Raw genomic sequence first — 57,671 nt, 5'->3', positions numbered from 1 at the left:
TAAGACCCGGTTCTGTGATAGCTTCCCCAACAGGGTCACCAAACTGAGTGATAATAACCTGTTCGGTTTCATGGACTATATAAAACCCATCTAATGCAGTTAATACAATAACTAAACCAATAACACCGGCAATTATTCCTTTTGCTTGTTGCATCTTAGTTACCTCCGTTATTGTTTTGCTGCGATGAATTCTGTACGCCATTTAGTTGCATTTGAAGCAACGGCAGTACATTATTTCCGTTTTCATCCATGATAATTTTTTTACCCATTTTCGGGATGATATCTTCCATCGTTTCTAAAAATATTCGTTGTTTCGTCACCTGTGGCGCTTTCACATACTCGGTATATAAGTCATTAAACCTAGACACTTCACCTTCGGAAGTATTCACACGCTCTGAGGCATAACCTTCCGCTCGCTGAATAGTTTCCTGAGCTTCACCACGTGCTCTTGGAATTACCCGGTTATAATCGGCACGAGCCTGATTTATCAAGGTCTCACGCTGCTGTTGCGCTTCGTTAACCGCATTGAAGGATGGTTTTACAGGATTTGGAGGGTTGATATCCTGAAGTACAACCTGCTCAATCGTAATACCCATCTCATATTCCATTACCAATGCCTGAATGAGTTCCTGAACTCGAATAGAAACTTCGGCACGACCTACTGTCAACACCTCATTTACAGTTCGGTCACCAACAATTTGTCGCATTGCCGCTTCAGAAATATCAGAAAGTGTGGATTCAGCATTTCTGACTTTAAAGAGGTAGCTGTAAGGGTCGTTAATACGATATTGTACAACCCATTCCACATCAGCGAGGTTAAGATCTCCAGTGAGCATCAATGATTCATCTTCGTAACCTGCTTTTTGATATTGAGTTTGAACGCCTGCCTGAACTGTACGATATCCGAATTCTTGTTTCAACTGTCGTTCTACCAGAACCAGTTCCACCTGATCGATAAGTGGCATTTTAAAATTCAATCCCGGTTCTACTGTTTCTACAAATTTACCAAGCCGCACTACTACTCCAACTTCTTCCGGATCTACCGTGAAGAAAGTTGAAAACCCGAGCAAAGCTACAATCAATCCGCCAACAATAAGCCGGATGTTTTTTGAAATCTGCTCGAACTGAGGCGGCACATTAAAATCAAAGTTTTGATCTTGAGCCATGTTCTATTTTTTTATGTTTTATTATTAGATAAAGACGCCTTATTTGTAGCAAATAGTCCTTATAAAAGGCGTTTAATACTTATTAAACCTTCAGGCATATGATAGTGGTATCGTCCGCCAATTGATAGTTACTGAACTTCTGAACAGTACGCTTAATCTCTTGAGCGATTTCATGTGCAGAAAGTGAATCTGTATCAATTGATTCAATTAGTCTAGGAACACTGTCGAACCCAAAACGTTCACCTTTTTCATTAACAGCTTCCGGAAGCCCATCAGAATATAAGAGAAAGAAATCTCCCTTTTTCATACTAATACTTTGTGATTTATAGGTTACTTCCTCCCTTATCCCCAGTGGATAAGCGGGTGCCGGCGTCTGAATAAACTCTGCAAGTCCATTTCGTTTCAATACCGGGCGGCAGTGACCAGCATTAGCAACACTCATTTTCTTTGATTCTAGGTCGTACCGGGCAAGAGCACATGTAATGAATGTTCTTTTATCTGTTCGCGAAAAAATAGGTTCTGAAATCTGTGAAAGTACTTCATCCGGCATATCATCTTTCATGCGAGAAAGTAAAAGCCCACTAGTGAAAATAGCTGGCATAGCTGCTCTCATGGCTTTTCCTGACACATCTACAACAGCCATTGTCAATGCTATAGCATCACCACTCTCATTCTTTGTTAGTACATAATCGAAGTAGTCTCCACCTACTTCAAAAGAGGGAAGAAAAAACCCATAAACATCAAAACCTTCCGCTTTTGGGGGTTGAAGTGGCATGAGTTTGTATTGACTTTCCCGGGCGATTTCAATTTCCTTTTCGACCCGTAAATGTTGAGCTATACGTTCTTCATACTCGGGAATATAATCTCCTACTTCCGAAACAGACGCCCCATAACGATAGGCAATGAACCCGTAAATTAACGGACCCGCCATAATGAATAACTGAACCCAGCCTACGTATGCCACTTCCATAGACTCTGAGCCTAAATAAGGCTGGATCATAAAAAACGAAGTAAAAAACCACCACGCTGTAGATACTGTGAGAAGTCCAAATTCACGAAGGGCATAAATAAGTATAACAGCAATACTCAGGTAAACCAATAGATCTTCAAACCCTGAGCCACTGGTACCAATTAGTCTTCCCAGAACGGTTATACAAAATCCGGAAAATAGAATTGCTAATATTCCGACAAGCCATTCCTTTTTGATCCAGTGATTTAAAATTGAATACACGAAACCGATCTGCGCCACACATACCAGCCATGTAGTGGTCCACATACTCATGTTCATAGTTAGCAGGCGTGGTCCAATTCCAGCTTCAGCAAAGCCAAACTGACTATCAGCCTGCAGCAAGAATTCACCCAATAAGAAAACAATGCCTGATATAACACCTATTACTATACCACCTATGGCGAAACCGTTTACGAGTGCTGCGCCGGTCTCACTGATAAAGAACTTCCTCTGCCATAAAGCATCAATGATAGCAACTTGACCTTGTTTTTGAGAGCGAGCCAAGGCCTCCCAGCTTATATATGCCATGGCCGCGTACAAGCCCAAAACTAACCCAATAAGCAGACTATTAAACGTGCCGCCTATCATCCCTGCGTTGCTTAGGAATGGATTATAGGAATCCATAAAAAAGATAGCCCGCCAGCCATAAGAGCCCGCTGCGATGGCCAAGAACATTAACAGTGCTCTGCGCCATTCTACTTTCCCTTTAAAAATATTTCTTATACCTACACTAAATATCAAAATGGCTAGAACAAATACCGCCAGAAAAAAACCAAAAGTGAAAGTGTAATCCTCTTCTGTCTGACTTATCGGTTGAGAGTCTAAATCTGCAGGCTCAAAAATATCCATCGCCTTAAATGAGGCAATGCTATATCCAAACTCCGTCCTAAAGCCATCTTCGTTATCAATTTCACGAATAATTGGCTTTAAACTTAGAGATAGTTCAGCCGGTGTATCTGTAACTCCTTCCTTTCTTTTCCAGGTGATATCCAATGATTCTTCCATATCACTGTTATCCAGCATTACCCGCTGATTTCTTTCTTCAAAGATCACAAAAGTACTGTCATCTTGAGGCACACTTTCTGAAAGCATGTACTGATTCAAATTATACCCAAAAGTATAGCCTACTAAATTTTGCGCGATTGTGAGTAATGAATCACCCGTCAAAAAGGTAAGGTTTGAATTTTCTGGATGAGCTTCCATCCGGATTACCCGCCCTGCATTAGAGGTATTTACCTTCAAAGCTCCCACTTCCTCAAAAAGCTGACCGGGTGTTGCAAAAACACCGTTGCTTTTATTTTGCTGCCCGATTACCGTTTGCCAGCTTTGAATATGTACTCCTCCCTCATTAAGCATTGAAAGAGAAATATCTCCCGGCAGCGTATCCTGCAATGTTTTCACATAATTCTGATGCTGTTTACGCATGGTAATCATTGCCAGAGAATCGGTTGAGAAACCAAGTGCAGGGGCTAACTCTCTTATGTAATCTTCCGTTGCTGATTTACTGTCAGCTACAGGGCCGGAAGAATAGTATTCTATGGATGGGCGGAGATAGAAATAGCATAGCAAGCCAATAACTCCACAGAATAGTAATATATAAGTGCGTCTATTTATCAACGGATAGTGCCCTAATTAATCTTCATTTTAAAATCAGCAAACTCTTTTTTTTAGCCTCGAAATGAAGCTACGTTTTTCTAGCTGATTTGTTACCTAACTTTTGGGATTATTCCGAGAAAACGAAGATGGATGCACTTGGTCGGAGTGACTCTCTCTGATAAACTTAATCTTAAACACACTGCCTTTATTTTTAGAATTTTCAAGAATCTCGAATTTACTGCCAAGTTGATCCGATAGTGTTTTTATCAATGTAGCTCCCAGAGAATCTGAATCATTAAATTTTTCGATATCAAAACCACTTCCCGTGTCTGAGATTACCATAGTGATCTCATCTTCATGCTGTCTAAGTTTTACCTTAATCTCGCCTTCTTCCTGATCATTGAATGCGTGTTTGAAGGCATTAACAATCAGTTCATTTATAAGCAGGGAGCATGGAATCGCCTGATTTATACTTAACGAAATAGGCTCAACTTCAGAAGTAAGCTTTATTTCTTTGCTATTCATATGCATGCTGCTGATGGCCTGCAGTAAGTCATTTATATACTTGTCATATTTAATGTATGCCAGCGACTCACTTTCGTACAACATTTCGTGAACCAAGGCAATGGACTGCACTCTCATCTGGCTGTCACTCAGTGCTTTTTCAACTTCTTCATTATTCGCACTGTACGTTTGTAGCTGCAATAGTCCCGAGATTACTGCAAGATTATTCTTTACCCGGTGATGGATTTCTGCCAACATCACTTCTTTTTCTTTTAGTGATGCCCGAATTTCTTCTTCTTGTTTTTTCCTTTCTGAGATATCACTTGCGACAGAAACCCTTCCTACTTCAGCTCCCTGGTTATCCACCAGTTGTGCTTCAGAAAACAGCACTGGAAATGCCTCTTTATTCTTATTGATTAATGAAAATTCAAAAGAGCCCTTATCCAAATGAAATTCATCGTACTGTTTACCCATTTCTTTGAGGTTGTAGTAGTTTTTTACCGGAGTATTAAGCATTTCATCCTCCTTATAACCTACTAATTCAGTTGCTGCTGAATTTGCCCGAATCAAAATTCCGTTGCTGTCTGAAACAAATACCGCTTCCTGTATAGATTCGATGATATTATCGACATAAGCTTTTGATACTGTTTTATTCTGAAGTCCTTCGGCCATTGAATTGAAGGCTTCGGCTAGCTCTCCAATTTCGTCTTTTGAGGTGACTTCAATTCGCTCGTCCAGTTCACCTTCTCCAATCTTTTTTGCCGATGCGCTGACTTTTGCTAACGGATTTGCAATAGATCTATAGATATAAACGGCCAGTGCAAGGGCAAGTAAAACAGATAATACGGTAGCTAAATAATTTATATAAGCTGCTGTTTCAAGCGATTCATCAAGCTCTTTATTTCGAGCATCCTGAACAGTGAGTACATAATTTCGAACCAGAGATATTTCCGGTATAATATTATTTCTGAAATAAGGCTCAATGGAGTTGATGAACATTAGATTTGCCTGATCGACCTCTTCTTCCCCCAGTTCCAGCCATTGGCGGGTTATAGATTTATAAACCTCATAACTGCTGTAAAGCTCGGTCAAGTCTTCAGGCAACCGCTCATCCTGTCCCAAAAGTCGTTCAAGCTGACTAAATGAAGTTTCAAACTGTTCCAGCTCATCTTCGAACTTTGTAGTTAACTCAACAACAGCCGGTAATTCCTGAATGGTGCTATAATTTTTTTCAACTATAATAGCTTCTCTGATTCCATTTAAAAAAATCAGGCTTTGGAATAAACTGCGTTCCATCTCTCCGGTATAAATCACAACTTCTGACGCGTCGGTAACGGAACTTAGTTGTTCCTGCCTGATCTCTGAAGTAAAGCTATCAGAAATAAAGCCAACGAAAGCCAAAAGCAGACTTACGCAAAAAAAGCCAATTATTATTTTTGTACCGAGTCTCAAAGTAACAGAAAATTAAAGGGTTTAACTGTTCTAAGTATAGAAATAACGTGTTGTAATCTCTATAACTTTAAAATTAAAAAAGACTCATGTAACATAGTCACTTCACCCTAAAAAGCAAGCAACTCTTCGAGCTTAGTGGCAATATCATGGGTGGTAGGAAGTACCGACTCCATCAACCCAACATTATAAGGAACAGGTATATCGGGCATAGTGAGCCGCTCTACCGGGGCGTCCAGATAAGTAAAGGCCTCGCGCACAAGAACGGCTGCCAGTTCAGCTCCAAAACCCGCTGTTTTATTATCCTCATGAACAATCAGGCATCGGTTTGTGCTTCGAATCGAATCAAGTACTGCTTCTTTATCCCAAGGCATTAACGTTCGCAGATCTAAAACATCCGCGGAAATCCCTAATTCATCAACGGCAGCTTCACATCGTTCACACATCGCTCCCCATGTTAGAATGGTCACCTCGTCTCCCTCTCTTAGCTTTTTTGCTTTCCCAAATGGAACTACAAAATCATCTCCGGGATACGGTTTGCGGGCATATTTAGCATCCAGTAAATTTCGGTGCTCAAAGAAAATAGTGGGGTTATTGCTTCTCATTGCCGAACGTAAAAGTCCTACGGCATCTTCAGCATTACTTGGCATAGCTACTTGCCAGCCAATAGCATGGGTGAAAAATACCTCGTTACTCATACTGTGCCATGGATCTCCGCATTTGGCAAACCCGCCAGGCATACGCACTACAATAGGAGCCGCAAAACGATTCGCTGTTCTCCAGCGGGTAGTTCCACAATTATTAAGCTGCTCGGTTGCAGGATCTGCATACTTTCGGAACTGAATTTCAGCTACGGGCATTAATCCGGAATAAGCCAAACCGACAGCCCTTCCTATAATCCCCTCTTCAGAAAGACTGGTATCAAAAACACGATCTTTACCAAATTGTGACTGAAGATCCATAGTGGCCGCATGTACTCCACCTTTCATTCCAACATCTTCGCCAAAAACCATGACTTTTTCATTGGTTTCCAGCTCATGCTTTAGTGTTCGGCGAATAGCCTCTACAATATTTATACGCTGTTTTTCAGGAGTGGCTTCTTCTGTTGACTCCGGGAATTCATGCCCCTCTACTAATAATCCGCCAATAGTTTGAACTTCATCCTCTGCAAAAACATATTTTTCAGTTTCAGAGGCATCTGGTTCGGGTCGGTTTAAAGCCGCTTCTGCAGCTTCCTCAATAGTTTCACCGGCTTTCTTTTCCCAGTTTTTCCAGGTTTTTTCAGTGATGTGATCCGGAACCATAAATGCTTTTAGCTTGTCAAGCGGATCATTTGCTTTCTCTTCCTTTACCAGTTCATCATCTTTATACGCCTGATTATCCTGATAGGAATGACCATTCAATCTTGGAACAGTCAATCGAATTAAAGCCGGGCCTTTGCGGTCTCGCACATAATCTACAGACTCCTCAAGCAGTTCAGCAGCTTCTTCAGGATCAGTACCGTCCCCATCATAAATTTTGAGGTTATTAAACGACTGAAGGTTATTACTGATAACTCCGCCCGGTGTCTGGTACTCGCTGGTAACAGAAATCCCATAACCATTGTCTTCAATGTAAAACAGGACCGGCAGATTTTGGGTGGTTGCAATTGTTAAGGCCGACCAAAATCCATTAGTTGCAACCGAACCATCTCCACCTAGAATTACAGAAATGGCGTTATCATATTCTTTTTCTTCAAGTACATTCTTGCGGTATTCAATGCCTTGCGCCCAGCCAATTGCAGGCGTGTATTGGGAACCAACATCGCCGGCCATTGGCAATACTTTCGTAGAATCAGCATCCGGTTTATTACAAACCACTCCGATATCACGTCCATTACTGTAGCCACCGGATTTAGCCATCGGTGCCGCCATAGCATCTTCTTCAGAAAGGCCAAGCGTTAATAAAAGAGGTCTCGACCGATAGTAAGCACTGGCCGCGTCATGCTTGTTGGTTAATAATTTTCCCAACAAAATCTGCCCCAGTTCATGCCCACGTGCCGAAAATTGGTATAAAACATCTTTATTGGGAACCAGTTCCGTTTCTTCTTTCTCATCCATTGCACGGGAGGTCAGCATAAGCCGGGCAACGTCTTTCCAATCCACGTCAGATGTTTTCGTTTTTTTCTTCTTAGATGCCGTTTTTGATTTGGCCATAAATAAAATAGTTACTGCTTACTTCTTAGTTACTTCTAAAAATGATTGCTCAAAATGATCCATTTCTTCTGAAAGTCCAACCGTAATACGAATACAGCTTGGCAACCCAAATGCATTTATTCTTCTGAGGATAACTCCCTTTTCCAGCATATTTTGAGTGAAATCAATCGCTTCTTGTTCTGATGGTAAAATCATCATCACCGAATTAGAGATGGATTTCCTGTAGTTCACCTCGTGCTCATCAAAAAATGAATACAGCCTTTTCTTGCTCTCTTCTACAACTTCTACGCTTTTCTTCAGAAATTCATCATCATGAAAAGCTGCCAAAGCTCCAGCCTGACCCAAAGTTGTAGGCTCAAACGTGAGCTTAGTTTTCATCATTGTTGAAATGAGATGTTCATCAGCAATGGCATATCCGACTCTGAATCCTGCAAGTCCGTATGCTTTCGAGAAAGTCCTCAATACAATGATATTGTCATAATCGTAATCCAATGAATGTGGGTAATCTTCAACATCTTTGGCATATTCAAAATATGCTTCATCCATTACAACCAGCACATCATCCGGAACCTGCTGCATGAACCACTCAAATTCATCCTTATTGATATAGGTGCCAGTCGGATTATTAGGATTCGCGATATACACCATCTTAGTCCGTTCATCAATCGCATTGGCTATGGCTTTCACATCGTACTTATAATCTGAAGTGACCGGAATTTTTTTGAGATGAACACCACGGACGCCAATCTGGACAAAAAAGCCTACAAAAGTCGCTGCCGCCGTAATCGCATTCTCTTTATTCAAGAAAAAAGTTTTACACAAAATGGAAATAATGCTTTCAGAACCGGAAGCCAACAGCACATTTTCACTCTTCACTCCATTTCGTTCGGCGATGGCTGCTCTGAGCTTCCGAGCTATGGGATCGGGATAATCCTGAATTTGTTGAAAAGCTTCATCTATAGCCGCCTTTACCTTTGGACTACAACCTAACCGGTTTTCATTGGAAGCAAGTTTGGCAATTTTGTCGGGTTTGTAAAGATCAGCAACTTCCGCTATTGTTTTGCCCGCCACGTAGGGTTTAAGAGTTTCTATATTACTGGGTACTAACGATTTACCAGTTTTTGTAGTCATCAAGCCTTAACTTACTTTTCTTTAAAGTTATCAAACAACAAATTACCACTAAAAAAGCGCTTTTTCCAAGCATCTGCGAACTTTAGTGAACTATTTAGTTTTGCTTTTGTTTTCACCTTTGAATCAATCACAATATACCCATCTATTTCATGAGTAAGACGATATTAATCACAGGCGCCAGCCGCGGTATAGGATATCAAACCGCATTAAAGCTGGCTTCCGAAAATCATACCGTAATAGCTACAGCCCGTTCACAAGATAAGCTTAAACAATTATCTAAGGAAGCAGATAACGGAACTATTATTTCGGTACCTGCAGATTTAACCGAACCCGGGGATATCGAAAAGCTTGTCACTGCTGTTGAAGAAGCCGGTGACCTGGATGGATTGATCAACAATGCCGGAGCCCTTTATCTCAAAGACTTTATGGATACTGAAATAGAAGACTTCCAAAAACTCATGGATGTGAATGTTTTCGGTATTGTCCGTATAACAAAAGCCATGAAAGCTCACCTCAAGAAAGGGAGTCATATCGTAAACATTTCAAGCATGTCCGGATATCAGGGAAGTTCAAAATTTGCCGGTCTTTCTGCTTATAGCGCAGCTAAAGCAGCTGTTGTAGGTTTATCTGAAGTGATGAGCGCTGAATTTACTCAAGATGAAATTGCGGTAAACTGCCTCTGCCTGGGAGCTGTACAAACCGAGATGCTCGCTCAAGCTTTTCCGGGATTTGACGCCCCTGTTTCCCCTAAACAAATGGGAGCCTATATAGCTGATTTTGTATTAAATGCTCATCAGTTTTATAATGGGAAAGTTCTGCCTGTTGCCTTGAATGATCCCGGGTAGTAATAGATAGATGGTATTGCCTTCTATTATTTACTAACTTCGGTTAAATCAAAAAATCTATGAGACTATAATGCGTACAATTACCGGACTTTTACTTTGCTTCACCTTCATTTTTGCAGGAGTAAATTCTTCTAAAGCCCAAACGATAGAATTGTTAGCAGGGAATACTCTGAATGGTGCTGTCAACGGAACCATTCTTGGTGGGGCGACCATGGCCTTAAACAGCAACAGTGATTTCGCTCCACTTCGGGTAGGTGTTGGCCTTGGAACTTTATATGGAATTGGAACCGGTGCCTATGATGTGGCAACTTCCGGCGGTCAACAGCTCGTTGTCTCCGGATTATTTAATGATGGCAACAATACCAGCATTATTGTTTTGCTTGATACTTTTTACGGAGCAGCGGCAGGAGCCATAATCACTACTTCTATAATGCTTATTGCTGAAAAGCCTCTGGTGGAAGGCCTGCAATATGGATCAGCTATTGGCGCCTGGGTTGGTTTTGGCGTTGGAGTTATAGATGCTTTTGCTCTTTCCGAACGGAAGACCCCTTCATCAGCTGCTGCATCTTTAGCAACTCCATCCAATTCTGCGGATGGCTTAGTGGGAATTCAGTTTTCTGAAAAGACAAGCATTGGCTTGGTTTCCCCTTCGGTAATACAAACACTGCGAACTAATCCAACAGGACTGAATACTCAAATCAATGCTAGCGTGGATCTCCTGAACCTGAAAGTTAACTTTTAAACAAGGCTAGCACTTTTAGTTCTGCCCTAATTTTAGTTCTTTAGGGCATGAAGGCATATAAATTCATTCCCTTAGCGCTAATCTTTTTCTCCCTAATCTCTGGGAATAGCTTTTCACAAGACTTTCAGCTTAGTATGACTGAGGTATTTGTCTATTGGAAAAGAGGACAGTGATTCTACAGATTATCTATTTAGTGGTATAAGGTCTATAAGCACTACAGAAAACGGAAATATTATACTCAGTAGCACGAGCGATAAAACAATTCGTATTTACAGTCCAGAGGGTAATTTTATTAAAAAATTTGGTGGAAGAGGTCGCGGGCCAGGTGATTTTTTAGAGGTGACATCTATAGATGTAGATACTGAGGGTAATCTAATTGTCCTTGATCGATTCCAAAATCGAATTTCTTTTTTTGATAGCAATGAAGGGTTTACTCATTCAATAGTACTGAAGCTTGAAGCCTTAGGATTAACAAAGGTCTTCGATGATCCTAAGTCAGACGAATTTATCGTGGTAAGTCGAGATTTTTTGAATCCAGATGATAAGGGGAATTTACTTCATCGATACAATTCAAATTTTGAAAATAAAGTCGGAGAATACTTAAATGTATTTAACTATTTTTTTGATAAATCAAGTCCACTTGAAGTACAAATGTCACAATTACCTAATTATAAAGCATCACAATTAACACCAAATACAATTGCAGCAACATCTGGATTCTATGATGGAACCATTTTCGTTTTTAATACAGAAACTAATAAAGGACAAGTATTTGGGGAAAAGATTCCAGAATTAGCAACGGAGTACGATTCAAATAACTGGGAAAAGTATTTAAATTCAGATGAAGTAGGTTTCCAAACAGCTTCTGGACCATCAGGAAGGTTTTTATTTAAACCTTCTGGTTCAAATATAAGTATTGTCGGAAATAGCCAATTTATAGTGCTCTTCTTTTACACATTTAGTGATAAAAAAATCATTCCTTCTGCAGATATATATTCAAAAGATGGGGAAAAATTAGCGAATATTATTTTGACAGATTCTCCTTTAAATTTCATACATGATAAACGAGTTTCAATTGTCCCCCATTTCCTTGACGAAGAAAATAATCTATATGTTTTTGATTATAACTATAAAAACTCTTTTCCTGCAGCAAGAGTTTTCAAAACCAACTTAGACGAACTCCTCGAATCTAAAGAGTAATTCTATTCAGCATCTTTAGGCTGAGCCAGCTTTTTAATAATCGCTTTAGTCGTTTCTATGTGGCCGGAAAGGGAGTGATGCAATCCATCCGGCAAGTAATTCCATGCTTGTGGCTGAGTTTTACCCATTCGTTTTCCGGAAGAATCAATAATAGCTCCCTGCTTCCCTGAAATTACATCTTGTACCGGGCTTAGGTCTTCAGGTTTGATGGTGAAGTCATACAGTAAGTTCTCTTCCAGCATCTCATTAAGTACAGGCGCCGGGGTAATCCAGATAATCGGATTCTCAATTCTTGTTTCTAAGATTGTTTGGATGGTCTCAACATTTTCCCATGTTTCGGATAGCGGAAGCAGTGTACGCTCAGGGGCTATATTGAGTCGCTGAGCATCAAATGTTCCTAAAGCCACAATTACCCAATCCGGCTCATGAACAACTACATCGCGGTCTATTCTTCGGAGTGCTTCCGCTGTTGTATTGTAGGAAACACCTGCATTAATGAAGTTGAAATCAGCATCTTCGGTAGAAATTTCAAGCACATGTTGCAGGATCGTAAACCAGCCCTGAGCGTCTTCTGTGATGGAGTCACCAAAAGCTATGATGGTTTCTTCTCCATCCATTGGCAGCTTGTCGAGGCAATCAACAATATCATCATCTTTTAGAATTTCGAGGGCTGCCTCACGGGCGTTTTCATTGTAATTCTCTCTGTATTTTTTTAGGTCTTCTTCAGAAATACCAAAAAGTCCGGCCTCTGAATCGGTATTATTTTTTCCCGGAAACAACGGAACCCTTTTTGAAACATGATAAAAGGGAATCATAAACTGTTCTAAAACTCCGCGTTCTTCTTCGGTTGCTTTCTTGTCTGCCATTACTGTAAGTATTCGTTTTTAAGTTTTTCTGCTAATTTATTCACTCCGGTTCCTGCATTTTCCTTGAAGTGAGTCCAGCCTTCCCGATCCCATAACTGCGGATCGGAAGGATCAATAATAAATTTCGGTATTCCTGCATCAGCATAATCAATTAAACTTGCTGCAGGATAAACCACTAAAGAAGTTCCAACCACTACTAAAACATCTGCTTTGGAAACTTCTATTGCTGCCGGCTCCATCATTGGAACCATCTCACCAAACCAAACTACATGTGGCCTGAGCTGAGCTCCGTCTTCTGCCAAATCGCCCATCGCTATCGACTCTGAACCGACATCAACTACTAAAGACTCGTCTTCTTCACTTCGTGCTTTCCTGAGTTCACCATGCAAATGCAAAACCTGTGTTGACCCGCCTCGTTCGTGAAGGTCATCAACATTCTGAGTTACAATCGATACCTCAAAATGCTCTTCCAAATCTGCTAAAGCTTTATGCGCGTCATTCGGATGGGCTTCAGCCGCTTGCTTTCGCCGAAGGTTATAGAAGTTCTGAACGTTTTCGGGATCTTTTTGCCAGCCTTGAATAGAAGCTACTTCGTTGATATCGTAACCTTCCCACAGACCACCGGAATCGCGAAATGTAGCAAGGCCGCTCTCTGCACTTATTCCGGCCCCGCTAATAACTACAATTTTCTGTTTAGGCATTCACCAATGAAAGTTTAAACCAAGAGCTGTCCATCTTGTAGTCCTCAACAACATCAGCGTCGCCACCATGCTTGTAAGTGTGCATGATTGCATGAACTTCATCCTGAAGAGTTTTAAGTGCATTTTCGATGAGTTCATTATTGAAACCCTGATCGCCAAGATTCAGCGTAAACTCCATTGAAATTATACGACCTAAAGCTTTACCGAGATCAACAAGCTTGCGTTGAGGCATTTTTGGATCCAGCTCAAAATTGAAGTGCTCATTGAAATATTCTGAAGAACGAGATGTAAGGTGAAACTCATTCAGGAAGTCCTGAAGGTTATTGTTTTTCAACTTACGCATCATCTTCAGCACAGACTCGCTCATCTGCTGATAAAGGATGTCATTGGAACCTTCAAAAATCTGGAAAGGTCGGCTATCCACTGTTGCACGGCCGGCAATGCTATCTATTCGGTAACCCATTGCGCCTTTTAGTTGTAACAAAGATTGGGAGGCGCGCTGCATATAATCAGTGACCAATGCTTTTATAGCGTTGGCCTCAAGATCCATACGCGAGGTGTTTTTCTCTAAAGGTATATTCGTGCTTGTGAAGTTACACATGGCCGAACAAACTGTGAAATAAGCCTGCATCTCTGAAAGTCGGTGTTTCACCTGATCATAATTAAACAGGCTTTGTCCACCAACAAAACGTTGTTTACAATGATCCATCGCTTCGTCCATCATTCTTCGGAGGAAGCCCATTCCCATTCCCGGGAACTGAAGTCGGCTTCGGTGCAACAGGTCTAACATCATCGTTACGCCCGTGCTTTCCGGCTTAAGTTTGTGAGACTCATCAACCTGAATGTCGATTTTATTTTTACCATAAGGCAGCATGTACAATCCAAGGTTGTTGTAATATTCTTCTACCTCAATCCCACCATTGCGCGTATCATGAATAAAGAAAGAAATATCTCTTCCAAGATCGCCACTCTTATTCATTCCACGAGCGGTAATCAGCCAGTAGTCAGCCATGCCGGTCAAACCGCCCCAGTGCTTAGTACCTTCAATTTTATATTTCTGATCACCAATTTTTTTGTATGAAGTCTGCATTTTTAAGGCATCTGAACCGTAGTCAGGTTCTGTGATCATCAAGCCGCCTAATTTGTTGGCGTTTATCACACGGTCAAAAATATCTTTCTTTACTTTCTCATCAGCGTAATTAGCTGTAGGCTGTAAAAATAAAGCACCGTTGATACCCATCATCAGGGAAAGTGGAAGAGATTCATATGAGCTTGCTTCCAACATAGAAAGAGCTTCAGCGGTATGTGCTCCGTGGCCACCATACTCAGTTGGGATAAAAGCGCTAAGAGGTGACAAATCCATGATCTGCTTTAGGGTAGATTTTTCAATACCTCTTACCAAAGTTTGCTCTTCAGCTTTCTTACTTTCAGTAAATATTTCTGAGAGCTTTTTTCTATAATTCTTTAGGAAATTCTGAAAATCCAATGCGATGTCCTCTACTTAAATTATGTGTCACTTTTATAACAATTTGTAACAATATAAGCATTCCATTTCCGGTTTTCTGTAATAGTTTTACAAAACAGGCTTCTTTAAGCTATCCTAATGAGCTTTTTTTATAGTTATAAACCCTAAAAACATTGCTAACAGCTACTTTCCTGCCTTTGCGCTTTCAGGAGGCCCTAAATAGGTTTGGCCTACATCACCTGTTTCAATAACTATTTTTTGGATAACAACACCCGGATCTACCATCCATATTTTTAAAGTGTGATTTCCTGCATTGCTCACGATATGAGTACTTGTTTTAATATTGATGTTATTCGCTACTTCCCGGTTCCAGTCAAAATCATCATGGATATTCACGATTTGAGGCTCTTCATCATTAAAGGATACTCCGTACTTAAAACCGTCATTGCCCATGTAGTAATCTAATGTTGGGGAAAGATATACCTTCACTTTCACTTCACCTGTGCTGTTTAGGTGAACATTATATTCAAGCTTAGGACTATTTTCTGATCCGGCTGTTCGACTTTCAGCAGTTACCGGGTTTATGGTCATTGAGGAAAGCGTTCTACCCAGGTTCGGCACATTTACCCATTCGGCATCTCCCCCTTTTGTTTTCGCTGAATAGTTCGGAGCTTCGATAGAAACATATCCATTGGATTCGAAAAAGCCTTTCACGTTGTCTTTTGGATTTCGAACCTGAACGTCAACATCAACTGATTCGCCGCTACTGCTTTCAATGGTTACCTTTGCGTTCTGATTTCCGGAAGGAACCTTGGCCCAATCTATAGTCACCCAAACTCTTTCATGCTCTTCAATAGCACCTTTTGTTTTCGAAAATTCAACCCATTCTTTGTTGGATGAAATTGTGAAATCAAAAGCCTGCAAGCTTCTGTTAAATATTTCGAGATATGCTTTCTGCTTATTGAATACATCAAAAACCGGTAATTTTGCCTCGTTATTTGATGCCGGCCACCAAGCAGCAGAGCCCGGTACTGAAACTCCCATTTCAGCCTTGTTTGGCACATTTATGGTTTTTATCTCGGGCATATTGTTTTGCTCCGGTTGCTGCCAGTAGGTATATCCAATATGGGTTTGTGACATCATATGATTCCACTTCCCATTAGCCAATTCCGTATGAAAGTAATCGGCCAGCTCGGCATCATAATCGAAGAGTTCCTTCACTTTTTCAGCCATTGTGTTGGTCTGTGCCCGGCCTTGCTCTGCATACCAGTGGTTTTTAGCCGCCGAGACATAAAGCTCATTCAGGTTTGCACTGGCTTCCACAGGAAATTTCACCAACTGGTAATAAGCGTCTTTATGCTCTTCTGGAAGTTGAGCATATATTTCATTCGTCTTTTCGAGCAGCGCATTGTACTCATCAACAATTCGTTCTGCTTCATTAAAATGAATAAGACTGTATGTTTCCGGACTCAGTAACTCATGCTTTCGTCGTGCGTTATATTTAGTGTAAGCGGTTAGAATCTCTCCAATTTTTTGTCCAAATTTCTCTCCAAATTGAAAAGTTGCCCACTCAGCAGGATATTCTTCCATTTTATCTACGGTCATTGCCTCAGGGTCCCAAGCATGATCTAAGAAGAATGAAATCGGGTACTCCATAGGTTTTAGGTCACCCACATTTACCAGCCACATCCGGTCTACTCCATGTTCCCACCCCAGATTCATTTGTTCCCAGGTTCTGGAAACTTGATTTGTGTTAAGCCACTTATAATTTCTTGGCCCACCTACATAATCAAAATGATAATAGATTCCCCAGCCGCCCGGATGTTCATCTGCTTTACCGGGTTCCGGCAAGAGTCTTAAGTTCCCCCAATTATCATCTGCAAGAAGCAGCATGACGTCATCGGGAACTTCCATTCCCTGCTCGTAGTAATCCTGCACTTCTTTATACAGAGCCCAAAGCTGGAGTTCTTTTTCGGGATCTTGTTGAGAATATTCTTCAATGATTTCCCGCTGATCTGACACAATACGCTCCATGAGATCCGTGTTCGTTTCTTCGCTCATGGCCATATCACCATCACCCCGCATACCTACAGTTATTGTGGCTTCGTAATCTTCAAGCCGCTGAATTCCTTCTTTCCAAAATTCTTTCAAAAACTCTTCATTGGTCTGGTAATTCCAATCTCCTTCTCCATACCGATCCCATTCTACATGAGCCCTTCCCATAGGTTCGTGATGCGTAGTCCCAATTACGACCCCATACTCATCTCCGGTTTTTGCATTAAGCGGATCATCATCATAAAACGCCTTACCCCACATTGCTGTCCATATGTAGTTTCCTTTAAGGCGCAAAATCAGTTCAAAGGTATCCCCATAAAATTCATGATTAAAACCGCCATAGGTTTCATTCACCCAGCCATAAAGCGCCGGATTTTCATCGTTCAAGAAGATTCCCCGATACTGAACCTTGGGCTTATCCTGCATCTTACATCCCGGTAAAACAGATACATTTTCTTTATGGAGAACGGGAACATCAGCCCAAAAATGCCATGGAGAGACACCCATTTGTTTCGAGATTTCATAGATCCCGTAGATGGTACCGCGCTTGTCGCTTCCCGCTATAACTAAAGCTTCCTCAACCCCTTCAAATGGATCTTCAACTACCTGAATCTGATAGGCTTCCCACTCACCTTCTAAATAGGAAGCATCGATTTTACCCGCTTCAACTAAAGCATCGACTTCAGGACTCATACCAATCGTTCCGGCAATTACAATACGGTCTCCATGCGGCAAACCAGTCGATTGAAAAGTCACCGTGTTTTGAGATACTTTCCTTAGATCGGATTGCAAATCCCCCATCGCTCGCTGTGCGCCGGCATAATCTTGCTGTGAAATAAATAGCGGCACGGCGTAACTATCCGAAATAATTTCAAAGCACCCTTCATTGGAATCCTGAGCCTGCAAACAACTGCTAAAGCTCAGGATTAAAAAAATGCCGATTCCCGAAAGGGTCATTTTATTCACTATACGTTTCATTATTTCACCTTTGTACATATTGCTGAGTGAGTGAAGTTGATTATAAACTTCCTTAGTTATAAAGATATTTTTTCTAAACCGGCTGTTCATTTGTTGATGATTACCCGGGCACATTCAATATAGCCTCTACTGCCGGCTTCGCCTTTCTTTCTCTGGTATAAGGCAGTGGGTAATTGGTACGATTTGGAACCGGATAATCATTTTTCCAGGTCATTCCATCATGGACACCCCAGAATGTCACCCGATCAATTTTGTCTCTTTTATCATAAAAAATCTCGAAAATTTCTTCATACCGATCTGTTAATTGCTTTTGCACATCTGCGGGGAGGCCGTCGGGATAAGGATCCAGAAACTCTTCAAATTCCTCCAGCTGAAATTGAGGGTGACTCATCACACTTCCTATAATCTGCCCTTCTTTTGTTAAAGGGAGTACATCAATTTCCAACTCCGTAATCATCACTTTAACACCCAGCGTAGCAAAAGAATCTATTGCCGCTTTTATGTATTCGTTTTTTGGATAATCAAGTCCCCAATGACCTTGCATTCCAATTCCGTCAATTCGGATTCCATTTTCTTGCAGCATTCTTACCATCCGCACAATGCCGTCTCTCTTCTCCGGTCGCCAAGCGTTGAAATCGTTGTAATATAATTCTGCCTCCGGTGCATATTCACTGGTAAATTGAAATGCTTTTCGAACCAACTCATCTCCATCTCCCACGCCTTCAACCCAGGTTGTTGGGCGATATGATCCATCATTATCTATCACTTCATTCACAACATCCCATGCGTCAACACGACCTGCATATCTTCCGGCTACGGTTTCAATATGGCTGCGCATGCGTTCAATCTGTTTCTCCGGAGTATTAGGGTTTCCGTTTTCATTCTGAAAAAACCAAGCCGGCGTTTGATTATGCCAAACCAAGGTATGACCAATAGTGAAAAGGTTGTGCTTATTTCCAAACTCTACGTAAGCATCGGCGGGACCAAAACTATATTCTCCGGGTTGTGGATTTATTGGACCTGCCTTCATCACGTTTTCGGCAGTGACAGTATTAAACTGCTCAAGAACTATTCTCTGAGCTGCAGCATCTTCTCCTGAAACAATAGCTTCATTCAGAGCACTTCCAATCATAAATGATCCTGAATAGACTTCTTTCAGAGTTTTCTTTGATTGACTGACATTCTCTTGAGAACAACTTCCCAGTAAAAGCACGGTGCTAATTGCTGATATAAGAAATTTCATGGGCTGCGTATTTCTTAGTTAGTATTAATAATGATTATTAACTCTTCTAAATCGTCAATAAGACACCTTTATCTGTACTCTTATCGTATTAATCGGGTTAAAAATTGACCAAATTTTGCTCAAATAAACCATTTCTATTTGCCTTATAATTTGCTTAATTACGACATGATAAAAGCGCTTTTCAATATATTTACACAATATATATTATCAAAATAGATATTATTTGTTCACCAAATGAGCAATATTTGCCTTGATTAGCATGCTTTTATTGTTTTAAGAACTATCCTAACCTGTTGGAGCCCACTATGAAAATCTGTTTAACAGCCCTGTCATTATTAATTAGTGTCATGATGACCAATAACTTAATGGGACAGGTTCTCCCTTTTGTCTATCAAGATGAGAATACTTGTGAAGATTGCCCGACTCCCTATTTACCTGCCTTTAGTGAGTTGCCAACTGTAGAATCTTTCCCGGATCCTTTTCTTTGGTCAGATGGCCGCGGACGAATTTCAAACTTTTCTGACTGGAAATATCGACGCGCTGAGATAGCTACTGAAATTCAGCATTATGAAATCGGTAACAAACCCGGAAAACCAGAAAATATTGAGGCGAGCTTTGTTGATGGAACTCTTACCGTGAATGTTACCGTCGATGGAAAAACAGTGACACTCAGCTCCGACATATCCTTACCTGATGGAAATGGTCCATACCCTGCTGTCATTGGAATGGGATTCAATCCAATACCCGGGTCAATCTTTTCCGATCGACAAGTAGCACAGTTGAATTTCTCGCACGACCAAGTTACGAGCTATGGAAGTCCAAATATTTCAGATGCTTTTTTTCAGCTTTACCCTAATCAAAACTTAGATAACACCGGCCAATATGCTGCGTGGACATGGGGAGTAAGCCGTCTAATTGATGGATTGGAATTAGTTGCTGAAGACGCAAATATTGACACCGAGCATTTGGCTGTATCAGGATGTTCTTATGCGGGTAAAATGGCTCTATTCTCGGGTGCCTTTGATGAACGAATCGCTCTTACTTTTGCAATTGAATCAGGTGGAGGAGGATATACGACGTGGCGTTATTCTGAAACTTTAGGAAATGTGGAGACACTGGGCAGAACGAATTATCAATGGTTCCGCAACTCTATGAACCAATTCAGTAATTCTGTAGAAAAACTACCTCATGACCACCACGAGCTAATGGCAATGGTCGCACCCCGAGCACTTTTTGTTACTGGAAATCCGGGTTTTGTTTGGCTTGCTGACGAATCAGGTTGGGCCGGAAGCCGAGCTACTGAGAAAGTTTATGAAGCATTGGGCATTCCTGATAGATTTGCTTACAGCCTTATAGGTGATCATAATCATTGTAGCATTCCACAAAGCCAGATTCCTCAAATCGAAGCCTATGTTGATAAATTTCTGTTAGGTGATGAGTCAGCGGATACCGATATCTCAACCGCTCCTTTTAATAAAAACCTCTCTTCCTGGATTGACTGGAGCATTCCGGAGTTAGCTGAAGGAACTTCTTACTTTGGTAAAACATCACTATCTGCTCCTGAAAATCAGGCTCAGCAAGTAGATACAGCTGTTACATTTTCATGGAATGAAGCTGACGAAGCTGACAAATATTACATTCAATTATCAACCAGTGCGTCTTTTAAAGAAATCGCTTTAATGGATTCTGTTGCTTCAGACACCTCAATTTCTATTAATGATTTAGAAAAGGGTAAAGTCTACTACTGGCGTGTTGCTATCAAAAACTCAGACGGTTTAATTGGGCCATGGAGTAATCAATATAATTTTGCTACAGAAATACCCCTTCCTTTAGCACCGGAATTAGAATCAGGAGGAGTCTACTCTGGCAGGGCAGCATATGTTCGATTAGACTGGAATTCTGTTGAGGGTGCTGACAATTATCTGGTTGAATTATCTGAATCCTCGGATTTCTCTTCCATCCTGGCATCCAAAACAACAAGCAATACATTAACCGATTTAACCGGGACCACAGAAGATAAAACCTACTACTGGAGAGTTCGTGCAAATAACATTGCAGGCGCCGGGCCCTGGAGTGAAGTATCAGATTTTTTCATCATGCTTGCCCCTGATAATGTTAAAGTTTCGGTGGAAGAATCTAACCAGATCAAGCTAAGCTGGGACGATAACTCAGATGTTGAAGAAGGCTACATAGTTGAACGAAAAGAAGATGGCCAAACAGACTTCTCAGTCATCGATACTGCGGAAGCTGGAGCTGAACAATACCTGGACTCAAATATTGAATCCGGTGTAAGCTATTCCTACCGTATAAAAGCGTTTAATGAAAATGGATCTTCCGCTTACAGCGAGGTGGCTTTATTGGCAACCAGTTATGAGGTTGAAGATCGGGATATGCCAACGTCTTATTCTTTGGGACAAAATTATCCTAACCCCTTCAATCCGGTTACAACTATCTCATTTGAAACACCGGAAACTGCCGATATACAGCTCAATGTTTTCAATATGCTGGGCCAAAAAATAGAAACTTTAGTGGCTGGCAGAATAAACTCAGGCATACATTCCGTTACTTTTGATGCCAGTTCTCTTTCGAGTGGCATTTATTTTTATACCCTTCAGGCGGGAGAGTTTATCCAAACGAAACAACTCAGTCTTATTAAATAATAAAGCTCCTTATAATTCTTCATGAACCTTTTATGTCTTTATTCTCCAAGAACACATCCCGGCGTTTTTTAATAAAATCAGCTTTTTTAATTGGCGTAATTACTATTGCTCTTAGTTCTTTGGGATTTGCACAATCAGAAAAATGGGTTGGCACCTGGACTACTTCTCCCCAGCTTACAGAGGAAAGAAATAACCCTCCAAGCCCGGGTTTGAGTAATAATACCATTCGTCAGGTTTTGCGGGTTTCAATTGGCGGTGATTCTCTCAGAATGCGTTTCTCTAATGAGTTTAGCCCTGACCCTGTTACCATGAAAGAAGTTCATATTGCTGTTTCAACCGGTGGCGGAGCGATAGACCCGGATACCGATCGAACCTTATATTTTGATGGGGAAACTGAAGTAACCATGGATGCTAACTCAGCGGTCACCTCGGATGCCTTTTACTTTCCAACCAATGCCCTGAAAACTCTTGCTGTCACCATTTACTTCGGTGAAACATCTCCTGATGTTACGGGCCATCCGGGCTCCAGAACTACCTCATATATTCTTGAAGGTAACGCTGTAGCACAGCAAAATTTTACAGGCTCAGCTCAAACCGATCACTGGTACGTCATTAACACCATAGATGTGCAAGCATCTGACTCAGCAGCCGCGGTTGCAATTATTGGAGATTCAATTACTGATGGGCGTGGTTCAGGAACCAATGAACAAAACCGCTGGCCCGATGAGTTGGCGAACCGTCTTCAAGCAAATCCGGAAACTCAAGATGTTGGAGTTTTGAATGCCGGAATAGGAGGTAATTGTGTACTTGCAGCTTGTCTTGGACCTTCAGCTTTAAGTCGTTTCGACAGGGATATATTAGGCCAAAGCGGGGTTCGTTGGTTAATAATTCTTGAAGGAGTGAATGATTTAGGTTCTGGCCGTGAGGGAGTTGGTGAAGAATTGATCGATGCCTACAAACAAATGATTAACAAGGCGCACCTCAATGGAATTTATGTGTACGGGGCAACTATCTTACCAATCAAAGGCTCGTTTTATTATTCCGAAACAAGTGAAGCTGAGAGACAAATAGTTAATGAATGGATTCGGACAACTGATTTACTTGATGGAGTAATCGATATGGATAAAGCACTGCGTAATCCGGCGGACACTCTTGCATTACTTCCTATAGCTGATGACGGTGATGGATTACATCCAAGCGAGCAAGGTCACCGCTTAATGGCTGAAGCTGTTGATCTCGATTTTTTTAGACACCACGCCCGTAGAGTACACCGATAATAGTGAAACAATCTACTTCGAAGCCGAGTGTTCCGAAGTTGGAGAGAATTGAAGCTTCTTGCCTTTCCTGTGGAATCTATTTTTTAATGCTTTTGCTTAAATAATCTCAACTACTGATTACTTGATGAGCAGCATCTTTTTGACAAAAGCATCATCTCCCGCCTCAAGTCTGTACATATACATCCCACTTGACTGACCTGAAGCATTCCAGCTTAAGGAATACACCCCTGCCGGGCGAATTCCTTGCTCTAAAACCGATACGGTTCTGCCGAGCATATCAAAAACAGTGAGCTTTATCGATGTTTTTTCAGAAAGCTCATACGTAATATTCGTGGTTGGATTAAAAGGGTTGGGATAGTTTTGTTTCAGTGAAATCCGCTCCGGAACTTCGGTTTCTTCGATCATTGAAACCAAAACACTGTTAGCTGCGCCGGGTGTACCGAGTTCAGCAGTAGAAGCGTTCCAGTTTTCAGCATCAAGATTATCTGTATTGGGATCGCTGAGTTCAAGGGTAAATCCGGTGCCATCAGCTTCCGGCGGCCATGGTGATTCATCATCATAAGAAACAATATCGATCAGTGTTCCCTCATCATCAAAAAGACGGACCTGATCTGAGCCACCTGCCAAACCATATCCAAGTTCACCAAATAGAGAGCCCACATTTGAATAATACTGATTGAAAGCATCCAAGTCATTAGCAACTACCAGATAACTATTAGCCCCAAGCTCAGTTTGGGCAGGGAAGGTGAAAATATGATCATCATCCTCATCTTTTACCACCCACTCACTTATATCAATAGCTGATGAAGTATTATTAAAGAGCTCAATCCAATCGCCCGTATCTTCTTCATCAGCTGCATTATACATAATTTCGTTGATGACAATATCTGAAGTAATTCCTGTGGCAGGCTCAAAATTAGCGGTAACTTCGCTTCGGGTGCTTACCATGATTGTATGCTCTGCAGATTCTACATCACCCGTCCATTCGGTAAATTGATACCCTGTTTTTGGGATGGCCGTAACCGGAACTTCATAATCAGCAAAATAGGTGCCGGTCCAAGGAAAAGTATCTACCATAGAACGATTGACTTGAACAGTACCATATTTGTTGTTCGAGATATCTACGGTAATACCGCCTAAATCTGATAGGCCGAGATGGGCTTGCATGTGTTGATACACATAAGTGTGCCTTCTTCGGGCAAAATCTCTCATATCTTCTACCTGTGAAATGAATGGTCCTTGACCTGTCCAACCGCTTACAAGACCCCAGCGCTCTTCGTGAGCAGGAATTTCGGACTCAATGATACTCGCTAGAGAATCAATAATCGCTATCATTCGGTCAGTTTCAAAAGCAGTATTCATAAGTCCGGATAATCGGGTTACGAATTGAGTTTTAAAGCCTTCGTTTTCAATGAGCGTTCGGAAGATGTAGGTTGACCAAAGAGGATTTCCATACTTGAGGAGGTTCGGATTTGTTTGAAGGGTGTGCTCAAACATATCAAGATTGTAATCCCCGTCTCCGCTGTAGAGGTTGAACCCATGATCGGTATCGTAAATAATCCACTTCCACTTTCCTTCAGGAGAACTTTCTTTCCAAAATTTATTATTAATGGCCGGCCAATCGGTATTTGCATAGAAAATTTCAGTAGCCATATAATCGATAAAATTATCTATATCGATATGTGATACCACGGCATCATATTCTTCCTGATTGGTTACGTCAGCATTCTCAAGCTCTTCCCAAAAATTCATCCAGTCATCTGCTGAGCCATTCACTACCTGAGGTACTTCTCCTGCTTCTAAAAGATCCACATCACCGGCATCCATATTATGATTGGAGGCAACAAAATGCTCACTGATCTTTTCCCGGATATTCTGAATGCCCCAATACTCGCCATTTATATACAGCACGGCGGGGCGGTAAGCCTGGTAGTCAAGATCAACAACATCTTCAATAATTGTAGTCATGGCTGCATCCCGCATGTGAGCTCCGCCAAAGTCATTACCGGCATTACGAAGTATGAAAGACTGAAATTTGTCAATATTCTTTTCTTCAAAGAGTTCATACTCAAGTTCAGAAGGACCGTATTCTCCCCTGAAATATATTGCCAGTGATTTTTGATCAAACCGCTGACTGTATGAGCCATAAATTTGCGTGCCAATATGTGCTTTAAAACCCATTGATCCATCTTCTTCATACAGCTCTACATGCGCCGGCACTTCAATTTCAGCTTCATAATTTATATAAATCCCATCGCTTTCATCAAAAAAGTAATCCGGATCGGTAACCAGAGAAACAACAGGCAGATCATGGTTTACATCTATAAAATAGGTTTGCACTTCTATTTCACTTGAAAGCATCCCATCCTGAATAGTCCGAAGTTTTAGTACGGTTGTGCTATTAAAAGTCTTTGGCTCTGCCCCAAATACAGGCGATGTAGAAGTCGGATCAGTTCCATCCGTTGTATAATACATATGGTCAACAAGAGTACCATTTGATATAGTCACTTCCACAGATCCCGAATAGAAACCGCCCTGAGTATCCATTTCCGGTTTTTCCAGCCGAGTCAGATATCCCTCCTCCGGGTTAGTTGCAGATGGGGTAGGATTTGTGAAGATGAAATACCCACCATCAACAGCCGAAGAAAGTCCAAAAGATTCATCTGATTCAAGTTTGGGAAAGGTCAGGGAATCCATCAAAGCAGCGTCAACAGAAGAAAGAAAAACGGTCTCTCCATCAGAACTTAATTTAAAATTCAAATGAATAGAACCGGTTGAGTCCACATATTTATCTTTGTCATCTGCATATAATACAAGGAATGAATCGGCTTCTATTGTTACATTAGGCAGTGTAAACTGAAACTTCTCTTCGGAATCATCTGAAATACCAAATCCTGCAAGATTTACTGTTTCATTTCCCGCATTAAACAATTCAATCCAGTCGGGAGAGTCCCCGTCCTCATCTTGTAATCCATTACTATTGCTTGCAACAACTTCATTAATGCGTACCTGAGCAAAAGACGGTGTCATTAAACAACAAAAAAACAGTGAAAGAAAGGCGATTTTTAATAGATTCATTATAAATAATGTGGTTAGGAGCTCATTTACGATAATGAGCTCACGACTTTAAAGACAAATTTTGCTCATTAATTGAGCAAAATTCTATTAAATATTTGCCTATTCTACCTTTTTTTTATTAATGTTACAAATACGCTTTATATATTAGTCACAGATATCAGAAGCTCTACTTGTTGGAATCAAAGCATCTTTACAGCTGAAGGTAAACTTCAAGACACAATACTTATCACAATGAATAACAGCCTCCCAGTTTTTAAGCATCTTCCTTTATTATTAGTCTTCTTTTCACTTTTTGCCTGTTCGGAACAAAGCCAAAGAGAACGTCTTTCCATCAATGATGATTGGAAGTTCATGAAGTATGAGTCAGCAGAAGATACCGATACGTTGATTTATGACGTACGTCCTGAGCTTACCGAATACAACGATGCCCAAGCCGCAGATACTGAACCCGAAAATGCGTTAGAAGTGGAAGCTGAAAAAATGGTTCTAAAACCGTGGATTATGCCTTCCGGCAATGACTTTATCAGTGACCCCGCTAAACGATTTGAACGACCCAAAGGGAATCCCGGCAGTGACTTCCCATTTGTTCAGAATAACTTTGATGATAGCTCCTGGGAAACAGTCACGCTCCCACATGACTGGGCTATCGAAGGACCCTTTTTTGAAGGCCCTGATGCAGAAGTGACAGGCGGAATGGGTCGGCTTCCCAGTCCCGGAGTAGCCTGGTATCGGAAAGATCTGGATATCCCTGCTTCTGATTCCCTGAAATCTATTTTTCTTGATGTGGATGGTGCAATGTCTTATGCCATGGTTTGGCTAAACGGCAATCTCGTTGGTGGCTGGCCCTTTGGGTATGCATCATGGCGTCTTGACCTGACTCCATATTTAAATTATGGCGGTGACAATCAGCTTTCCATTCGGTTAGATAATCCACCGGAGTCATCAAGATGGTATCCCGGAGGCGGTCTTTACAGGAATGTTTGGTTAGTTAAAACGAATCCAGTACACATAGCACATTGGGGTACTTATGTTACAACACCCGAAGTTTCAGAAGAATTAGCTACGATAGATTTAGAAATATCAATTGATAACCGCACTGAAGAAGAAGTCAATGTAGAAGCGCGAACAAAAATCTACGCTTTAGATGCTGAAGGAAATAGAACAGGAGGTGTTGTCCAAAGATTTGAACCTGTAAGAACCTCAATTTCAGCCGAAGGTAATGGTGGCTTAAAAAGCTCGGTCCAAATTGAAAATCCTAAACTTTGGGGCCCTCCTCCTACCCAAACTCCAAATATGTATGTAGCAGTAACGATGCTATATCAGGATGGGAAAAGGGTTGATAAATACGAGACTGAATTTGGTATCCGAACCATTGAAATGGACGGTGATCGCGGTGTTATCGTAAATGGTGAGCATGTGCATATTAAAGGCGCGAACCAGCATCACGATTTAGGAGCCCTGGGAGCTGCCTTCAATACCAGAGCCGCTGAACGACAATTGGAAATACTGCGTGAAATGGGGACCAACTCAATTCGAACAGCACACAATCCGCCCGCTCCGGAACTGCTGGAGCTAACAGATCGCATGGGATTTCTAGTTATTGATGAATCCTTTGATGTTTGGGAGCGCAGAAAAACTCCTTACGACTTCCATCTAATTTTTCCAGACTGGCACGAGCAAGATTTACGAGCCTTGGTCCGCCGCGATAAAAATCACCCTTCGATAATTGCTTGGAGTACCGGAAATGAAGTGGGCGAGCAATACACCGGACAGGCCGGCGCCGACCTTGCGATGAAGCTCCGCAAGATTATGAAAGATGAAGACCCTACTCGACTTACAACAGCATCCATGAATTTTGCCAAACCTCCCATGGAATTTCCGGATCCTGTTGAAGTAATTAGCTTGAACTACCAAGGAGAGGGAATCCGAGATGAAGGAGAATATGCACACCTTAGATGCTGTGGAATAACCACCTCTCCTCTCTATCCTTCTTTCAAAGAAACTTATCCTGGCCGTGTGATAATCAGTTCTGAAAATGCGGCTGCGGTGTCAAGTCGTGGCACCTATTTATTTCCGGTTGTTGATGCAATCAGTTCACCTATCAGCCCGGGTAAAGGCGGCGATCCTGAAACGGCCTACGTAAGTGCCTATGAATTATATACGGCTGATTTTGGATCTTCAGCTGATAAAGTCTTTCGCTCCATTGATCAGCACCCATATGTTGCTGGTGGATTTGTCTGGAGTGGATGGGATTATCTTGGAGAACCGACTCCTTATTATTCTGCACGCAGTTCCTATTTTGGAGCCATTGATCTGGCAGGCTTCCCGAAAGATCGCTTCTACATCTACCAAGCGAACTGGAGGCCCGACTACCCTATGGCGCATATATTTCCTCACTGGAACTGGCCGGACAGAATAGGGGAAGTTACTCCCGTTCATGTGGCTACTTCCGGCGATGAGGCAGAATTATTCCTAAACGGAGAATCACTGGGCCGCAAGGCTAAAGGTGAATTTGAATACCGAATTCGTTGGGATGATGTAGAATATCAACCCGGAGAACTTAAAGTGGTTGCCTACAAAGCCGATGAGGTTTGGGCCGAGGATATTGTTAGAACAACCGGCGAGGCGTCAGGACTGGAAGCGTCGGCTGACAGAAATATCATCAAAGCTGATGGAAAAGACCTATCCTTTATTACGGTCAATGTCACTGACAAAGACGGGATGATTGTGCCTTTAGCTGATAATGAAATTCAATTCTCACTAGAAGGTCCCGGAGAAATTGTAGCCACAGATAATGGTGATCCAACAAACTTTACTGAATTTCATTCTCATACCCGAAAAGCATTTAGCGGAAAGGCTTTGGTGATTGTAAAAGGGATTGACGGAGGAAAAGGTGAAATAATAGTTACCGCTCAATCTCCAGGATTAGAGAAAGCAACGGTAACTGTGAATACAGAAGAATAAATAGTAGGTCGAGCGATAGTTTTTTGCCTCTCGCTCTCCATTTATTCCTGCAACAAACTATTTAATTAGTGTCATTTTCTTAATCTCAGTATAGTCACCTGATCTAAGCTCATAAATGTAAATCCCACTTGAGAGGTTGCTTGCATCAAAACTTACTTGGTGTTGTCCGGCAGAGACTCTTCCGTTTACCAATGTCGCCACTTCCCGCCCGAGCAGATCATAAACCTTAAGGGTTACCTGACTGGCTTCAGGTATTTTATAGTTAATATTTGTTGTCGGGTTGAATGGATTCGGATAGTTTTGCTCTAAACCAAATGAAGCGGGAGCCTCCGTAAGATCTCCTTCATTGGATACTGGAATAAAATCTGAAACATAAGTGGTGATACTCTCAGCAGGTAAATTCAGACTAAAAACAGAACTTGAAACATCGATATCATCTAGTTGCTCAGCATTATGATCATCATCAGTTCGGTATTGGGCTAGTACTTCCGGCGTGCCATCCTCCACAACAACCCCTAATTCTTTATCAACACCCTCCCCATTAACTGCTACGATAACTATTTTACCACTTTCAGCATCTTTATATGCCGAAACCTGCACCCTCGCCCATCCTCTTCCAAATGGTCCGTCGGCAATCACTCTTTGGTATCCCGGGCGTACAAACCTGGAATACTGAGACATAACATATCCTCTTTTTGTAATAGACCCATTGGTCCCGTTATCATTGAAATCTTGACCCGCCTCTACAACATCCACACCATCGTGGATAGGGCTGTAATACCTTTTGATTTGCCACCACACGTAAGCGTGCCATCCGGCCTCCATCACTCGGTGAATTTCATCACCAACCAATAAAGCATCAGGCCAAATATTAGCTGAGCGGTCGCTTGTTGTGTAATGCTCTGTCATCCAAACCTCTTTGCCTTTCTCTTCAGCCATCGGGTATGGAGCTATGCCTCCTCCATAAATATGCCCACCAATAATATCAGTGTGCGCATTTGCGAGAGAATCATTTAATATTAGATCTGAATAATTTCTTCTAAACTGAAAAGATTCCGGCGCTATTATCCTAGTATCTATTGACGGAGCATGTTCTTGTAAAAAAGTAACTATTTCATCCGGTTCCCAAGCTGTCCAGTCATTAGCGAAGTCGGGTTCATTTTGGATTGAAATACCATATAAAGGCACTCCCCTTTCACTCATGTAGGTATTAAAGGAGTCCAGGTGAGCTGCGTAAAGATCGTATTTCGCCGGATCTACTTTTCTTTGCTCTGAATTTGGATCATACATAGATGCCGGCGGATTCCATGGAGCTGCCCAAATAAGTGCTCCCATCTCATAGGCTTTTCTTGCCGTTTCTACTTGGTTTCCATTACCCCAGGCGTTTGGATCAGGACTTATACGAAGTCGCAGGATATTAAATCCGAGTTCTCCATCATCGGTGCCAAATACATAATCGACTTCATCCATTGTTAAATCAGGGCCATACCAGTCTACAATATTCGCCGCTCCAAATCCCCTAATTGTTTGGGCAGTACTGTCCATGTAAATAGTAACTTCTCCTGCCTGGGCATGAACCGTTTGTGAAACTATTCCAAACAATGCTACACTTAGTAATGTTGACAAACAGCACTTAGAAAATTTGGTCAAAAATATCATTTATATATCCTACTTTGCCTTAGATCGGTGAAAAGATCATTTGGCCCTTAAAATTATCTGATTTGGCCTCTATATTTAATTTAACATGTAAATGTATTTTTTACACTCTAAATATGCCGGGCAACATTTTTTTGTATTAAACGACTATAAATTCACTTTAAGCACCTAAGTCAACGACAAATTAACATGCGAAATCATGGCTTATTAGTCATTAGCGGCTGATTTTTTTAAATAGATTTTAAAATGAACAGATAATGAGTTTTTGATCAAATGACGTAAATATTTTTTCAAAATTGAAGATTATCAAGTACTTTATTTGCGCATTATGTGCGCAAATATTGCATTCTCATTTATCTAAATACATATGGTTTATGAATACTAACTGGAAGCGGTTTTATAGTTTTGAAAATATGTGGTTTATATTCATTGGTCTTTTCGTGATTCTTTTTACTTCATGTTCAAATGTCGATAAACCTATGGCAAGCTCAGACCCAAGCTTTGACTGGTTTACTTATCAGGGGAATGACCCGATCTATGAAGGGCTTGAGGTTGCTGCTGACGAATATGTAAATCCAATAAATGCCGGGTTCTATCCTGATCCAAGTATTGTCCGGGTTGGTAAAGACTACTATATGGTTCACTCCTCTTTCAGCTACTATCCGGGTATACCTATTTTTCACAGTACCGATCTAGTGAATTGGAATCAGATCGGGCATGTATTAGACCGACCTTCACAACTTGCCGTTGACAGTCTTGGTATTTCAAGAGGAGTGTTTGCGCCTACTATTGAGTATAACGATGGCACCTTTTATGTGCTGACTACTTTAGTTGATGCAGGCGGTAACTTCATGGTTACAACAGAAGATCCTGCCGGAGACTGGTCCGACCCAATATGGCTGGATAGAGTCGGTGGAATAGACCCTTCTATTTTCTTTGATGATGATGGAAAAGTATATGTTATAAACAATGACGCTCCGGAAGGAACACCGCTTTACGAAGGGCACCGTGCAGTATGGATTCGAGAGTATGATTTAGAAACAAACAAATCCATTAGCGAACCAAAAGTTATTATTAACGGAGGGGTTGATATCAGCACAAAGCCAATCTGGATCGAAGGCCCTCACCTTATTCAAAAAGACGGAGAATATATATTACATGCTGCTGAGGGCGGTACAGGCCCGCAGCATTCTCAGGTAGTTTTAAAAGGGAGCTCTCCCCTTGGCCCATTCACTCCTTATGAGGGCAACCCTATACTCACCCAACGGCACATTTCTCCTGACCGGGATTTTTCAGTCGAATATGTAGGACATGCAGATATGGTAGAAACTGAAAATGGTGAATGGTGGACCATTTTCCTGGGTGTCCGCCCGTATGATGGTGTTCACTTCAATACCGGCCGCGAGACCTTTTTATTACCTGTTATCTGGAAAGATGGCTGGCCGGTTATTCTGGAAGGTGAAGAAGCGGTGCCACTCAAAATAAAACGCCCTGACTTACCTTATTCAAAAGAACCTACTCCTCCCACTCACGGTAACTTCACCTATACCGATAATTTCAGTCAACCTGAGCTTGCCGATTACTGGATTATGATGCGAACCCCACGGGAAGATTGGTGGGAGCTATCTGAAAATGGATATCTAAATATTGAAGCAAGACCGGAAAGGATAAGCGGTCTTGGTAATCCTTCATTTTTAGGAAGACGCCAACAGCATGCTTATGGCTCAGCATCAACAAAAATGATTTATACTCCCGAGCATTCAGGAGATATTGCCGGAATTACAGCATTTCAGGGAGAGAATTATTACTACCTCTTGGGAGTTACCCAAAATGAAGCTGGAGAAACCGAGCTTTTTGTTGAGAAGTCGGAAGGTAATAAAGTTGAAAAAATTGCAGCTGAAGTCATACCTCAAAACCAAGAGAGTGAATACTATTTAAAAATCACAGCTCGAGGTGATGAATATGATTTCTCATATGCATTAGAGGAAGGTAACTGGCAACCCCTATATGAAGGAGCCGATGGAACTATCCTTAGCACGAATAAAGCCGGTGGTTTTGTTGGAACCATTTTCGGCATGTATGCTTATTCAAATCAAGATAAAAAGTAAATTAAACCAGTAAATATTAAACCTATTCATCATGAGAACTTTGTTTACTAAAATATTAACCTCTCTGATACTCGCACTCTTTTTGTCGATAACAGTGAGTTTTGCACAAGATGTTGTTGTAAATACTAATGGCAGTTTTGAAGACTCAGACGTCACCGCTTCAGGAGACACTGCAAGTGTTGAAGGCTGGACTTTTGAGCTACAAGATGATGCAGTAGCTACATTCGCCATTGTTGATAGTGTTTCAAAGGATGGCAGCCGGTCACTCGCAGTGAGCGTGACTGCTACCGGTGCTAATGAATATAGCATTCAGGCTATTAATGAGCCTTTTTCAGTCCAAGAAGAAAAGAACTATACTTTATCATTATGGGCTAAATCAAACGCTACTGGAACTACAGCTAACTTTACTGTTGGCAATCCAAGTTTCGACGAATTTGGGCGAATTGGAAACGCCGATGTTTCTCTTACTGAAGAATGGCAATTATTTTCTCTTGGTTTCACTGTACCTGCCGGAAATACAGAAGGCCGCGCCCCACTTCACTTCAGCTTTAGCGGGAACGTTGACAATACAATTTTCATAGACAGCGTTCGCATTACTACCCCTGTTGAAAGACCTGATTATGATCCTATTGCAGAAGGCAAAGCCAAATGGTTAGGTAATGTACACAGTAGTACACAACTCGAACGTTTTTTGGACTACTGGAATCAAATCACTCCTGAAAACTCAGGGAAATGGGGAAGCGTAGAAGGGACTCGTGATGAAATGAATTGGGATCAACTTGATGCAGCTTATAATCTCGCAAAAAACAATGAACTGCCATTTAGATTTCATGTCCTTGTTTGGGGATCACAACAACCCGGCTGGATCAATGATTTAACACCGGAAGAACAACTTGAGGAAATCGAAGAATGGTTTCAGGCTGTTAATGACAGATACCCTGACATAGATTACTTGGAAGTTGTTAATGAACCTCTGCCGGGACATAACAGGCCGAATGGAGTTGAAAACGATGCGGACTACTGGGATGCTTTAGGCGGCGAGGGTGAAACCGGTTTTGACTGGATTATCACTGCTTTTCAGATGGCTCGTGATATTTTCCCTGAAGACACAAAACTCATGATTAACGACTATGGGATTGTTGGAAACTCATCCGCAGTTTCACAATACCTACAGATTATTAACGAATTAAAAGAGCGTGGTTTAATTGACCGGATTGGTGTTCAGGCTCATGCATTTAGTAATGGCAGTGCGCAGGCATCAGGAACTACTCCCGGAAGTATCAAAAGAAGTTTAGACCAGTTAGCAACGGCAGGTTTACCTATCCAGGCAACCGAACTTGATATTGATGGATTGGGTAGCGACCCGGGTTCTGATGAGTCAGATGATTATCAGCTCCGAAAAATACAAGATATTTTCCCGGTTTTCTGGGAGCACCCAATGGTTGAAGGTGTTACTTTTTGGGGATGGAGATTAGGAATGTGGCGCTCCTCAGAAGATGCAATGCTTTGGGGTATTAATGGCCGGCCAAGGCCTTCTTTAGAATGGCTTGAAGCTTATGTTGACACAGCATCGGTTATTCCTGTCAGCAACGAGCCTATTAATCAGGAACTACCTTCCGGGTTTAGTTTGGAGCAAAACTATCCTAACCCATTTAATCCCACCACTAACATATCATTCACCATTCCAAATGCTGACTATGTACAGCTTAAAGTGTTTGACATGGTGGGCAGAGAAGTTGCCACTCTGATTGATAGCAGAATTAGCGCCGGACAGAAAACGGTGCAGTTTAATGCTTCGAACCTATCAAGCGGAACCTATTTATATCGCATCCAAACCAGCGAATTTATAAGCACTCGAAAGCTGGTCTTGATAAAATAAGCTGTTAATTTTTTACTAACGATTAGTCCGTTTCATTGATTTGAGACGGACTTTTTTATGCCTTCAATTTGCATAAAAAAAGCTCCGGACATCCGGAGCTTTTTGAAGTAAAACTTACTGGCTTGGTTTTCCTACGAGAAGAAAATATATATACCTGCAATCACAACGATCAGCAATACAGAGAGGAAAACATCAAGCTTGGTATAACTATCTCTCGATGCCTGCTTGTCTTCTTCACTCAACGTTCCATAAGTAAGGCCCGCAATTTTTTCATAGGACGGCGCCGGAGTCATATAACTGACAATAAACATCGTTGCTATACAAACGATGGTAATAATCACGCTATAGTATTGGAAGAAAATATTGTTAACAATCCAAAGAAATGATCCTTCAGCGTATTGAAAGCCATCAATCAAGGTAACAGGAGTATCTACTGCGAGGCGGAATACTCCTAATCCAAACCCAATAAATAAGGACCAGAGTGCTCCATCTTTATTAAGGCGTTTATTAAATACACCGAGGAAAAACACTACAAATATTGGTGGCGCTAAATAAGACTGCACTCCTTGTAAGTAGTCATAAAGTCCACGACTTCCCTGAATCACCGGAATCCAAAGCAGCCCTATTATTACCATGATAACCGTGGCTATTCTTCCCATCATTACGAGGCGTTCTTCCGAAGCTTCAGGTCTGAACTTTTTATAGAAGTCCATAGTGAATAATGTAGATGATGCGTTAAAGACCCCAGCAAGTGAACTCATGAGAGCAGCAAGTAATCCGGCCACAACTATACCGCGGACACCAACCGGAAGAATATGTGCAACTAACAGCGGGAAAGCAGCTTGTGCATTTTGGGTATTAACCTCGCCTTGTTCAGTCATAAGTTCCTGGGTGAGAATCTCCATTTGTCCTGATTTCGCAAGCGCGAAAGCGATGATACCGGGGATGATGAAAATAAATACAGGTAGCAATTTCAAAAATGCTGCAGCAATGGTTCCGCGCCGGCCTTCTGTTTCATTAGGCGCACCCAAAGCACGCTGAACAATGTACTGATCTGTTGTCCAGTACCAGAGACCTACAATCGGTGCAGCAAATAACATTGCCACCCATGGATAGTTGGTGTTGAAGTACCAAGCCATTCTATCCTCTTCCATTACAGGAGCCCAAGTCCCTTCCATCCCATCTGGTACAATTGGTTTCCAGAGGTTGAACATTTCCTCTCCGGCAATTGAGTACAATGCGTCCCAGCCTCCTATTGCTTTCAGTCCATAAATAAGGACAAGGATAGAGCCAAAGACGAGTACTAATGTTTGCAGGGCTTCTGTATAAGCAACTGCACGCAAGCCTCCTAAAATGGTGTAGATTCCGGTAAACACAATAACCAAAATGGAACCAATCCAGAAGCTATTTAATCCAAGGAATGAAATATTTGGGAGCAGTACACTGAATACAATACCTCCGGCAAAAATACCCACAGCAATTTTAGTAAGAACATAAGCCACTAAAGAAATACCGGAAAGAATAGTCCGGGCAAGTGGGGAGAATCTCTTCTCCAAAAACTCAGGCATGGTAAACACTTTCGATCTTATAAAGAAAGGCAACATCACCCATCCAAGTACAAGCAGACACCAGGCGTGGAGTTCATAATGTGCCATGGCCATACCATCCGTGGTTCCTGATCCGGCTAAACCAACAAGGTGTTCTGATCCAATATTTGAGGCAAAAATAGAGGTACCGACGATCATCCAACCTAAATGCCTTCCAGCTAAGAAGTAATCGGTGGCTGTATCCGTCTTTTGCTTAATTACCCACCACGCTACACCTGCGATAATCAGAAAATATCCGGCTATTACAATCCAGTCTAATACGGCTAATGTTCCCATCACTTTTAAATTATGTTTAAAATTCTATTCCAGTTACCTAAACAATTTTCTTCTCTATTTACATAAAAAAGAAGGAGTGAGTTTAATAAAAAAATGTATTTAATCTAAAGTATCTATATCAATTGAATACAATAGCTTTCTTCAAATTCACTATATATGAAGAAAATAAAAAAACCTGCCTCCTATTAAAGAGACAGGTTTGTAAAGGTATCTGATTGCTACATAATCAGATTCAATCATGAATACTATTTAATAAGCATCATTTTCTTAGTATTGATAAAGCTGCCAGCCTCGATGCGGTACATGTACATACCACTTGCAAGGTTGCGTGCATCAAAGGTTACTTTGTGTGCACCGGCTTCCATTCTATTATCAACCAGAGTCATAACTCTTTGACCCAACATGTTAAATACGGTCAATTGAACATCTGCAGCTTGTGGCAGATCAAAATTGATGTTGGTTGTTGGGTTGAACGGATTCGGGTAATTCTGTCCTAATGAGAATGATTTAGGTAACTGAGAGTTATCTACTACTTCATTAGAAACGGTAATCGCAGCACCTGAAGAGATTTCCAGATCAGCAATAGACATTCCTGTTGTAGTTGAATTGCTAATTGCAAAGTTAATAGCTTCAAATGACTCAAAAGAGCCGTCTGCATCAACAGTTGCATATTCAAATACATATCCGTCTTCACTTGTTAGAGAGTATCGAATATCCATTCCTGCAGAAGTTGATTGCAATGAAATAGCTAAATCATATGTACCTGCTGCTGGAGTTCCTGTATCTTCGTGTTCTTCAACTGAGTAAGCACCAGATCCAGAAGCATCGTACCAGACACCATCAACAATAGCATCAACTCCGGAACCCGGAGTAAATAGATACCCGCTATGGCCGGCTTCGCTGCCATTCCAAGTATATCCGTTAGCTTCTGTAGAATCTACAGAACCAGGATCAGATGCACTAAATACACCAAACTTAAAGCTTCCGTCTTCACCAAATCCACCACCCTCAAAAGTAACTTCAGCTTCAATAACCAAAGCTTCATCAGATGTTGTAGTGAAAGGCACATCAAATCCTGAACGAAGAGCTGCTGTATCTGCTCCCGCTGTTCCTGAAATAGATGTATTTCCTGTAAAGTCACCAGGAGTAAGCGTCCAGTCACCACCAACTTTACCACCTATGAATCCGAATCTTTCGATGGCCATAAAGTGATCGAAGAAAGCAGGAGTTGGAATTTCTATAGGATCATCATTCACGGCTTCAACTTCAGAGAAATCTACCTGTGTGAAATCTTCAACAGTATCAAATCCCTGGAATCCAAAAGCTATTGAATTAAAGGTTGAGCTAGTTGTTTCTGCCATTGTTGTTCCGGCAAAATAGTAATCGTCATCTTCATGAATTAAGAGAAAACGAATTTCACTCATACCATCACCAACTGGTTGCACGGAAATAGCCCAATCATAAACACCGGCACCTATTTCAGCTAATGCAGGAATTTGGTAAAACGTCCCGGCTGGACCACCATTATTGCTATAAGTACTTAACCAGTTACCACTATTAATAGTCCAGACTGTTCCCGAACCGCCGCCACCATTGGCTAAAGTTCCTGCACCTGATAAAGGAATAAACGAATATCCAGAACCACTACTTGTACCATTCCAGACTGCATCAGCAGTATTTTCGTTAGCAATGATTCCCATCTCTTCATGGTTTGTTAAAGCGTATCGAAGAGGAGTATATCCGGAACCAAGGCTTGCATTAAGCTCCATTTTACCTGTAATAACAAATGCGTTACCCGCACCTTCAGTAGCTGTTATCGGTGCAAACGCTCCTCTTAAACCGGCCCAAGAACCACCGGCTATAGTTGTTTCTGCACCTAAACTTGCAGAACCTGCAGGAGTAGATCCGTCTTTAATTATAGGCCATGCGTTATATGAAGCATCACGAGCCCAAGCTGTAATAGGACCTGAGCTTAACTCAATAGGTATAGCATTTAAAGCTACATTATCAGCATACCAAACAGTGTTTTCACTATTTGCGGTACCTGCTGCACTAATCCCAAATCCAATGTAAACAGTGCCACTTAGTTCAGTTCTGTCATTATCGATAGGGATTTTAATTTCTTCCCAACCAGTAGAAGCACCCATTGATCTATCAACACTTCCTATTACATCGTTTTCTCCACTGTCGTCAAGAAATGGACCTGATAGAGAGTCTTCTGAAACAACTGCTGAAATTGTTTTATAGCCAACGTCACCAGTGGCAAAGTATCCACTAAAAGATAGTGTATCGTAATCTGCAAGTGTTAAGCCACCCGGTATTGTAAATGCTAAAAATGGAGCGGCGTTATAATTATTTACTTCCACCTTTAATACGTTACTATATGTAACAGTATCTATAACCAGTGAATCAACAGTTGCTGATATATCACCAGCTTGCCAACTCGTTGTTCCATAGGGCTGCCCAAGGGTATCCCCATCAAAATTGTTGCTTTGCGCATATAAAACACTCGTACTTAAAAAAAGCATGAGCATAAAAAGTGCACTAATCGTAGTAAACCTTTTCATATTAATCCTCACATTTTGTTGTTGTTAAAATAGGGTATGCCTTGCGAGAGCATATTTCTCGCAAGGCATATAAGTCCTACTATTATTTGATAAGTGTTAATTTTCGGGTCAAGACAACTGCACCATCCTGAGTTTGTAAGCGGTAGAAATAAATACCACTTGAAAGATTTGAAGCGTTGAACGTTACCGAATGATTACCGGCTTGCTGCCGTCCTTCAAACAATGTCATTACTTCCTGCCCAAGAGTATTGAATACTTTTAGCTGAATGTCTCCTGCTTTCGGCATAGAGTATGGAATAACCGTGGTTGGGTTAAATGGATTAGGGTAGTTTTGACTCAATGTAAATCCATCTGGAGTACTCGCCTCGATTTCTGAACTTACAGTCACCCCGTTGTTTAAATAATCCTCTATACGCTCCCAGTCAGCATCTCTTTGATTAGCTTCCCAGTCAGCAAGCTGATCAGGGTACCAGTTTAGGTCACCCATAGGGTATCCGCCCCATGCTGCTGTTTGGTATTGGGAATTGTTATAAGCCATATTTTCCGGGAGAGGCCATTCTTGCTCAAATCCAGCAAGTGGTTTGTATGACCAGTCGATATCAGAGTTATCACTCCACTTAAACATTACAAACTGCAGCATTGTATCCTGATTTGTAGCAGGCACAATGAAATCAGCCGGGTCGTCATAAAAACTGGTAGTATCTATGGTCATCAGTGGAAATACATCATTCCCTTCACTGTCAGTTGAATCTATGTATTCAAATGTTTCAGGCCCGATAGCCGGAGACTCAAAACGAAGGAGAATATCGTTACGAGTCTGAATCTGCTCCTGACTCCATGGACTCTCCATGTACCAATCTTTCAGGTATTCTTCTTGATAGATCACATTATTACCGATGTAGATTTGTCGGTCTTGATCTGTGTAGTCAACTTCAAAACCTATTGAATCTACAAGAGTTGGGTTTTGAACTAAGCCTCCACCAAAAGGATTACATTCACCTGCATAAAAATCATCAATATCAGCATCAGTGCCGTCAGGGCATACGTCAACAGGTCTTTGACCTATCATGTTTGTGTTAACAAAAATGGAGTTCGTGATTGAAAGATCTTCCCACCAACCGGTCTGTATAGCCCACTCCAATGAGTTAATCATGGTCACGTGGTTTAGGTGGATATTGGAGGCGTACTGATTACCCTCCATCATCACGATGCGGCTAAGATTTGAAAACGTTGTATTTTCAAATAAAAGGCTGTCATAGTGAAATTCCGTGGATTGGTAAGGGAAAGAAACAGCTCTTCCATAATACTGGAAGTGAGAATCCGTCAGATTTCTGAAATATGAATTTCTAAAAACACCAACAAAATTATCGGCCTTAACGGTAATTGACCCACCCGATTCTGCACCAATTGGGAAGTAATCAAATATCACACCTTCAAAAGTTCCGTACTCTTTATCAGGCTCACTACCGGTGGCAACTGTATCCTCAAAAACAATTCCTGTTTGAACTTGATTACCTTGGATATCAGCACCTCTTACCCAAATATTCTCCATGACTACATCACCATAAGTTTGAATGATATAGGTTCTGTCAATTTCTTCTTCAGTCCAGACAATTTGTGGTGGAGCTGAATTTTGAATTGCCTCAGCATCACCTTGACCTGCTTTTAATGGCTTGGGTGCCACGATTTCAAGGTTCTCGCCGATATCCATAAAGATACTGCTTGTCAGCACGTACACTTCATAGGGAGATAACTTAAACACAGTGTTGTTTATATCTCCGTTAGCTTTTACATCCGTAATGGCTTGGTTTAAAGTTCCGTATGTAAAGTCGGATTCATAATAACCCTGTACCTCTACGGTATCTTTCTGTGCCATCAATGATGCACTACTGAATAATACTGCGAAAGAAATAAGTAGTAACAATCGCTTCATATTAACTCCTGTTTATTGTTATTAGTAAATTTCGTTTTTGTTGTGATTTAGTATCTGACCCTGAAGCCCAAATTAGCCGTCCACCCATAATTCTGGATATTCGTATCCCCATTTATAGATCGCTGCACCTGTTGATTATTAGCATTGTTCAGGTTGGTGACGTCTAAGAATATTTCACTGCTTCCGCCCAACATTTCCAGCTTATACTTAGCTGAATAATCTATTTTTAGATAGTCAGTACTGAATCGATCATTTTCGGGATAACGACCTCCACTGCCTCCAAATGTATTGGTAGTTAGTAGTACTGAGACTCTTGTAGAAAAACCTTTGTAGTCAAATCCCAGGTAAGTGTTCATAACGTGATTAGGCTGTCCTGCTAATCTTGATGTGAATGAAGAATCAACTAAGAAATCAATTCGCTCTGCATCACGTCCCTCACCTTCAATTCTAAAATCTTCATCATAAAAAGGTGTTTCTATTTCAGAAAAGATCCGTGCATAGTTAACACCAAAAACCATATTGTTGAAAGGCTTTGGCATGTACCAGAAGTTATGCTGGAAGTCGACTTCAATACCTCGTACTAATCCATCATTTGGGTTATTAAGTGGTTTGTTAACAGTAGCTGTTGCACCTGTAGAAGGGTTGATAGTCGGTGAAATTAAAAGTGATCCATCCTGACAGCTGTTTATAGAAGGATATTGTTCACCATACTTATCGCGGTAATACTGACTACAAACGAGTTGATAATTTGAAGTTTGGTCGATACCTGCTTCTTCAGCGAGATTTAGTTTGTAGCTCGCGTTGTAAACAAAGTTCTCAATTGTTTTCTGGAAAACCCCCAATGAAAGTAAGCCCAATTTATTTGCATGAAATGTTGCATTAATATCATGATTGTAGGCTTTGGCAGGCTCTAATTCCGGGTTACCGGTATAAATAGAATTGCCCTGAGTAATAGTAAATTTTGGTGATAGTAAGTTGTAATCAGGACGTGATAACGTTTGAGTGTAGGCATACCTCACATCCATCCAATCGGTAACGGAATACCTGGCTTGAACCATCGGCAACATAAAGCGATTTGTTGCGGTTGAGGTAGTGTCGTACATGATCTGAGCCTGAGCATTACGCTGATCACGGGCGTTATAAGCAAAGAATTCAGAGTTTACTTCCTCATACCTTACTCCACCAATAACCATTAGCTTAGATATGCTGATTTTGGACATGGCGTAAGTGGCAAAATAATTCTCATCATAAGAGTAATCATTGGATAGCTGTTGATAAGGGCCATCATACCATCCACCCTGAGCTCCAGAGCTTATCTCTGAATTAGAAGCATCAAAATCCGGGTTGCCAATCACATAGTTTAGAATATTAACTAACCGGTCTGTCGCTGATGCAAAATAAATGCTCCCAAAATTGTTACCTATAAAAGGGTCATACAAATCTTCATTCTGTGCTTGTAAAGTCGTTCCGGTAAAGAAGCCTTGATCATTAGTTTGAAGTCCAAACTCATCCCGCAACGTTCTTGCTAAGCTATTCGCAATACCACCATCAGTAGAGTTGGCGTTACCATCAAATCCTAGATATGGTGTTTCTTGATCTGTGGAAGTAGTTTGGTCAACATACTGTGCTCCGGTTTTGAAAAACCCATTAGCTGTTGAACCGATATTGAATGGGATTTCGAAATTAGCTTTATATGTGAATTTATCTTCTGCATAGTAGTTACTAAACAGGTTTCCGCTTCTTAGAATAACATTTTCAACCCCTCGAAAATTTTCCTGTCGACTAACCAAGTCTTCTGGTTGTACATTTTCCCGAGGTGCAGGGTTTACAGCTTGAGTTTGATTAAAAGCTAATACCGGAGAATCTTCTAACGTATTTCTTGCTCCTGTATAACTACCTGAAAAATCAACAACTAACCAGTCTAAGTCATAGTCCAAACGTAATGAATGCACTTGCTGCTGAATTTCGGTTTCACCTAGACTCAACCTCCAGTCCATACGTCCGTTGTTGTAGTTTACGCTCTGGTTATGATCCGTAAAGTCAGACCTTATGGAGGCAAACATATTCACGAACTTTAAGGAACCCTTGCCCAGGTCATAATCCATAATAACATTGGCCCCTAATCTATTTCGATTTTCCAGATGTCGGTTAAAGCTGACATTATTTACTTCCACAGGACGATATCCGGTTTCAGGATCCGCCTCTTCAATTGACCCTGCTATTCCATAGCCGGTATTTAAATTATCAGAGTTTCTGTCATACGACTCAGCATTAACTAAAGCGTAAACACCAAATTTGTTATTAAAAAATCGATCACTAACTGAACCAACGGCACGATAATTACCCAGCGTATTGCTTTTAGCTGTGTAACCTTGTTGCCACATAGCATCCCAATGGAAGCCTTCAGGTGCTTTTCTAAGCTCCATATTTACAGTTCCACCAATCGAGTTTGCATTCATGTCGGGAGTCAATGATTTGTAAACCTCAATCATGCGAATCATGTAAGGTGACACCATGGTCAAGTCAACACTACGATCATTATTCACTCGCCCTCCACCTGCATCAGGATTTGATGAAAGCCCGATTGATGAACTACCTGTTGAAGCTAATTGCACACCTTCAATTTCAATGGAATTGTATTCAGGAGAAAGTCCACGAATTACCACTTTGTTATCCTCTCCGGAACTTTGTGTAGTTGATACACCCGGGAGTCTGCCTAATGCAGAAGCTGCATTAAAGTCTGGCAGTTCTTGAATTTTAGTTTCAGATACTACATTGACAATATTATCAGACTGTATTTGCTGATTTATAGCCTCTATTTGCCCTTCTCGCTGTGCGCTAATTGTCACCTCATTTCCTTCCAGTGTCTCCTGCATCAATTCAGCATTAAATTCCAAAGTCTCACCTCCGGTAACCTGAATAACTTCTTCAACACTGTTGTACCCAATATAACTTATCACCAAAGTGTGCCCTCCGGCTGGAACCCTACGGATTGTGTACTGTCCATCTATATCTGTTGCAGACCCAATACTTGTACCTTTAATAGTGACATTAACACCAATCAAAGTTTCTCCTGAATTGGCATCTGTGATTGTACCTGTAATACGACCATTCCCTGAGGTAGAATTGCCCTGAGCAAGTGAGAAATTAACCCCCATAAAAAGGATAATTATTGACAGGGAGATCTGCTTGAAATTAAACATGGCTGCTTCTATTTAAATTTATTTAAATAACTTAGGCTTCAGTCTTTTTAAAAAGCGCTTACAAGCTTTCGCAAAAAAATATCCGCACATTTTTTTGTTTGCCCTATTAATATAATTATTGGGAGTAATAATAAAAATTAAATGAGCAACTTTTTTTTAATTATTGAGCAACTTTTGCTCAAAATCTTAGATGAGGTTTAACTGGAAAAGGTCATGCTAAAAATGATAAGACTAAGCCCTTGCCGCTTAATAGAATGCATGAAATGCCTTTTTAATCGTTAGAATAGCTTACTGAAAAGGTGTCTTTAAGAAAACAGAAAATATCTATCCCATAAAAAAACCCATGCAATGTTAAATATTTTAACCTTTGCATGGATTCTTTTTGTGCGCATAATTTCAGCGCTAATTTAACCCAAAAGTGTAAAATGACTGAAATCGCTTTTTTAACTATATGTACTGGTTAATGATATTTTCAAACAGCTCTTGCTTACCGCTGGTTCTTTTAGGCTCACCATTCTCAATTGCATAAGCGCGAAGGTCTTCCAGAGTTAGCTCTCCGTTTTCAAATGCCTTTCCTTTTCCTGAATCGAATGATGAATAACGCTGAGTACGTAGCTTCTTGTAATCAGATTTAGTCAAAATTTTATCTGCTACTAACAAACTACGTGCAAAAACATCCATTCCTCCTACATGAGCAATAAAGAGGTCTTCTAAGTCCGTAGAATTTCTTCTTCTTTTGGCATCAAAATTAATACCTCCGGTAGTAAACCCTCCAGCCTCCAGAATAACCAAAAGTTGCTCAACTGTTTCATAAATACTTGTAGGAAATTGATCTGTATCCCAACCGTTTTGATAATCGCCACGATTTGCATCAATACTGCCTAATAACCCGGCATCGGCTGCAACTTGCAGTTCATGCTGAAAAGTATGACTCGCCAACGTAGCGTGATTCACTTCAATATTCAGTTTAAAGTCTTTATCCAGTCCATAGTGACGCAAGAATCCTATTACTGTAGCCGCATCAAAATCATATTGGTGTTTGGTTGGTTCCATGGGTTTCGGCTCAATCAGGAAAGTACCTTCGAATCCATTCTTCCGGCCATAGTCTCTGGCTGCTTCAAGAAATTTAGCAAGATGATCCTGCTCTCTCTTCATCATGGTATTTAAAAGGCTCATATATCCTTCGCGGCCGCCCCAGAAAACATAGTTTTCCCCACCAAGTTCAATTGTAGCATCCAGCGCATGTTTAACCTGAGAAGAGGCATATGCAAGAACATCAAAATCCGGGTTTGTAGCAGCACCATTCATATAACGAGGATGGGAAAACATGTTTGCTGTACCCCACAACAATTTCACACCTGAAGCTTTCTGCTTTTCTTTTGCATACTCAACCATATCCTGAATACGCTTCTCACTTTCCAGAATATCCTCTGAAAGTTCAACCACATCCACATCATGAAAACAATAGTAGGGAACACCAAGCTTTGTGAAGAATTCAAAAGCAGCATCCATTTTTGCTTTTGCTGCCTCAATGGGATCGGTACTTGTAGCCCAGGGATGATGATGTGTTGCAGCACCGAAAGGGTCGGTACCGTTATCACAAAAGGTATGCCAGTAAGCCACCGCAAAACGGAAATGCTCTTTCATGGTTTTACCGGCCACTTTTTTACTTTCATCATAATATTTAAAAGCTAAAGGGTTATCTGATTCAGGACCCTCATACTTTATCTGGCCAACATTCTTGAAATATTCCTTATCTCCAATCAACGGTTTCATAAACTTAGTGTATAAATTAATATTAATTCTTTATCTCAAACAGCAACTGCTTGGTCTTCTGTTTGAATAATTTCATCAAGTGTGGTCTTCCACTCTGCATAAAGGTCTTTGTAAACCTTAACTTTATTTTCATCCGGTTTAATGACTTCAATCCTTTTCAGTGACTTAAAGGCCTCTTCTGCATTTTCATAAAACCCATCCCCTAATGCAGCTCCCCTTGCAGCACCGGCAGCTCCATCAGTATCATACAACTCAAGGGTTGTATTTGTGACGTTTGCAAATATCTGACGGAAAGCGCTGCTTAAGAATAAATTTGAATGCCCAACACGAATGGTCTCAACCGGCACATCCATATCAGCTAACATTTCAAAGCCAATGTTAAGAGCATAAACAATTCCTTCTAATCCGGCTCTGATTATATGAGCCGAGTCATGCTGATTGAAATCCATGTTCAACAAGTGTGCTCCTACTACTTCATTCTCCAACACTCTCTCAGCTCCATTACCGAATGGGAAAAACCGCACACCCTCTGCTCCTTCTTCAACCTGACCGGCAAGCTCATTCATTTGGTTGTAAGGCAAATTACTTTTTGATGTGTTTAGGAGCTTTCTTAGCCAGCTATACAAAATACCTGTCCCGTTAATGCAAATAAGGATTCCATTCCTCCTTTGCTCAACCGTGTTATTAATATGCAGAAATGTATTTATGCGTGATTTTCTATCATGCACATTTTTATCAGTGACAGCATAAATAACCCCGGATGTACCTGCTGTAGCCGCAACTTCTCCTGGATTTAAAACATTTAATGAAAAAGCATTATTGGGTTGATCCCCAGAGCGATAATTGATCTTTACATCCTCATTCAATCCCAAATCTTGTGCAACTTCAGAATCAACGGATACATTACCGCCTATTGCAGGAACCGTATCAGGAATAACATGCTCCTCTAAACCGAGGTGACCTAAAAGCTCATCATTTAGTTCTTGGTTTTCAAAATCCCAAAAAACACCCTCAGAAAATCCTGCTTCTGTAGTCGTAACTTTCTTACTGAGCTTCATTGCTATGAAATCACCCGGCAACATGAACTTATCCATCTTGCTAAAGATTTCAGGCTCATTTTCTTTTACCCAAGCCAGCTTTGAAGCCGTAAAATTACCTGGCGAATTTAGCAAGTGATTGAGACAATAAGACTGCCCCAGTGTTTCATATATCTTATTCCCCATTTCTACTGCACGGCTATCACACCAAATAATCGAGGGGCGCAAGACTTTTTGATTTTCGTCAACCATTACCAAGCCATGCATTTGGTAAGATATTCCAATGCCTTTAATTGCTTCGGAATTTACATCCGGTTTTGAAAGCAACTTCTTGTAGGCGGTAAGAAAATTGTGCCACCAGACTTCAGGATCTTGTTCTGCCCATCCCGGTTTAGGAGCATCAATTTTCATTTCTACTTCCGGATAGGTTACAGATGCGACAACTGATCCCAGTTCAGTACTTAATAAAGATAATTTAATTGATGAGCTACCAAGGTCAATCCCCAAGTACATCCTACGTTCCTCTTTTATTTTAAAATTTATTCCAAGAGCTCCAAGAAACTATAACAAAAAGATGAGCACTAAAACAACTTTTTGTGCATTATCAAACAACAATTTGCTCAAATAAATGTGCGGAGAAGATTTCAATCCCCACGGCATTTACTGCTTTAAATAACTCTAATCGGCATAAATAATATTTACTCTGAATAAACAATCTATCCAAATAGAGGAAAAAAAGAAACTGAGTGAGCAAATTTTTTTAAAATTTGCGTTAATTTTGCTCAGTTGTCTTCGACTAATTCTTTAGATATGACTCGTGTACTAGACTGACGTACTTTTAACGAAACCGGCACCAAGCTTACAATACCTTGATGATTCACAGGCTTTTCCAAGCGGTTTAGCAAAGTATCAATGGTATTTTCTGCAAGCCTTGTGTAATTAGTTTCTACTGAACTCAATTTTGGATAATGATTTTCGCACATTGGAAGATTATCGTAACCTACAAGTGCAATATCATCCGGAAATTTATACCCTGCCTCGCGTGCAGTCTCCATAAACCCAAGTGCCATTGCATCATTTGCAGTAAATATAGCCTCAGGTTTTTCTTCTAATTTTTCAAATGCGTGAAAGGCTTCAATTCCTGCATTTAACCTATAATCTCCTTTATAATCCCAGACCAGACTCACGTCATCATGACTCTTAACAAAATCGGTGTAACCGTTTGTCCTGAAACGTGCTTCCGGCATTACATGTGGTCCTTCTATAATTCCAAGTTTTCGATAGCCTTGCTCATATAAATGCCTTGCAGCTAAAATTGCTCCTTGGTATGCATCAAAAGTCACCGTATCAAGAACGGAGTTGTCAATATTAGAACATGAGATAATTGGGAAGTCTTTGGGAGTGGCATGTAAAATATGCAAATACTGTTCTTCTTTTAGCTGAGGTACAAAAATCACAGCCGCTGCATATCCTAATAAGCGTAATTTTTCAATTAAAGAGCCGACTGAATCAATGTCGTGTGTTACACTAAAAAGACTAACTGTTATTCCCTTTTCCCGAGCAGCCTCTGTGAATCCATTAAAAAACGAAGCGTAAAATTCACCGGGGTGAAACTGAGTGATCAGCGCAATATTTGGTGGCTGATTCTTAGGAAGCTTTCTTCCGTTCGTAGGAAGCGGGTAACCCAACTTGTGAGCTGAAGCTAAAATCTTTCTTCTATTTTTTTCAGAGATACGCCCCTCACCCCGAATGGCTCGAGAAATTGTTGATACAGAAAAACCTGTAGCTTCAGAAATATCTTTTAAAGTAACTTTCATTTTGTGCTTTTTACATTGGGCAATATTTGCTCAAAAATAGTGTAAAATATAATGGATTAAAAAGTACATTTTTCACAATACTTAACACATTCCCTTCTGATACTATTCAAGAAAGAGTTTTTTGAATATTTCTAAGAAAAAAAAGAACACGTTTGTGAAAAAAATTACCAATTGAAAAGTGTACCGTCCTCTTTTCTGTTTACCGGCAGATAAGCTCGTTCGTATGGATATTTTGAGGCTTTTTCTTCATCAATGTCTACTCCTAATCCAGGTTTATTCTCTTCCAAATACATAAAACCGCCCTTAAATTGATAGCTGTTTGGGAATAATTCTTGAGTCAACTCATTGTGGGGCATGTATTCTTGAATGCCAAAATTATTTATCGATAAATCGAAATTTAGAGCAGCCGACATGGTAATAGGTGATAAGTCTGTAGCACCATGAAACCCGGTTCGTACATGATAGATCTCAGCAAATGAAGCAATTTTCTTCATATGCGAAATCCCCCCACCCCTTACTATTGATGTCCTCAAGTAATCTATAAGCATTTCTGAGATCAATAACTGAGCATCCCACACTGTATTAAATACTTCACCAACGGCTAATGGAGTAGTGGTGTGCTCCCGAATAATTCTAAAGCTTTCCTGAAGTTCAGCCGGAGTACAATCTTCCATCCAAAAAAGATGATATGGCTCAAAATCTTTACCGAGCCGGGCAGCTTCTATGGGTGTTAAACGGTGATGACAATCATGCAGAAAATGAGGTTCGTCTCCATAAGTATCTCTCAATTCCTTGAACAACTTTGGGATGAAATTCAGATACTTTTCTGTAGACCATAAGCTTTCTTTGGGCAGATCACCCCTTACCGCAGGCTCATAATTGTCTTTTGTTTTTGAAACGCCATAAGTGCTTTCAATACCCGGAATTCCACTTTGTGCTCTTACTGCCTTGTAGCCCTCATCTAAATGACGGCCGACTTCATCTACCGTTTCAGCAATATCTTTACCATTAGCGTGACCGTACACCATAATCGCTTCCCGGGATTTACCTCCCAGTAAATTATAGACAGGGGTATCAAGCATTTTTCCTTTGATATCCCAAAGTGCCATGTCAACTGCAGCTATTGCAGACATGGTTACCGGACCTCTTCTCCAGTAAGCCCCTTTATAAAGGTACTGCCAAATGTCTTCAATCCTTGATGGATCGCGACCGATTAAGCATGGTATTACATAGTCTTCCAGGTATGAAACCACAGCTTTTTCACGTCCATTTAATGTAGCATCTCCAAGACCATAAACTCCTTGGTCCGTATAGATTTTAAGTGTAACAAAATTACGGCCAGGACTGCATACAATTACTTTTGCGGACTCAATAGTTGACATTATTCCTATTCTTGAACTTTGAAATGATTATTTGCTACATCAATTAAAGCATGAAATGCCGGCTTTGGCTGATTATCCCGATCAAATAACAATGAATAATTAACTCTTTCAGTCGGCAGGTAGTTGAGCCATGTACCATTATCAGAAACACCCCAAAATGTAACTCTGGTTAAAACATCGCTATGTTTAAGGTATAGCTCAAAAAGGTCTTTGTGTACTTTCGTGAACTCTTCCTCTACTTCTTCCGGCAGTCCATCCTGGTAAATATCTGTCCCTTCCTTCGTGGGGCCGTCTTCACTCCAGGCTGACGGTAATACATTTAAATCCAGTTCTGTAATCATCACATCAACCCCAAGGGATGATAAGTCAATAATGGATTGTTCTATCTCTGAAAACTCCGGGAAGTTTCTTAAGCTATAATGACTTTGCGATCCCACACCGGTAACAGGCACGCCTTCATCCAACATTTTTTGAAGGTGTTTGATGATTCCCGCCCTTTTTTCAGGATTCTCCATATTGTAATCGTTATAGTATAACTGTGCATCCGGATCAGCTTCATGAGCATATTCAAATGCTTTCGAGATGAAATCCTCACCAATAATTTCAAACCAGCGAGATTCTCTGAAGCTGCCATCTTCATTAAATGCTTCATTTACCACATCCCAACCATAGACTTTTCCTTTATAGCGGCCAACTATTGTTTGAATGTGATCTTTCATTCGATTGAGTAACGCTTCCCGAGTCAACTCATCCCCGTCTTCATCTTCAAAGACCCAGTCCGGCACCTGACTATGCCAAACCAACGTATGAGCGACTATTGTTTTGCTTTCTTGCTGAGCAATATCAACTAGCCGGTCAGCTGCTTCAAAATTATATACTCCCGGACTTGGATGTATTTCTTCCCACTTCATCACATTTTCTGGAGTGATAACATTGAAGTGTTTTAGACCTAATTCAAGTCCTTCTGGATCAGGGATGATTTCTCTAGAATAAAAATATCCTCTTCGGTCAGCACGTACAGTATCTCTGGTGAGCTCCGGTGCATTAGCAAATATTTGAGCCCGATTTAAAGCAGTTCCAATCAAAAAAGCATCTTCATAAGCCTTATACAAAGATTGGGTTTGTTCTTCTTGTTGGGTACACGCCTGTAAGCTTAAACCGAAGATAACAATGACCAATATAAAGACGCTTCTGGTTTTTGACCTCAAACTCATTGAGTGTATGGATTTCATTTTAATCTCTTTTTGATCTAGATGACTTTATTAATTTACGTTGTTGGAGTTGCCGTATCCAACTCTCCTCGACGAGCTTCAAGCTCAATTTCAATCTCTTCCATTTTATCTCCATCAAGTGGATAAAACGTCATAAGCAAAGCCCCAAGCACGCCAATTACAGCGGCTACAACACCGATTAAAAATATTATGCCATAAATGGTTTCATCAGTTTGCACCTCATTTGCCTGAAAGTTATAGTAACCTAACACCCAACCGGTTAAAGCCCCACCAAGGGCAACACCCATCTTAAGTGCAAAAAGAGACGCTGCCATAATCAAACCTGTAGCACGGCGCCCAAACTTCCACTCACCAAAGTCTGCAGTGTCTGTATAAATTGCCCACTGTAATACTGAAACCGGACCAAAGAAAAACCCAGATAAAATATTACTGATGTAAATAAGATCTGTCTGGGACTCATCTAACAAGAAGAACGGAAGGCAAAAAATTGCACTCAACATCAGAGCTCCCACATATGTCTTCTTCTTGTCAAACATTTGAGATAAAAACTTGGTGCATAACGCTCCTAATAAAGTAGCAAGAGCCCCTGTTGTTAGGAAAGAAGATATTCCAGGACTAATTCCTACCATTTCCAGAAACCCTACCGAGTGCTCCCCCAAATAGTAGTCAATATAGTACGGAGTAGTCCCCCCTTTAATTACCACATACATCAACTGGAAAACAGTTGCACCGGCAATCAAAAGCCAAGGCAGATTATTCAACAAATCTTTTCCGTCTGTTTTGATATCTATTTTTGACGACTTGGGCGGCTCGACCCGTTCTTCTGTAGTAAAGAAAGTAAATAAGAATAAGCCGGCTGCAACTAAGCCATAAAGCCCCATTGTCCACATCCACCCTACCTGTTCATTTCCATCACCAAAGAAACCAACCAAAGGCTCTGTAAGACCTGTCACAACTAATAAACCACAATAAGCCGCAACGAATCGATACGATGAAATCCCGGTTCTTTCGATTGAATTAGGAGTGATAACACCCATAAGAGCTGCATAAGGAACATTAATAGCCGTGTACATCGCCATCATCAATGTGTAAGTGATATACGCGTAAACGATCTTTCCAGTGTCCCCGAAGTCTGGAGTGACAAACATAAAGAATCCAACAACGGCAAAAGGGACAGCCAGCCAGAGCAAATAAGGACGGAATTTACCGTACTTAGATATTGTACGATCTGAAATAATACCCATAATCGGGTCAGTCACCGCGTCAAATATTCTGGTAACCAAAAACATGGTTCCTGCTACACCCGCCGAAATCCCAAACACATCTGTGTAGAAAAAGAGCAGGTAGTTGACAAATGTTTGAAAGAATAGATTGGAGGCTGCATCACCCGCACTGTATCCAATTTTTTCTACTACGCCTATTTTTGCACGTTCTTTTTTCATTCGGGTGTTTTTAAGATGTTAATTAATCACTGACTATTATTCCTTACTCCATTACCTCTCGGTAAATCCTAACTAAGCATTTAGTTAGTTGCTATATCTTTCAACGCCTCAACTGCCGGCTTTGGATTTCCTTCACGATCGAACAACAGCGGATAATTAGTTCGACCCGGCATTGGCCAGCCATTTTTCCATGAATCCCCATCGGTAACACCCCAGGTTGTTACGCGGTTAATCACATCAGACTGCTTATGAAATACTTCAAAGAGCAATTTAAACTGGTCGGTCTGTTTTTGCACCATAGAGTCGGGTAAATTTTCTGTGTATGGATTAAGTTCATCCCTAAGTTCTGCCCTCCTGCTAATATCCGCTCCGGTGTATTGAAATGGTGAAGGAAGCACATCAATATCTAATTCAGTAATAGCTACAATGCCAAGCTCACCAAATAAATTAATGCTTCTTTCCAGCGCTTCTTTAGTTGGATAATCGAGTCCATAATGCCCTTGCATTCCTATTCCTGTAACCCTGACTCCACTGTCCTGAACTTCTTTGACCCATTCGGCAGCAGCATCTGCTTTATCCGGTAGGTGAAGGTTGTAATCATTATAATAAAGCTCAGCTTCAGGATCGGCTTCATGTGCAAACTGAAATGCTTTGGCTATATAATCTTTTCCAATGATATTATACCAAGGTGATTCCCGGATTGTACCATCATCATTCACAGCCTCATTTACTACATCCCATCCATCAATTTTACCTCTGTATCTGCCAACTACGGTATAGATATGATCTTTCATTCGAGCCAGTAGTTCTTCTCTGCTAATTGGATTTCCTTCTTCATCTTCAAAAACCCAATCCGGAGTTTGGCTGTGCCAGACCAAAGTGTGCCCAACGATAAACATCTCATTTTGTACTCCGAATTCAACAAACTTATCAGCTTCTTCAAAGTTATAGGTATCCCGTTCCGGATGGATATTCTCCCACTTCAAATCATTTTCAGGAGTAATTGAATTAAAGTGCTCTTTTAGGATAGGAAGGGCTCTGGCATCCCGCCCTGAATATTGACTAGTATTTACAGCGGCACCTATATAAAAGTCATCTTTATATGCATCTTTTAGTCCGTCAGTTTGTTGTTTCTGAGTACAACCAACGGCCAAAAATAAACCTATTAATAGGAGAACGAGATCACGCATAAATTTCCTTTGCTTTAATAATACCTGGGGTCAGGTACATATTCTGTTTGTTCAAGTTTTTTATAGTATTCCAAATCATGCTCGGGTTTTTCCAAGCCTTCCGGTATTGGTTGATGTGAAAAAGTCTGGAAGTATAGCACACATGAATTTCTCCACCGGACGGCATCTTTTTCCTGAATTTTGAGAAGTGCTTTTACATGTTTGAATCTCTCATCATCAATCAAGCCCTCTATGCTATTCCACTGCTCCTGCATCCATCGCACCGTATCTACACCGGCATAATATTTATGCACCAATTCTTCCCAAAGGTTTCTTCCGGAATCCATTTCGTAATCCCAACTAACATGGTGGAACCATAATAACAGATCTTCCGGAGTGGTCTCTATTTCACTAAACTGACTTTGGAGTGGTTGATTATATTGCTCAATGGCGTTGGATCCTGTTTCGGTTCTGTCAAAGCCTAAGCCTTCTTCATCTGCCTTATGATAATATACCGCTGTCCAGTCTGGTCGCGGGAGATCAGAAGTCCAAGGGGCAGGTCCGTAGTGATGGCCCTGAGCATATAAATGGGTTAGACCTAATGGCGATCTGTAGTTGACACCAGCCTCTCTCGACTTCAGCATAACATCTTTGATTGGCTCAACAAACTCATTGTTATTTGTGAAAGTCATTTTGAGCCATTCATCTGCAATTTGATCAGCACTTAGAGTATAGTCCCAAGCTAATCTACCAAAGGCATACCAACTCGACTGCACAAACGGATGCCCCGTCCAGTTTCGGTCTGTTCCTAAATTCACTACTCCGGCAATTCCTGTATGCTCATAATCAAAAACTTCGCCGGAGATTACCTTGCCTACGGTCGAGCCTTCGCCCTTGGCATAAGTATCGGCATCTACAGCTTCTTCAAATAAGGTACCCATGTAGGCCAGGTGGTTTGCGAAACCAAAATATTCCTGTGTTATCTGAAGCTCCAGCATGGTACTGGTTTCCTTCATTGCTCCAAACAACGGCGAGAAAGGTTCCCTCGGCTGAAAATCAATTGGGCCATTCTTAACCTGGAGAATCACATTCTTGTTAAATTTACCATCAAGCGGAAGAAACTCATCGTAGGCTTCTCTAAATCGATCTGTTTGTTCAGGGCTATAAACAAAAGCTCGCCAGATAACTACACCATCATGTGGGGCTACAGCTTCTGCCAATACATTCGCTCCCTCTGCATGATTCCGATTGTACTTAAACGGTCCGGGTTGACCTTCGGAATCCGCTTTAACAAGAAATCCTCCAAAGTCAGGAATACGGCTATATATATCATTCGCTGTTTCTTTCCACCATGCCCTTACGTTTTCGTCTAGAGGATCAGCTGTATCGAGACCTCCAATAGTAATCGGAGCCTGATAGTTAATTGAGATAAAAACTTTTATTCCGTAGGGTCTGAAGATGTCTGCAAGTACTTTTACTTTATCCAGGAATTGATCAGTTAAGATACGAGCATCAGCGTTTACATTATTAAGAACAGTACCGTTAATTCCCATAGAGGCATTGATACGGGCATAATCAGTATATCGAGGATCTTTATATTCGGGAAGAGTTCCCCAGTCCCATAGTGAAAGACCTGCATAACCTCTTTCTACAAGCCGGTTCAAGTTGTCCCAATGGTTTAAAACCCTGTGCTGTATCTTCGGAGAAGATGTAATAGATATATTTTCAAAACTCTGATGTGTTTGAATCATTCTTAAAAGATGAAAAGTACCATACAAGGTCCCAATGTCAGAGTTTGCCGCTACTGTAATAGCCGTTTTACCATTGCTCTTTACATTTCGAATGATAAATCCTTCATCACCAATCTTTGCCAGTTCATTTTCTAAACCGGCATTAGCAATAAATTCAGAGGTAGTAGGAGTTCCTATAATTAAATTCCCACTGCTATTTATCAAAGATTTGAATTCAATATTCTTTCCCAATAAACCGGACAAACCTTTTTTCAACTCTATACTGATTACTTTCATAGTCTGGCTTTCGCCTTTAACTATGACATTCTTAAATAATAATCTGTATTCCTTTAATAATTCAGGAGAATCTATCTTCTCATATCTAAGCCAGGTTTCATAGCCATCTTCCGCATATAGATTACTAAATAGATTCAACCCGATAACTAGCAGTACTGAAGTGAAGAACCTTTTTGTATAGTTTGAATTAAAAGCCAATTGAATTCCCTCCGTCTACAGGTAAATTTACACCCGTTACAAATTTCGCTGCATCTGAAGCAAGGAACACGGCTGCCATTGCAATATCTCTTGCTTCTCCTAATTTCTTCATTGGTGTACGTTCTAACACTCTTCTTTCACGGTCAGGGTCAGAATCAAAGGCTTTTCTAAGCATTGGTGAATCAATAAAGCCAGGAGCAATAGCATTAACTCGTATTCCCTCTGGAGATAAGTCAACAGCTAAGGACTTTGTCATCCCAAGTACTGCAGTTTTTGATGTGGTATATGCAGTAACCATTGGGATTCCATAAATAGCGGCCATTGAGGTAATATTTATTATAGAGCCTCTTTTTCTCCTCTTCATTCCCTTAGCAACTTCTCTTGTTAACGAGAATAATCCATTTACATTAGTCTGAATTATATTCTGGAATTCGGCATCTGTGACTTCAGTTAAAGGCTTTTTCATATTTATGCCGGCGTTGTTAACCAATGTGTCTATCTCTCCAAATTCAGACTCTACTTTTTCTACAAACAACGGTAACTCTTCAACAACCGAGACATCACTTACTATATAGCTTACTTGGTCACCTAATTCACCCGATGCATCTTTAAGAACGGTTTCCGATCTCCCTGTAATTATTACTTTAGCACCGGCCTCTACAAAAGCTTTTGTGATACCAAAACCTAATCCTGTACCACCACCCGTCACTATTGCCAGCTTATTTTTAAGACTAAATAATTTGTCAGACATAAATAATTTATTTTTTAAAAGTCTTCTTTTGGTTACATGTAGAAATACACAACCGAATTAGTTTAGTATTACTTAATCAACACCACTTACTCCCACAAAAAACAACTGCCCCATAATACTCTAATTCTACACACTACTCCATATAAATGTTTTGCACAAATTTTGCCCAACTTGAAAAAGTAAAGTCAGTCGATATCATAGAAAACCATATTAAATACTAATTATTCCGATTATCGAATATATTTAAAAGGCTGATATAATGAAAAAAAGATGAGCAAATTATATTGGCGAATAAAGCAAATTTTGTTCATTCCTGTATTTAACCAATTATAGGTAAGCGTCGGTTAAAGACATAAAAAAACCCTACACCTGTTTAGGTATAGGGTTGTATAAAAAATAAAGAAGGCGACGACCTACTCTACCGCGTGTGCAGTACCATCGGCGCTGCAGGGCTTAACGTCCGTGTTCGGGATGGGAACGGGTGGAA

34 protein-coding genes and 1 rRNA gene (1 of these 35 running past the window's edge) are annotated in these 57,671 nt (G+C 40.8%); 8 read left to right on the top strand and 27 right to left on the bottom strand.

The features are described from left to right. From hflC to hisC, 6 genes are all read right to left on the bottom strand, one after another. Positions 1-154, bottom strand: partial view of an HflC protein gene (gene hflC, locus CL667_09255; protein ID MAL17889.1) — the start only. Its footprint begins 794 nt before the window's first position; only the first 154 of its 948 coding nucleotides appear in the window; the start codon lies at positions 152-154; the stop codon falls past the left edge of the window. Position 155: 1 nt separating this feature from the next. Continuing rightward, on the bottom strand, positions 156-1,166 hold the full coding sequence (gene hflK, locus CL667_09250) for an FtsH protease activity modulator HflK (protein ID MAL17888.1): 1,011 nt from the start codon (positions 1,164-1,166) through the stop codon (positions 156-158). 82 nt (positions 1,167-1,248) lie between these two features. Beyond that, positions 1,249-3,744, bottom strand: a complete 2,496-nt coding sequence (locus tag CL667_09245; GenBank protein ID MAL17887.1) for a hypothetical protein — start codon at positions 3,742-3,744, stop codon at positions 1,249-1,251. Positions 3,745-3,885: 141 nt separating this feature from the next. Continuing rightward, on the bottom strand, positions 3,886-5,676 hold the full coding sequence (locus CL667_09240) for a hypothetical protein (protein MAL17886.1): 1,791 nt from the start codon (positions 5,674-5,676) through the stop codon (positions 3,886-3,888). Positions 5,677-5,834: 158 nt separating this feature from the next. Then, a complete protein-coding gene (locus CL667_09235; protein MAL17885.1) occupies positions 5,835-7,919 on the bottom strand; it encodes a pyruvate dehydrogenase in 2,085 nt (694 codons plus the stop codon). 18 nt (positions 7,920-7,937) lie between these two features. After that, positions 7,938-9,050 carry a histidinol-phosphate transaminase gene (gene hisC / locus CL667_09230; protein ID MAL17884.1) on the bottom strand — a complete coding sequence of 371 codons (1,113 nt, stop codon included), beginning with the start codon at positions 9,048-9,050 and terminating at the stop codon, positions 7,938-7,940. A gap of 149 nt (positions 9,051-9,199) precedes the next feature. Between hisC and CL667_09225 the strand changes: the two genes are divergently transcribed. The 3 genes from CL667_09225 to CL667_09215 all read left to right on the top strand — a co-directional run bounded on the left by CL667_09225 (position 9,200) and on the right by CL667_09215 (position 11,837). After that, the gene (locus CL667_09225; protein MAL17883.1) at positions 9,200-9,895 is read left to right on the top strand and encodes a short-chain dehydrogenase; all 696 of its coding nucleotides are present in this window, start codon (positions 9,200-9,202) and stop codon (positions 9,893-9,895) included. A gap of 70 nt (positions 9,896-9,965) precedes the next feature. Beyond that, entirely contained in the window at positions 9,966-10,637 is a 672-nt protein-coding gene (locus tag CL667_09220) for a hypothetical protein (protein ID MAL17882.1), read from the top strand. Between the two features lie 138 nt (positions 10,638-10,775). Then, on the top strand, positions 10,776-11,837 hold the full coding sequence (locus CL667_09215) for a hypothetical protein (GenBank protein ID MAL17881.1): 1,062 nt from the start codon (positions 10,776-10,778) through the stop codon (positions 11,835-11,837). A 2-nt stretch (positions 11,838-11,839) separates the two neighbouring features. Here the strand turns inward: CL667_09215 and CL667_09210 are convergent, their stop codons facing one another. The 5 genes from CL667_09210 to CL667_09190 all read right to left on the bottom strand — a co-directional run bounded on the left by CL667_09210 (position 11,840) and on the right by CL667_09190 (position 19,145). Then, complete coding sequence (locus CL667_09210; GenBank protein ID MAL17880.1) at positions 11,840-12,703, bottom strand: hypothetical protein; 864 nt, start codon at positions 12,701-12,703, stop codon at positions 11,840-11,842. Continuing rightward, a complete protein-coding gene (locus CL667_09205) occupies positions 12,703-13,404 on the bottom strand; it encodes an NAD-dependent protein deacylase (GenBank protein ID MAL17879.1) in 702 nt (233 codons plus the stop codon). The genes CL667_09210 and CL667_09205 overlap by 1 nt, the downstream gene beginning before the upstream one ends. After that, complete coding sequence (locus tag CL667_09200; GenBank protein MAL17878.1) at positions 13,397-14,890, bottom strand: acyl-CoA dehydrogenase; 1,494 nt, start codon at positions 14,888-14,890, stop codon at positions 13,397-13,399. The genes CL667_09205 and CL667_09200 overlap by 8 nt, the downstream gene beginning before the upstream one ends. A 162-nt stretch (positions 14,891-15,052) precedes the next feature. Continuing rightward, positions 15,053-17,881, bottom strand: coding sequence for a glycosyl hydrolase (locus CL667_09195; protein MAL17877.1), 2,829 nt, complete (start codon positions 17,879-17,881; stop codon positions 15,053-15,055). Between the two features lie 121 nt (positions 17,882-18,002). Then, positions 18,003-19,145, bottom strand: coding sequence for an endo-1,4-beta-xylanase (locus CL667_09190; GenBank protein MAL17876.1), 1,143 nt, complete (start codon positions 19,143-19,145; stop codon positions 18,003-18,005). A 305-nt stretch (positions 19,146-19,450) separates the two neighbouring features. On the opposite strand from CL667_09190, the gene CL667_09185 reads away from it, so the two are divergent. Then, on the top strand, positions 19,451-21,805 hold the full coding sequence (locus CL667_09185) for a hypothetical protein (protein ID MAL17875.1): 2,355 nt from the start codon (positions 19,451-19,453) through the stop codon (positions 21,803-21,805). 32 nt (positions 21,806-21,837) lie between these two features. Continuing rightward, positions 21,838-23,082, top strand: coding sequence for a GDSL family lipase (locus CL667_09180; GenBank protein MAL17874.1), 1,245 nt, complete (start codon positions 21,838-21,840; stop codon positions 23,080-23,082). A 117-nt stretch (positions 23,083-23,199) separates the two neighbouring features. Here CL667_09180 and CL667_09175 read toward each other — a convergent pair whose 3' ends face one another. Then, positions 23,200-26,160 (bottom strand): hypothetical protein, encoded by a 2,961-nt coding sequence (locus CL667_09175; protein MAL17873.1) that lies wholly within the window; start codon positions 26,158-26,160, stop codon positions 23,200-23,202. Between the two features lie 231 nt (positions 26,161-26,391). On the opposite strand from CL667_09175, the gene CL667_09170 reads away from it, so the two are divergent. Further along, entirely contained in the window at positions 26,392-29,124 is a 2,733-nt protein-coding gene (locus CL667_09170; protein ID MAL17872.1) for a beta-galactosidase, read from the top strand. Positions 29,125-29,181: 57 nt separating this feature from the next. Here the strand turns inward: CL667_09170 and CL667_09165 are convergent, their stop codons facing one another. Beyond that, positions 29,182-30,783, bottom strand: a complete 1,602-nt coding sequence (locus CL667_09165; GenBank protein ID MAL17871.1) for a hypothetical protein — start codon at positions 30,781-30,783, stop codon at positions 29,182-29,184. Between the two features lie 410 nt (positions 30,784-31,193). On the opposite strand from CL667_09165, the gene CL667_09160 reads away from it, so the two are divergent. Continuing rightward, positions 31,194-32,888: a glycoside hydrolase 43 family protein gene (locus tag CL667_09160; protein MAL17870.1), complete on the top strand. Its 1,695-nt coding sequence runs from the start codon at positions 31,194-31,196 to the stop codon at positions 32,886-32,888. A 31-nt stretch (positions 32,889-32,919) separates the two neighbouring features. After that, positions 32,920-34,767, top strand: coding sequence for a hypothetical protein (locus tag CL667_09155; GenBank protein ID MAL17869.1), 1,848 nt, complete (start codon positions 32,920-32,922; stop codon positions 34,765-34,767). Positions 34,768-34,898: 131 nt separating this feature from the next. Here the strand turns inward: CL667_09155 and CL667_09150 are convergent, their stop codons facing one another. The 14 genes from CL667_09150 to rrf all read right to left on the bottom strand — a co-directional run. Beyond that, entirely contained in the window at positions 34,899-36,650 is a 1,752-nt protein-coding gene (locus tag CL667_09150; protein ID MAL17868.1) for a Na+/glucose cotransporter, read from the bottom strand. Positions 36,651-36,895: 245 nt separating this feature from the next. After that, the gene (locus CL667_09145; protein ID MAL17867.1) at positions 36,896-37,369 is read right to left on the bottom strand and encodes a hypothetical protein; all 474 of its coding nucleotides are present in this window, start codon (positions 37,367-37,369) and stop codon (positions 36,896-36,898) included. A gap of 1,930 nt (positions 37,370-39,299) precedes the next feature. Further along, positions 39,300-41,150 (bottom strand): hypothetical protein, encoded by a 1,851-nt coding sequence (locus CL667_09140; protein ID MAL17866.1) that lies wholly within the window; start codon positions 41,148-41,150, stop codon positions 39,300-39,302. Positions 41,151-41,197: 47 nt separating this feature from the next. Next, positions 41,198-44,353 (bottom strand): hypothetical protein, encoded by a 3,156-nt coding sequence (locus CL667_09135; GenBank protein MAL17865.1) that lies wholly within the window; start codon positions 44,351-44,353, stop codon positions 41,198-41,200. A 447-nt stretch (positions 44,354-44,800) separates the two neighbouring features. Further along, a complete protein-coding gene (gene xylA, locus CL667_09130) occupies positions 44,801-46,129 on the bottom strand; it encodes a xylose isomerase (GenBank protein ID MAL17864.1) in 1,329 nt (442 codons plus the stop codon). Positions 46,130-46,164: 35 nt separating this feature from the next. Beyond that, positions 46,165-47,679: a carbohydrate kinase gene (locus CL667_09125; GenBank protein MAL17863.1), complete on the bottom strand. Its 1,515-nt coding sequence runs from the start codon at positions 47,677-47,679 to the stop codon at positions 46,165-46,167. Between the two features lie 269 nt (positions 47,680-47,948). Further along, positions 47,949-48,983: a hypothetical protein gene (locus tag CL667_09120; GenBank protein MAL17862.1), complete on the bottom strand. Its 1,035-nt coding sequence runs from the start codon at positions 48,981-48,983 to the stop codon at positions 47,949-47,951. Positions 48,984-49,147: 164 nt separating this feature from the next. Further along, positions 49,148-50,365 carry a bifunctional D-altronate/D-mannonate dehydratase gene (locus CL667_09115; GenBank protein ID MAL17861.1) on the bottom strand — a complete coding sequence of 406 codons (1,218 nt, stop codon included), beginning with the start codon at positions 50,363-50,365 and terminating at the stop codon, positions 49,148-49,150. A gap of 5 nt (positions 50,366-50,370) precedes the next feature. Next, on the bottom strand, positions 50,371-51,579 hold the full coding sequence (locus tag CL667_09110) for a 1,4-beta-xylanase (protein ID MAL17860.1): 1,209 nt from the start codon (positions 51,577-51,579) through the stop codon (positions 50,371-50,373). A gap of 53 nt (positions 51,580-51,632) precedes the next feature. Further along, the gene (locus CL667_09105; GenBank protein ID MAL17859.1) at positions 51,633-53,039 is read right to left on the bottom strand and encodes an MFS transporter; all 1,407 of its coding nucleotides are present in this window, start codon (positions 53,037-53,039) and stop codon (positions 51,633-51,635) included. Positions 53,040-53,119: 80 nt separating this feature from the next. Continuing rightward, the gene (locus CL667_09100) at positions 53,120-54,229 is read right to left on the bottom strand and encodes a 1,4-beta-xylanase (protein ID MAL17858.1); all 1,110 of its coding nucleotides are present in this window, start codon (positions 54,227-54,229) and stop codon (positions 53,120-53,122) included. A 14-nt stretch (positions 54,230-54,243) separates the two neighbouring features. Next, positions 54,244-56,433, bottom strand: a complete 2,190-nt coding sequence (locus CL667_09095; protein ID MAL17857.1) for an alpha-glucuronidase — start codon at positions 56,431-56,433, stop codon at positions 54,244-54,246. Further along, on the bottom strand, positions 56,423-57,184 hold the full coding sequence (locus tag CL667_09090) for a 3-oxoacyl-ACP reductase (GenBank protein MAL17856.1): 762 nt from the start codon (positions 57,182-57,184) through the stop codon (positions 56,423-56,425). The genes CL667_09095 and CL667_09090 overlap by 11 nt, the downstream gene beginning before the upstream one ends. 400 nt (positions 57,185-57,584) lie before the next feature. Beyond that, positions 57,585-57,671, bottom strand: a 5S ribosomal RNA gene (rrf, locus tag CL667_09085); the annotation flags it as partial.

The organism is Balneola sp., assembly GCA_002694685.1.
In the GTDB taxonomy this organism is placed as follows: domain Bacteria; phylum Bacteroidota; class Rhodothermia; order Balneolales; family Balneolaceae; genus Gracilimonas.
This window is presented reverse-complemented; position numbering and strand designations above follow the sequence as displayed.

Bases quoted from the DNA above. Each gene is read 5' to 3' on its own strand.
- hflK (MAL17888.1), bottom strand. From the start codon at position 1,166: ATGGCTCAAGATCAAAACTTTGATTTTAATGTGCCGCCTCAGTTCGAG.
- CL667_09235 (MAL17885.1), bottom strand. From the start codon at position 7,919: ATGGCCAAATCAAAAACGGCATCTAAGAAGAAAAAAACGAAAACATCT.
- hisC (MAL17884.1), bottom strand. From the start codon at position 9,050: ATGACTACAAAAACTGGTAAATCGTTAGTACCCAGTAATATAGAAACT.
- CL667_09225 (MAL17883.1), top strand. From the start codon at position 9,200: ATGAGTAAGACGATATTAATCACAGGCGCCAGCCGCGGTATAGGATAT.
- CL667_09220 (MAL17882.1), top strand. From the start codon at position 9,966: ATGCGTACAATTACCGGACTTTTACTTTGCTTCACCTTCATTTTTGCA.
- CL667_09210 (MAL17880.1), bottom strand. From the start codon at position 12,703: ATGGCAGACAAGAAAGCAACCGAAGAAGAACGCGGAGTTTTAGAACAG.
- CL667_09205 (MAL17879.1), bottom strand. From the start codon at position 13,404: ATGCCTAAACAGAAAATTGTAGTTATTAGCGGGGCCGGAATAAGTGCA.
- CL667_09195 (MAL17877.1), bottom strand. From the start codon at position 17,881: ATGACCCTTTCGGGAATCGGCATTTTTTTAATCCTGAGCTTTAGCAGT.
- CL667_09190 (MAL17876.1), bottom strand. From the start codon at position 19,145: ATGAAATTTCTTATATCAGCAATTAGCACCGTGCTTTTACTGGGAAGT.
- CL667_09185 (MAL17875.1), top strand. From the start codon at position 19,451: ATGAAAATCTGTTTAACAGCCCTGTCATTATTAATTAGTGTCATGATG.
- CL667_09180 (MAL17874.1), top strand. From the start codon at position 21,838: ATGTCTTTATTCTCCAAGAACACATCCCGGCGTTTTTTAATAAAATCA.
- CL667_09175 (MAL17873.1), bottom strand. From the start codon at position 26,160: ATGAATCTATTAAAAATCGCCTTTCTTTCACTGTTTTTTTGTTGTTTA.
- CL667_09170 (MAL17872.1), top strand. From the start codon at position 26,392: ATGAATAACAGCCTCCCAGTTTTTAAGCATCTTCCTTTATTATTAGTC.
- CL667_09165 (MAL17871.1), bottom strand. From the start codon at position 30,783: ATGATATTTTTGACCAAATTTTCTAAGTGCTGTTTGTCAACATTACTA.
- CL667_09160 (MAL17870.1), top strand. From the start codon at position 31,194: ATGTGGTTTATATTCATTGGTCTTTTCGTGATTCTTTTTACTTCATGT.
- CL667_09155 (MAL17869.1), top strand. From the start codon at position 32,920: ATGAGAACTTTGTTTACTAAAATATTAACCTCTCTGATACTCGCACTC.
- CL667_09150 (MAL17868.1), bottom strand. From the start codon at position 36,650: ATGGGAACATTAGCCGTATTAGACTGGATTGTAATAGCCGGATATTTT.
- CL667_09145 (MAL17867.1), bottom strand. From the start codon at position 37,369: ATGGATATTCGATACTCTCTAACAAGTGAAGACGGATATGTATTTGAA.
- CL667_09140 (MAL17866.1), bottom strand. From the start codon at position 41,150: ATGAAGCGATTGTTACTACTTATTTCTTTCGCAGTATTATTCAGTAGT.
- CL667_09135 (MAL17865.1), bottom strand. From the start codon at position 44,353: ATGTTTAATTTCAAGCAGATCTCCCTGTCAATAATTATCCTTTTTATG.
- xylA (MAL17864.1), bottom strand. From the start codon at position 46,129: ATGAAACCGTTGATTGGAGATAAGGAATATTTCAAGAATGTTGGCCAG.
- CL667_09125 (MAL17863.1), bottom strand. From the start codon at position 47,679: ATGTACTTGGGGATTGACCTTGGTAGCTCATCAATTAAATTATCTTTA.
- CL667_09120 (MAL17862.1), bottom strand. From the start codon at position 48,983: ATGAAAGTTACTTTAAAAGATATTTCTGAAGCTACAGGTTTTTCTGTA.
- CL667_09115 (MAL17861.1), bottom strand. From the start codon at position 50,365: ATGTCAACTATTGAGTCCGCAAAAGTAATTGTATGCAGTCCTGGCCGT.
- CL667_09110 (MAL17860.1), bottom strand. From the start codon at position 51,579: ATGAGTTTGAGGTCAAAAACCAGAAGCGTCTTTATATTGGTCATTGTT.
- CL667_09105 (MAL17859.1), bottom strand. From the start codon at position 53,039: ATGAAAAAAGAACGTGCAAAAATAGGCGTAGTAGAAAAAATTGGATAC.
- CL667_09100 (MAL17858.1), bottom strand. From the start codon at position 54,229: ATGCGTGATCTCGTTCTCCTATTAATAGGTTTATTTTTGGCCGTTGGT.
- CL667_09090 (MAL17856.1), bottom strand. From the start codon at position 57,184: ATGTCTGACAAATTATTTAGTCTTAAAAATAAGCTGGCAATAGTGACG.